This is a genomic window from Schleiferilactobacillus harbinensis, assembly GCF_008694105.1.
GTDB lineage: Bacteria > Bacillota > Bacilli > Lactobacillales > Lactobacillaceae > Schleiferilactobacillus > Schleiferilactobacillus harbinensis.
The window spans coordinates 3210066-3266940 of sequence record NZ_CP041364.1 but is presented as its reverse complement, the minus strand read 5'-3'; the positions used below and the strand labels follow the sequence as shown (position 1 = coordinate 3266940).

General features: G+C 54.4%; 57 protein-coding genes and 1 tRNA gene (2 of these 58 only partly in view). 22 read left to right on the top strand and 36 right to left on the bottom strand.

What is annotated here, in order from left to right:
- Positions 1-584 carry the 3' portion of a helix-turn-helix domain-containing protein gene (locus FMM01_RS16005; RefSeq protein ID WP_150393194.1) on the top strand. It extends 256 nt beyond the left edge of the window, so the window shows 584 of its 840 coding nt (coding positions 257-840); its start codon lies off the left edge, out of view; the stop codon is at positions 582-584.
- Between the two features lie 184 nt (positions 585-768).
- Here FMM01_RS16005 and FMM01_RS16000 read toward each other — a convergent pair whose 3' ends face one another.
- Both FMM01_RS16000 and FMM01_RS15995 read right to left on the bottom strand, forming a co-directional pair.
- Positions 769-1065 (bottom strand): type II toxin-antitoxin system YafQ family toxin, encoded by a 297-nt coding sequence (locus FMM01_RS16000; RefSeq protein ID WP_150393193.1) that lies wholly within the window; start codon positions 1063-1065, stop codon positions 769-771.
- Positions 1058-1327 carry a type II toxin-antitoxin system RelB/DinJ family antitoxin gene (locus FMM01_RS15995; protein ID WP_150393192.1) on the bottom strand — a complete coding sequence of 90 codons (270 nt, stop codon included), beginning with the start codon at positions 1325-1327 and terminating at the stop codon, positions 1058-1060. Before FMM01_RS15995 ends, FMM01_RS16000 begins: the two co-directional genes overlap by 8 nt.
- A gap of 214 nt (positions 1328-1541) precedes the next feature.
- Between FMM01_RS15995 and FMM01_RS15990 the strand changes: the two genes are divergently transcribed.
- On the top strand, positions 1542-2255 hold the full coding sequence (locus FMM01_RS15990; protein WP_150393191.1) for a hypothetical protein: 714 nt from the start codon (positions 1542-1544) through the stop codon (positions 2253-2255).
- Positions 2252-3091, top strand: a complete 840-nt coding sequence (locus tag FMM01_RS15985) for a hypothetical protein (protein ID WP_150393190.1) — start codon at positions 2252-2254, stop codon at positions 3089-3091. The genes FMM01_RS15990 and FMM01_RS15985 overlap by 4 nt, the downstream gene beginning before the upstream one ends.
- Before the next feature lie 139 nt (positions 3092-3230).
- Here FMM01_RS15985 and FMM01_RS15980 read toward each other — a convergent pair whose 3' ends face one another.
- The 8 genes from FMM01_RS15980 to FMM01_RS15945 form a co-directional block, all read right to left on the bottom strand.
- Positions 3231-5771, bottom strand: coding sequence for an AAA family ATPase (locus FMM01_RS15980; RefSeq protein WP_150393189.1), 2541 nt, complete (start codon positions 5769-5771; stop codon positions 3231-3233).
- Between the two features lie 35 nt (positions 5772-5806).
- A complete protein-coding gene (locus FMM01_RS15975) occupies positions 5807-6526 on the bottom strand; it encodes a hypothetical protein (protein WP_150393188.1) in 720 nt (239 codons plus the stop codon).
- An 83-nt stretch (positions 6527-6609) separates the two neighbouring features.
- The gene (locus FMM01_RS15970) at positions 6610-7512 is read right to left on the bottom strand and encodes a helix-turn-helix domain-containing protein (RefSeq protein WP_150393187.1); all 903 of its coding nucleotides are present in this window, start codon (positions 7510-7512) and stop codon (positions 6610-6612) included.
- The gene (locus FMM01_RS15965) at positions 7509-8387 is read right to left on the bottom strand and encodes a hypothetical protein (RefSeq protein ID WP_150393186.1); all 879 of its coding nucleotides are present in this window, start codon (positions 8385-8387) and stop codon (positions 7509-7511) included. The genes FMM01_RS15970 and FMM01_RS15965 overlap by 4 nt, the downstream gene beginning before the upstream one ends.
- A gap of 229 nt (positions 8388-8616) precedes the next feature.
- A complete protein-coding gene (locus FMM01_RS15960) occupies positions 8617-10800 on the bottom strand; it encodes an immunoglobulin-like domain-containing protein (RefSeq protein WP_150393185.1) in 2184 nt (727 codons plus the stop codon).
- A 170-nt stretch (positions 10801-10970) separates the two neighbouring features.
- The gene (locus FMM01_RS15955; protein WP_150393184.1) at positions 10971-11873 is read right to left on the bottom strand and encodes a helix-turn-helix domain-containing protein; all 903 of its coding nucleotides are present in this window, start codon (positions 11871-11873) and stop codon (positions 10971-10973) included.
- A complete protein-coding gene (locus tag FMM01_RS15950; protein WP_150393183.1) occupies positions 11873-12784 on the bottom strand; it encodes a helix-turn-helix domain-containing protein in 912 nt (303 codons plus the stop codon). Before FMM01_RS15950 ends, FMM01_RS15955 begins: the two co-directional genes overlap by 1 nt.
- A gap of 122 nt (positions 12785-12906) precedes the next feature.
- Positions 12907-15072, bottom strand: coding sequence for an immunoglobulin-like domain-containing protein (locus FMM01_RS15945; protein ID WP_150393182.1), 2166 nt, complete (start codon positions 15070-15072; stop codon positions 12907-12909).
- 314 nt (positions 15073-15386) lie between these two features.
- Here FMM01_RS15945 and FMM01_RS15940 point away from each other — a divergent pair, with 314 nt between their 5' ends.
- Both FMM01_RS15940 and FMM01_RS15935 read left to right on the top strand, forming a co-directional pair.
- Positions 15387-16283 carry a helix-turn-helix domain-containing protein gene (locus FMM01_RS15940; RefSeq protein WP_150393181.1) on the top strand — a complete coding sequence of 299 codons (897 nt, stop codon included), beginning with the start codon at positions 15387-15389 and terminating at the stop codon, positions 16281-16283.
- Positions 16283-17131: a helix-turn-helix domain-containing protein gene (locus FMM01_RS15935; protein WP_223850086.1), complete on the top strand. Its 849-nt coding sequence runs from the start codon at positions 16283-16285 to the stop codon at positions 17129-17131. Before FMM01_RS15940 ends, FMM01_RS15935 begins: the two co-directional genes overlap by 1 nt.
- Positions 17132-17151: 20 nt before the next feature.
- Here the strand turns inward: FMM01_RS15935 and FMM01_RS15930 are convergent, their stop codons facing one another.
- Together FMM01_RS15930 and FMM01_RS15925 are read right to left on the bottom strand one after the other, a co-directional pair.
- A complete protein-coding gene (locus FMM01_RS15930; RefSeq protein WP_150393179.1) occupies positions 17152-17463 on the bottom strand; it encodes a chorismate mutase in 312 nt (103 codons plus the stop codon).
- A 15-nt stretch (positions 17464-17478) separates the two neighbouring features.
- Entirely contained in the window at positions 17479-18171 is a 693-nt protein-coding gene (locus FMM01_RS15925) for an NAD-dependent protein deacylase (RefSeq protein ID WP_150393178.1), read from the bottom strand.
- Positions 18172-18276: 105 nt separating this feature from the next.
- Between FMM01_RS15925 and FMM01_RS16385 the strand changes: the two genes are divergently transcribed.
- Complete coding sequence (locus tag FMM01_RS16385; protein WP_155827901.1) at positions 18277-18420, top strand: hypothetical protein; 144 nt, start codon at positions 18277-18279, stop codon at positions 18418-18420.
- Here the strand turns inward: FMM01_RS16385 and FMM01_RS15920 are convergent.
- Positions 18417-19385 carry a hypothetical protein gene (locus FMM01_RS15920; RefSeq protein ID WP_035440225.1) on the bottom strand — a complete coding sequence of 323 codons (969 nt, stop codon included), beginning with the start codon at positions 19383-19385 and terminating at the stop codon, positions 18417-18419. The genes FMM01_RS16385 and FMM01_RS15920 overlap by 4 nt on opposite strands.
- A gap of 110 nt (positions 19386-19495) precedes the next feature.
- Here FMM01_RS15920 and FMM01_RS15915 point away from each other — a divergent pair, with 110 nt between their 5' ends.
- Positions 19496-20005, top strand: a complete 510-nt coding sequence (locus FMM01_RS15915) for a YbhB/YbcL family Raf kinase inhibitor-like protein (protein ID WP_150393177.1) — start codon at positions 19496-19498, stop codon at positions 20003-20005.
- Positions 20006-20062: 57 nt separating this feature from the next.
- Positions 20063-20623, top strand: coding sequence for a dihydrofolate reductase family protein (locus FMM01_RS15910; RefSeq protein ID WP_150393176.1), 561 nt, complete (start codon positions 20063-20065; stop codon positions 20621-20623).
- A 53-nt stretch (positions 20624-20676) separates the two neighbouring features.
- Here FMM01_RS15910 and FMM01_RS15905 read toward each other — a convergent pair whose 3' ends face one another.
- Entirely contained in the window at positions 20677-21111 is a 435-nt protein-coding gene (locus tag FMM01_RS15905; RefSeq protein WP_190973411.1) for a MarR family winged helix-turn-helix transcriptional regulator, read from the bottom strand.
- Between the two features lie 41 nt (positions 21112-21152).
- Complete coding sequence (locus FMM01_RS15900) at positions 21153-21749, bottom strand: hypothetical protein (RefSeq protein WP_150393174.1); 597 nt, start codon at positions 21747-21749, stop codon at positions 21153-21155.
- Positions 21750-21926: 177 nt separating this feature from the next.
- Between FMM01_RS15900 and FMM01_RS15895 the strand changes: the two genes are divergently transcribed.
- Positions 21927-22535 (top strand): NADPH-dependent FMN reductase, encoded by a 609-nt coding sequence (locus tag FMM01_RS15895; RefSeq protein WP_223849982.1) that lies wholly within the window; start codon positions 21927-21929, stop codon positions 22533-22535.
- Here the strand turns inward: FMM01_RS15895 and FMM01_RS15890 are convergent.
- The 7 genes from FMM01_RS15890 to FMM01_RS15860 form a co-directional block, all read right to left on the bottom strand.
- Positions 22483-23562, bottom strand: coding sequence for a hypothetical protein (locus tag FMM01_RS15890; RefSeq protein WP_150393172.1), 1080 nt, complete (start codon positions 23560-23562; stop codon positions 22483-22485). The genes FMM01_RS15895 and FMM01_RS15890 overlap by 53 nt on opposite strands.
- 11 nt (positions 23563-23573) lie before the next feature.
- The gene (locus tag FMM01_RS15885) at positions 23574-24251 is read right to left on the bottom strand and encodes an ABC transporter ATP-binding protein (RefSeq protein WP_150393171.1); all 678 of its coding nucleotides are present in this window, start codon (positions 24249-24251) and stop codon (positions 23574-23576) included.
- Positions 24235-25440 (bottom strand): hypothetical protein, encoded by a 1206-nt coding sequence (locus tag FMM01_RS15880; protein WP_150393170.1) that lies wholly within the window; start codon positions 25438-25440, stop codon positions 24235-24237. The genes FMM01_RS15885 and FMM01_RS15880 overlap by 17 nt, the downstream gene beginning before the upstream one ends.
- A gap of 145 nt (positions 25441-25585) precedes the next feature.
- Positions 25586-26512 (bottom strand): exopolyphosphatase, encoded by a 927-nt coding sequence (gene ppx / locus FMM01_RS15875; RefSeq protein WP_146994836.1) that lies wholly within the window; start codon positions 26510-26512, stop codon positions 25586-25588.
- Positions 26513-28678 (bottom strand): RNA degradosome polyphosphate kinase, encoded by a 2166-nt coding sequence (locus FMM01_RS15870; RefSeq protein ID WP_150393169.1) that lies wholly within the window; start codon positions 28676-28678, stop codon positions 26513-26515.
- Entirely contained in the window at positions 28659-30206 is a 1548-nt protein-coding gene (locus FMM01_RS15865; RefSeq protein ID WP_186810219.1) for a Ppx/GppA phosphatase family protein, read from the bottom strand. Before FMM01_RS15865 ends, FMM01_RS15870 begins: the two co-directional genes overlap by 20 nt.
- A 91-nt stretch (positions 30207-30297) precedes the next feature.
- Positions 30298-32682, bottom strand: a complete 2385-nt coding sequence (locus FMM01_RS15860; RefSeq protein WP_150393168.1) for a glycoside hydrolase family 3 C-terminal domain-containing protein — start codon at positions 32680-32682, stop codon at positions 30298-30300.
- Between the two features lie 98 nt (positions 32683-32780).
- On the opposite strand from FMM01_RS15860, the gene FMM01_RS15855 reads away from it, so the two are divergent.
- The 3 genes from FMM01_RS15855 (at position 32781) to FMM01_RS15845 (ending at position 35176) form a co-directional block, all read left to right on the top strand.
- Complete coding sequence (locus FMM01_RS15855) at positions 32781-33854, top strand: hypothetical protein (protein ID WP_150393167.1); 1074 nt, start codon at positions 32781-32783, stop codon at positions 33852-33854.
- An 88-nt stretch (positions 33855-33942) separates the two neighbouring features.
- A complete protein-coding gene (locus FMM01_RS15850) occupies positions 33943-34860 on the top strand; it encodes an aldo/keto reductase (protein ID WP_027828436.1) in 918 nt (305 codons plus the stop codon).
- Between the two features lie 121 nt (positions 34861-34981).
- Complete coding sequence (locus tag FMM01_RS15845) at positions 34982-35176, top strand: hypothetical protein (protein ID WP_150393166.1); 195 nt, start codon at positions 34982-34984, stop codon at positions 35174-35176.
- 124 nt (positions 35177-35300) lie between these two features.
- Here FMM01_RS15845 and FMM01_RS15840 read toward each other — a convergent pair whose 3' ends face one another.
- From FMM01_RS15840 to FMM01_RS15825, 4 genes are read right to left on the bottom strand one after another with little or no spacing between them, the layout of a single operon-like run.
- On the bottom strand, positions 35301-36098 hold the full coding sequence (locus FMM01_RS15840) for a Fic family protein (protein WP_150393165.1): 798 nt from the start codon (positions 36096-36098) through the stop codon (positions 35301-35303).
- A gap of 8 nt (positions 36099-36106) precedes the next feature.
- Positions 36107-36766: a Fic family protein gene (locus FMM01_RS15835; protein ID WP_223849981.1), complete on the bottom strand. Its 660-nt coding sequence runs from the start codon at positions 36764-36766 to the stop codon at positions 36107-36109.
- Positions 36744-37547 (bottom strand): TPM domain-containing protein, encoded by an 804-nt coding sequence (locus tag FMM01_RS15830; RefSeq protein WP_150393163.1) that lies wholly within the window; start codon positions 37545-37547, stop codon positions 36744-36746. The genes FMM01_RS15835 and FMM01_RS15830 overlap by 23 nt, the downstream gene beginning before the upstream one ends.
- On the bottom strand, positions 37522-38139 hold the full coding sequence (locus FMM01_RS15825; RefSeq protein WP_051225266.1) for a LemA family protein: 618 nt from the start codon (positions 38137-38139) through the stop codon (positions 37522-37524). Before FMM01_RS15825 ends, FMM01_RS15830 begins: the two co-directional genes overlap by 26 nt.
- A gap of 260 nt (positions 38140-38399) precedes the next feature.
- Between FMM01_RS15825 and trpS the strand changes: the two genes are divergently transcribed.
- From trpS to FMM01_RS15790, 7 genes are all read left to right on the top strand, one after another.
- Positions 38400-39422, top strand: coding sequence for a tryptophan--tRNA ligase (gene trpS, locus FMM01_RS15820; protein ID WP_063515906.1), 1023 nt, complete (start codon positions 38400-38402; stop codon positions 39420-39422).
- 18 nt (positions 39423-39440) lie between these two features.
- A complete protein-coding gene (locus FMM01_RS15815; RefSeq protein WP_027828430.1) occupies positions 39441-40304 on the top strand; it encodes an SAM hydrolase/SAM-dependent halogenase family protein in 864 nt (287 codons plus the stop codon).
- A gap of 175 nt (positions 40305-40479) precedes the next feature.
- Positions 40480-42777: an RNA polymerase recycling motor HelD gene (gene helD / locus FMM01_RS15810; protein ID WP_150393162.1), complete on the top strand. Its 2298-nt coding sequence runs from the start codon at positions 40480-40482 to the stop codon at positions 42775-42777.
- A gap of 280 nt (positions 42778-43057) precedes the next feature.
- Complete coding sequence (locus FMM01_RS15805; RefSeq protein ID WP_150393161.1) at positions 43058-43834, top strand: WxL domain-containing protein; 777 nt, start codon at positions 43058-43060, stop codon at positions 43832-43834.
- A 69-nt stretch (positions 43835-43903) separates the two neighbouring features.
- On the top strand, positions 43904-44941 hold the full coding sequence (locus tag FMM01_RS15800; protein ID WP_190973410.1) for a WxLIP family cell surface protein: 1038 nt from the start codon (positions 43904-43906) through the stop codon (positions 44939-44941).
- Positions 44922-45266 (top strand): LPXTG cell wall anchor domain-containing protein, encoded by a 345-nt coding sequence (locus FMM01_RS15795; RefSeq protein WP_150393159.1) that lies wholly within the window; start codon positions 44922-44924, stop codon positions 45264-45266. The genes FMM01_RS15800 and FMM01_RS15795 overlap by 20 nt, the downstream gene beginning before the upstream one ends.
- Complete coding sequence (locus tag FMM01_RS15790; RefSeq protein ID WP_150393158.1) at positions 45259-46839, top strand: hypothetical protein; 1581 nt, start codon at positions 45259-45261, stop codon at positions 46837-46839. Before FMM01_RS15795 ends, FMM01_RS15790 begins: the two co-directional genes overlap by 8 nt.
- Before the next feature lie 49 nt (positions 46840-46888).
- On the opposite strand, the gene FMM01_RS15785 is transcribed toward FMM01_RS15790, so the two are convergent.
- The 5 genes from FMM01_RS15785 to FMM01_RS15765 all read right to left on the bottom strand — a co-directional run bounded on the left by FMM01_RS15785 (position 46889) and on the right by FMM01_RS15765 (position 51973).
- A complete protein-coding gene (locus FMM01_RS15785) occupies positions 46889-47545 on the bottom strand; it encodes a CPBP family glutamic-type intramembrane protease (RefSeq protein ID WP_150393157.1) in 657 nt (218 codons plus the stop codon).
- 107 nt (positions 47546-47652) lie between these two features.
- Positions 47653-49290 carry a peptide ABC transporter substrate-binding protein gene (locus FMM01_RS15780; protein ID WP_150393156.1) on the bottom strand — a complete coding sequence of 546 codons (1638 nt, stop codon included), beginning with the start codon at positions 49288-49290 and terminating at the stop codon, positions 47653-47655.
- A gap of 284 nt (positions 49291-49574) precedes the next feature.
- Positions 49575-50432, bottom strand: coding sequence for a hypothetical protein (locus tag FMM01_RS15775; RefSeq protein WP_150393155.1), 858 nt, complete (start codon positions 50430-50432; stop codon positions 49575-49577).
- Positions 50429-51643 (bottom strand): MFS transporter, encoded by a 1215-nt coding sequence (locus FMM01_RS15770; RefSeq protein ID WP_150393154.1) that lies wholly within the window; start codon positions 51641-51643, stop codon positions 50429-50431. Before FMM01_RS15770 ends, FMM01_RS15775 begins: the two co-directional genes overlap by 4 nt.
- 117 nt (positions 51644-51760) lie before the next feature.
- Positions 51761-51973, bottom strand: coding sequence for a CsbD family protein (locus FMM01_RS15765; RefSeq protein WP_027828421.1), 213 nt, complete (start codon positions 51971-51973; stop codon positions 51761-51763).
- Positions 51974-52229: 256 nt separating this feature from the next.
- Here FMM01_RS15765 and FMM01_RS15760 point away from each other — a divergent pair, with 256 nt between their 5' ends.
- Together FMM01_RS15760 and FMM01_RS15755 are read left to right on the top strand one after the other, a co-directional pair.
- Positions 52230-52700 (top strand): pyridoxamine 5'-phosphate oxidase family protein, encoded by a 471-nt coding sequence (locus FMM01_RS15760; RefSeq protein WP_051225262.1) that lies wholly within the window; start codon positions 52230-52232, stop codon positions 52698-52700.
- A 35-nt stretch (positions 52701-52735) separates the two neighbouring features.
- The gene (locus FMM01_RS15755; RefSeq protein WP_150393153.1) at positions 52736-53179 is read left to right on the top strand and encodes a peptidoglycan amidohydrolase family protein; all 444 of its coding nucleotides are present in this window, start codon (positions 52736-52738) and stop codon (positions 53177-53179) included.
- Positions 53180-53562: 383 nt separating this feature from the next.
- Here FMM01_RS15755 and FMM01_RS15750 read toward each other — a convergent pair.
- From FMM01_RS15750 to FMM01_RS15730, 5 genes are all read right to left on the bottom strand, one after another.
- Positions 53563-53635 (bottom strand) — tRNA-Thr (locus FMM01_RS15750).
- 60 nt (positions 53636-53695) lie between these two features.
- The gene (locus FMM01_RS15745) at positions 53696-54316 is read right to left on the bottom strand and encodes a histidine phosphatase family protein (RefSeq protein WP_150393152.1); all 621 of its coding nucleotides are present in this window, start codon (positions 54314-54316) and stop codon (positions 53696-53698) included.
- A 24-nt stretch (positions 54317-54340) separates the two neighbouring features.
- Positions 54341-54928 carry a histidine phosphatase family protein gene (locus FMM01_RS15740; RefSeq protein WP_150393151.1) on the bottom strand — a complete coding sequence of 196 codons (588 nt, stop codon included), beginning with the start codon at positions 54926-54928 and terminating at the stop codon, positions 54341-54343.
- Positions 54929-54932: 4 nt separating this feature from the next.
- Positions 54933-56042 (bottom strand): DUF2971 domain-containing protein, encoded by a 1110-nt coding sequence (locus FMM01_RS15735; protein WP_027828512.1) that lies wholly within the window; start codon positions 56040-56042, stop codon positions 54933-54935.
- Positions 56043-56157: 115 nt separating this feature from the next.
- Positions 56158-56346 (bottom strand): hypothetical protein, encoded by a 189-nt coding sequence (locus FMM01_RS15730; RefSeq protein WP_150393150.1) that lies wholly within the window; start codon positions 56344-56346, stop codon positions 56158-56160.
- 347 nt (positions 56347-56693) lie between these two features.
- Between FMM01_RS15730 and FMM01_RS15725 the strand changes: the two genes are divergently transcribed.
- Positions 56694-56875, top strand: partial view of a metal-dependent transcriptional regulator gene (locus tag FMM01_RS15725; protein WP_150393149.1) — the 5' portion only. 502 nt of this gene lie beyond the right edge of the window; only the first 182 of its 684 coding nucleotides appear in the window; the start codon lies at positions 56694-56696; its stop codon lies beyond the right edge, outside the window.

Sequence of the window (56875 nt, the reverse complement as noted above, 5' to 3'; positions counted from 1 at the left end):
AACTGCTCACCCTGCGCGAGGCCTTGCAAGATAATCAGCACCGGCCGCTGTTGTACCGCACCGAATACTATATCGTTGAGCTCACGCTGGCCCGGGACTTCCCCGAAACCCTCACCGCCAGCCCGCAATTGATTCAAACTGCCTTGGATTATCTGGTGAAAATCGACTACTGGAACGATGCCGCCTTCACCCTGGCGTCCCTGCTCACTCCGCACGTTCCGATAACAGTCCTCGATAACTTGGCCCGCCACGCCATTTATCAAAGCCGCGATGGCCAACCCAGCGCGGAAGAAGTCGATCGTACAACTATTTTGCTGACAGACATTGCCCTGAAAAAAGCCAGGCGCGGAGATTTCCACGGGGCAGAGACTACCCTGACCAGTTGTCAGTTGCCAGCCATTCCGCCGTTATTCACTGCCATGCGCCACAAGTTTGTCGCTGCCTTCATTCGTTGGCGGCAAGGCGACGAGGCTGGTCGGGAACAAGTGCAGGCATTGTTGAAATTGCTGGAGACCCTTGATGCCGGTGATGTGGCCGCGCGGTGGCGGCAGGAAATTAAGTCGCCAACTGGTGATCGTCATTGAGTCTAATACTCACACAAAAGCCGCTACCGGAAACGCTTTTCAAACACTGTTCAAATAATACACAACCTCCAACAAACAAGCGGAAACAAAGAGGATCCGCACCCTCATGGGTAACAGATCCTCTATGCCAGTTATCCAAATCAATGCACAGTTGAACCGCTGGTTTGATGTGTCCAGAACAGCTTTATTTGCCTAAAAGCGCCTTATGTGATCCTGTTCTAACTAAAACGAGGTCTTGCTTCTCAAGTTTATAAATTAACAGCCAGTTCCCGCTGGGACCGTCAACGTGTAACTCCCGGTACCCCTTCCAGGTACTACTTGAGGATAATAGATGATCTGCATACTTTGTAACGAGCAATTCTACATTCGTCCCAGCCGCGAGCAGGCTTATTACAGTCTTTAACTCACCCATCGGCCAGTGCTTTTTGGCAAGTTGCTTCAGATCACGTTTAAAGGTCGGTGTCGGCACTAAACTATACATTCAGGTCCTCCCACATGGCCTCAGGCGTGCTATATTTTTTAAGCTTGTCTGGATGCTCTGCTTCCTTCAGCGCTTCTAGAGTTTCCGCTGGTAGGCTGGTGGGTGTGAACGGGAGGGCATGATCTTTGACCATCTTCGTAATAAACATCGTAACGGCCACAGACAAATCCATGCCCATGTCGTTTGCGACAATTTGGGCAGCGTCTTTCAATTCTGGATCAATACGAATATTGAGTCTGGTTTCTTTCTTTGTACTCGCCACTGCTATCATCTCCCTCCATTTGGTAAGATAATTATAGCATGGTATTATCCCAGCGTAAACACATTGGGATAATACCATGCTGATTTAGCCCACGAAAAATCGAATTTTATTCCCCCAGAAGAGTGCATCTGTTCCATTATCGTAAGCCGTACGCCGTCCCCGGTACGAGTGTGATACTGTAACGTCATTCTAGTACTGGGGAGGCTATACAGATATGAGTGACAAACCAACATTTGGTCCAGGTGCATTGCACACGGACCAGCCAGATTCGGTTTCACCGGCGGACCAAACGCCGCATTTTGGTGTCCATTCGACGCATGTGCAAAACACGGCGCCGCAAGCCACAGTTAACCAGTCCAATGCAATTCATTCCGCGGACACCGCACAAGCAAAGAACGCCAGTGCCGCCAGTCAAGACGGTCAACCGACCGCCCAAGAAACGGCCCAGGCAGCCTTGAATGCCAGTAAAACGGCAGTCCAGACCGGTGCCCATTGGCTGAAGCAAGTCTTCAGTACCCAATCGGCGGGGACTTGGGTCAAGTATTTCTTCATTTCCGCGTTAGGGTTCATCATTATTTTGGATGCACCGGGGGAACTCAATGTGGATCCCACACCGATGAGTCTCAACGTGCTCAACTTCTTGCTCTACCCCCTGACCGCTACCATCTTCCGGGCGATGGGTGACTTCTTCCACCATCGCCCCGGCCAAGTCGGCGACAACATTGCCGATAATGCCTACTTCAGCATGGTCTTCTTCGGCGACGGCGTTCACCTCGACCGGGGTAATACCATCGTGGGGCTCTTCTATCTGGGTATTCGGTTTGGTGTGTTTATGCTGAAATATTACTTCAGCTTCATCATTGGGCCCTTGGCCTTTCTGTTCCTATTGCATAAGGTGCGGAAAGCAGAAGGGAGTGGCCAACGATGAACGGTGAAACGAGATACATCGGTCAAGGTGCCGGCAAGATGACCCTTGACGAGGCGTATACTAAATTACCCGTAAACAGCACCCTTGTTTTTGATCCTGGTGTCTATACCATACCGGGGCTATCAGATGCCTCCGGCTTATCATTTGAGGGCGCCGGTGAGAACGCTGATGATGTGCAAATAAATGCCAACTTTATGCTTGATCATGATTCTCTCAGCCTGAAGAACCTGCATTTGAATGGCAATCTCGAGAAGCTGAACTGTGTGAATGTACTCAAGCATTCTTCTCTGACCGCGAGTAACGTTTCGTTTACGAATTCATTTGACACCTGTCCAGTCGCTGTCAGTCATAGCCGCGCAACGCTTATCGACTGCTCCCTCACCCGTAGCCCCACCATTCACAACTGGCTGAACGACACCGCCCTGGTGGCAGTCGATGATAGTCAGGTTGAAGCCACTGGCTGTGACTTTGGCAGTATTGGCTTGATGAATGCCCGCATGAGTCTGGGTACTTCACTGGTGCGGACAGTCGTCAGAGTAGAGGGTAGTGAGCTCAAGTCGGACGCATTGTATATTGCTGATATACCAAATACCCATGACTACTTTTACATTACAGATCACTCAGTCGTTGTCATCGGTCAATTACATTTGCCCGATCCAGCAGAAGAGGACACTCCGGTCATGGGCGACATCATTGACAGCGAGATTCACGTGCAAACAAGCAATATCGACGCCGACCGGATTCTTTTCTTTCAAAACCTGAATAGAACTTCTGTTGTCGACATTGACGGGGCACTGATACGCACCAACCCGGATAAAGCCGAGCTTGATCAATGACCCTCTTCATCCTTCGAACGTGACTGTCTTTGGCGCACGTCGTCCGTCGCGACAGTAAATATAAATAGCCGCCTGCCACATGATTCCCCGCTATTGGAGGACATGTGGCAGACGGCTATTGTCTTCTTGCCATGAGCTGCTAAATTTGCCAGCTCAAGCTTTCCATCACAACCTCATCTTGAATCTGCTGGATATCATCTGTATCCGCATGATTCACCAGCCAAAGCTTGTGATGCTGAACCAATTTCTCATAGAAAGTCCGAGCCCAACGGCCATTGGCTTTCTCTTTGGCGGGCAGCTGCGCGTAATGGGTCGCCACCACTTTCTTCAGAAGCACTGAATTCACGTTGAGATGGCGGGTAACGAGCCGATCCACGATCTCGGCGACCTCTTCGGGTGAGTATGATTGAAACTCAATCGTATACGGCACCCGGGAGCGCAGACCGGGGTTGGCGTCAAGAAACTGTTGCATCGGTTCCGTGTAACCGGCAAAGATGGCAACAAACTCCTGGCGGTGATTCTCTAATTCCGTGATGAAATTCTCCACGGCTTTGGCGCCAAAATCTTGGGCATTACCGGCAGCAGTCAGCTGGTAGGCCTCATCCACAAAGAGTACCCCGCCTATGGCATCGCGAATGACTTTGCTGGTCTTTGCTTCTGTTTCACCAATATAGCGGCCAATCAGCTGGGGTCGAGACACTTCACTGACTGTGTCCTTTGGCAGGACGCCCAGATTATAGAACAGTTTGGCCAGAATCCGGGCGACCGTCGTCTTTCCAGTGCCTGGATCACCGGCAAATACCATATGATAGGTGGCCTGGTCAACTTTCCCCAGCTTATCCCCCATCTTTTCGGTCACTTGGACTTGATCGACCAAATCATGGATGGCATTCTTGACCGATTGCTGGCCGACTAGGCCGTCCAGCTCTGCCAGCAATCCTTTGACCTTATCCTTCTTAGCCGCCGCATCACCACCGACCAGTTCGTCAATATCTGTATTCAGGATAGACGAGTCGTCCCGCTCTTCGTGGGACATCACGTTGTTGGCGACGATCCGGAGCAGACGGTCGTTGAAATTGCGAATCCACCGGCCGTTACTGTGGTCAACGTCACTCTTGTAGGCTTGCTCAACGGTCTTCCGATAATAGGCCTCGTCAATCGTAAACTTCTTGTCTTTGATTTGTGTCACGCCAATATCCGCAATCTCAGCGGGGGCGTAATCGGCGAAATGAAACAGGTTAGGCGTCCGCGAACGCAGACCCGGATTCATGTTAATGAAGTCCTGCATGGGCTTGGTGTAGCCAGCAAAAATAATCATGAGGTCATTACGGTGGTCTTCCATGTACTTCATGATGGTGTCGACGGCCTCTTGCCCCCAATTCGTCCCCCCTTCTTGATAGAGGGTATACGCTTCATCAATGAAAAGATCACCGCCAAGTGCCGCATCCAATACCTTTTGCGTTTTGAGAGCAGTACCGCCAACATTTTCCGACACTAAATCAGCCCGGCTGACTTCAACGTAGTTATCCTTAGGCAGGACTTTCTCCTGGAACATGACCTTGGCCACCAATCGGGCGACCGTTGTTTTCCCGGTACCAGGGTTGCCTAGAAAGAGGGAATGCAGCGACTGGGAAATGCCCGGCAAGCCCTTGTCTGTTCGTTTTTTGTTGAATACGGCGAGTTTGACAAACTGATCCACTTCGTCTTTGACCTGTTTTAAGCCGACCATTGCCCGCAGCTGATCGATGGCGGGTTCTTCTGGTTCAGGGTCTGGTTTGGCCTCTGCCTGGTTCGCATCATCATCATCAGGATGCGGATCCGCAGATTCAGCTGCTGCCTTGGGTGTTGGCTTAGGCGGTGTGCTGGATTCGGCAGTGCTGGTTGCTTTCTTTAACAGGTTGACGCTAGCGTTAGGGACGCGCACGTCGCTATCTTCATCCTGCTGAATCGTTAATAAATGGCTCCCATCGATATTGTCCTCATCAACGGTGACCTGACTGCTGCCGACAGCTTTTGCATCGGCTTGGCCCGCGGGCAGCACCAACTTGGTAATCCGCAATACTGAACTGTCAGTGACTAACAACGTATAGTATGGCTCGCGAATCGTTGCGATGAACAGCGTATCTGCGTCAACTTCACTATTCTTGGCGACAGCAAGGGAAGAACGAATTTGGGAGGATTGCAGAGTCGCTTTTGATTGCTCGACCCTGATGCTCTCGACATCGCATTGGCTCAGAATAAAATTGCTGTCATTTTGCCCGTAGAGCGCATAACGCTTTACATTGTCTTGCATCACCGTACAGGCGGTGAGCCCGACTGTCCCTTTGTTCGCAAAGATTGCTGGGTAATTTTCCGGTGGCATGAAGACGACGCCGCGTGCAATGAGCGTTGCTCCCGGATAGAGATAACACGTATTGGAATCCTCGATAGTATGGGAGTCTAAGACCACATTCTCCAGGTTGAGCGAGCCGCCTTCTTTGACGTAAATATCCGTGTTAATGACGACGTCGTTGGGTTTTTTCCCCAACCCACGCAGTTTAAGATGCTTCGTCGTATAGCCATCAGTATGGGCGTAATGACCAGGTTCAAGTAGAATTGTATCCCCTTCCTTGCCCATCAACACCGCATCATTAAAGCTGTATTTGCCAAAACCCCGACCGACAGTAATCATCCGTCCCATTATTTACCCTGCTTTCTAACCCAACTTGGTCTTGATCATGAACCTAGTCCGTAACCGATCGCGCAGATCACTACAATCACGACAGCGACCCCGCTTAAGATAAATTTGATCATAAATAATAGGCTTCTGAGCGCCCAATATCGTGGATCCAATTCGCCCCGGACTGACGGTAGACCAAATAATATCTCAACCGACATGCGGGTAGAATCCGGCGCCATTTCTCGAATGCCCCAGACAAAAATTGGATAGCAAACCAGGCACATAATGACATACCAAGACGGTAAACCCCAAATGAACCGCGTAATCGACATGCTGCCGATCCATTGCAGTATGGGTCCTGGCAGGAGAAAACGGAACGCAAAAAGACGGAATGCGAGGTAGGCCAACGCATAATATTTCAACCAAAAAACGAAACCGCCGCGATTAAGAAATTGATTAGTTTGGTGGATTACTTGCGCCACCCCGTGACGGAAAGAACTCGCCTGGCTGGCTTTAACTGTCTCAGCATCCAGCGCAGCCGCTGGGTGGGCGCTGGCCCCAAACTGTGGCGCATTTGCTGAGTGGGCGTCTTGTTCGGCGGTGGTAGTCGCCCCAGCGATGGGTTGCCCAGATGTATTGAATGCTTGCGCACCAAAAGTTGGCTGATCCGGAACTGATTGAAGCTTGGCCGCGGCCGGTGCACTCTGCTTTTCCGCTGGTGCCGGCTGCTCTGTATGTTTTAACGTCTTTGGCCCAAACATTGGCTCTTCTGCCATAACGATCCAATCTCCCTGATTTTCTGTTATTGCCCATCGTACTACCGTTAACCGTTGATTCTGATGGTGATTACAGATATGCATCAATTGTCAAAAAGTGCCGTTGCTTGTTCCACTTCATCCAGTGCCTCAACCTGAACCAAATCATCTCGGTTGACCCAGTTTTGAACGGCTGATTCCTGCAGCAGGCGATCGGCTAGGCCGTTCGCTTGAATAGCGACGATCAGCTGCAGATTGGTTTGTACTATCGCGGCCGCGGTGGAATCCCCTTGCTGGCCACGGGCGATGGCCAGTAAAATGTGCCGGGTGATGCCGCTGCCGGCGTCACCAAGAAGCGGCGCGGGCATTACGGCCAATACTTGTTCTGCGTGTTCTGGTTTCTCTTGTTCCAGATACACCAACGCTAATGCCGTCAGCAGGTCAGTCTGCGGCCAGTGCGGCGCGGAGGTCGTGGGATGTTTCAACACCGTGTGGGCGACGGTGTCCACCTGCGCCGGCGTGGCCAAGCGGACTAATGCGGCCGCGAGAATATCGTCAATTTGGCCATGCAATTGGGTATCCAGCAGATAGTTGAAACACGCATCAATTAAACGCGCATCTTTAGCCAGCCACGCTGGGAATTGATGCATGATCGTCAGCTGCACGATCCATTGAGCCGCCTGCTGGCTGCGCGGCTGCCAGTCTGGATTACGAGCCACTTGTTGGCCTAATTGAGCGAAGGCCGTCGCACTTTTCACTTGCTGGGCATGACGGAATGCAGAAATAAACGCATTCGGCGCTATGCCCGGCCCCGTTGCTGGCGGTAAAAAGTCCTGCCAATCCAGTTGCAAACGGTGCAATAACGCCACCCAATCCACTGCCGCCATGCTGGAGTGCCCATTCTCAAACCGGGATAACGTGGACGGCGAACAAATCCCCGCACAGGCTTCTCGAATGGTAATATGGCGTTCTTGTCGCCGCTGTTTGAACAACTCACCGACCATCATTGTTCGTCACGCCCCTTCTCTTCCCCGCGGCCATAGTGCCAGGCCAGCGCCAGCAAGCAGCCCAACCCGCGTGCGTCGGCCCGGACCAATAGCCGCTGTAGCGCATGATAACCGGTTTGCGCCGCGGCTCTGTGTCCTTGGTGATACTGCATCAGCAGACCGCTAGTCTGAACACAGCAACACGCATCAAGCGGTGCCGTCCCACTCAGCAACCGCTCCGCCAGCCGCTGCCAATGGGCGGCCTGCTCCCCGCACTCGTCATGCAGGGCGGTCACCACGCCAGCACAAGTAATCAAAGCAGCCAAGTTCGCCAGCGCATCATCCGCCAAGTCGCCGTTGACCAGAATCCGTTCGAGCACTAAATCCCGCTCTGGCGCTGCCAGTAGCGGCATCAGCAGCGCGGTGGCCTGCAAGTCAGCGGTACTGTAATGACGCACGGTATGCAGATACTGCAGCGCCAGCGCCCCCGCCGTTTGGTCAGTCAGCGGGTGCTGATAGATGACAGCCAAGGCCGTGGCCTGCAGGCGGTACAGCATCACTTGTGTCGCCCGATACTGCGCCCAATATTCATCAATTTGGGCCGTTTGCGCCGCCGTGGACTCCCCCTGAGCGAACACGGTAATCACCTGTTGAAACAAATCTGCCGGCCCCATCACGGCCGCATAATCCGCCGCCAGAGTGATTGGCGCGACCGGCAGCCGCACCAAGAGCCGCCCCAAAACATCCGATGAAATCATACTCTGCCCCGACTCGAACCGGCTGAGCGTCGCGGCACTCGTCACGCCTCGGGCGGCATCCGACAGCGGTAAATGATTCATGTGCCGCCAACGATTGAATTGCTGCGCCAGAAGCGGCTTTCCCCCATTAATTCCCATTCTCTTATCTCCCCATACCGATACCGAATCCCCAATTACCATGTGAGCCCATTGTATGAAACGGGTAAAAAGAGTGGACTATCTTACGGATGCTAAAAAAATCGGGCAAAAAACGGCCAAAAATTGTGTGCAGCTTGCTTGGCGAAAAGAAAACGCAAGGCGGACCCGCCATAATTGCGGATCAGCCTCGCGTCTAGTCGTTAGAACATTGAAGTGTGCCGACTACCAGTTACTGCGCGTGCCAGTAGCCGTAGTCAGTCCGGACCCATTGGTTGCCGCCCAGGTTGAAGTAAGTCCGGCCGTCACTCAGGGTCTTGGTGCCAAAGGTCTGCCAAGCGGACCTCGCTTTGATCAGCTTCTGCACTTGAAGACTGCTATTATATACGGCAATCGCCCATTGGGTATGGGCCGGATAGCGCACCGTGAAGACGCCCTTTTGCGTGGCCACTGGCGTCGTGGTCACATCGGCGGCCTTGACATACTGCTTGCCACCTAAGTTGTAGGCCACGATAGTGCCGGTCGCGTCCTTCACCACGCCAAAAGACTTCCAAGCCGTCCCATTGGCTAATGTGCGGCCCAGGGCGTTGCTGGTGGCATTATCGGAGTACATCGCTGCCCCAGACGCATTCGTCACGTAAACGACGCCAGCTGTGCCGGCCTCGGTCAGCGCGCCCGCCGCCTGAACGGTCACGGTCCGGGTCAATGTCGCGGTCTGGCCTTGGGCATTGGTAATCGTATAGGTCAAGGTGTAGGTGCCAGCCTTGCCGGTGTCCACACTGCCGGCGACCCGCCAGTCACTGGCAGGAATGGCCTTCCCGTGGGAACTGTCCGTCCACGCACTGATACCGGCTGTCGGATCAAAGGCGGTCCCAACCGTAATGGTGGGATTCTTAGTAAATTGGCTGGTAAAGCCGAACTCTGGCGCGGGCGTCGTCGTTGCTGATCCATTCTTGAGCGTCAGCTGATTGAGCCGGTTGCTGATACTCGTGACAAACCGATTAATGGACCCGGCATGCGCACCTTGGAAAAAGTTAATGGCGTCGGTGATGTCCGTCTTCACGGATTCAAGAGTCGTGTCATCCTGGTACTTGTCGGAATTAATGGCCGTATTGGCATCTGCCACGACCTGACGCAAAGCGGCTTGCGCGGCATCAGTGGTTTGCTGATATCCGGCATGATAGCCAAGAATAAAATCTGGCCCCTTGAACGTATTGGCGGGGATGATGGCCTGATTTGTCGTTCTCTCGGCCACATCACCATTGGTGTCCGCCGCGCCCAGCGTGAAGCCGGCCTTGTAATCGTCATAGGCGGCACTATATGCAAAATTGTAGACCGTCTGGGGATTCTGGCCGCCAATCGTCATTGCTTTCGGCTGATTGTTCTGGGCTGCCTTCAACCCGGCCGCAGTTCCGGCCGTTGTGCTCGCTTGATCCGAACTGACTCCGTAATAGGCCGCCATAAACCCGGCGGTATACGACGTGTCGTCGCCTTGGTGGGAATCAGCCGGTTGCTGCATCAAATAGGCGACAGTGCCGTCATGCACGCCTTGTGCCGCATCCCGATAAGCATTGGTAAACGATGTGATGTATGTAGCGGTCTTGTTTGGAAACGATCCCGGCAGCGGCTGGAAGGCAATCGCGGCCTGTTCACCGGCCGTTTTGCCCGTTGTCCCATAGAATGCGGCATCATAGGCGGCTTGATAGTCGGCGGTTTCTTTCCCGTTGTCCGCATGGTCTCGCCAACCACTGTCGGCCCGCCCCGCCTGGGTGCCGGCCGCAATCTCGGCCTGCTTGTCCTGGGCATTATTTGGGTTATAGGCGGCCGCCCGGGGCGTCAATACTGCCGCGGCGACCTTTTGATACGCCGCATTGAAGTCGACCAGCCCACTGGTGGCGGCATCACCGTTGAAGCCGCCGCGGATCGTATTCAGACTGGACTCGGCATCCCGAATCGCATCTCTGACGGCATCGTCGGACTGGCGCGTCCAGCCGGTCGGTGTCCCTTGTGCCAACTGATTTTTAAAGCCGGTAATCCTCGCGTTCATTTGCGGCACATATTTTTCGGCCTGTTCGTACCCCTTTAAAAAGTACGGATCAGTCGATACCTGGGGCCGATGTCCGGGCGTTTGGTCATTAATCAGCTCCGCAAAGCCATTAAAAAACTGCTCGTAGGCTTGCTCATACCCGTTATAGAAATCCTGCGCGGTACTGGGCGATGCCGGCTTCTCCCACGCCGCCGCATCGGCGGCCCCAGCTGCTTGACCCCGTTGATAATCTGGGCTGGTGACCGCGTCGGCCTGGACCACTGCCGGTCCAGTGATTGCCGTTACCGCCGTTGCCGCAAGCGGTGCTGCCGCCAACAAAGCTGCCGCAACCGCCCCAACATACTGAATATGCATTCGATTCTTCCTCATGGATGATTCCTCCCGATTGGTACACGCGCCATTGTTCGCTGGCGATGCCAAATATGGGTCCCTAGGCACTTATCCCAGACCCTTCTTTATTTATAGCATGTTGATAGTGAAAGTGACCCGATTTGCACAAGTGCAAGCATTGGGCCAAAATGGCGACTCATTATACACCGTCAGTCACTGGGTGCTGGCGGCCAATTGGGGAGCAGATCCTGGACGCCATACCAATACGCCAGCTTATCCACCACGGCCCCCGCTTGTATGGTCAGCAAAAAGTTGACGATACCGGTCACTTTTTCCTTGGCCGACGCATCGCCAGCAGAGGCCTCAACCGAAAATTTCAACGCATTCATGACCGCATCCAGATACAGACTGGGGACAGTGACGTTTTTGACCATCGTCAATACACGGCGGGCATCGTCGTAGCGCCCCACTCTGCGGTAAACAACCGCCGCCTCCGCCAAAACCAACTGCAGTTGTTCCACCAATTGCTGTGAATTGTTCGGGTTGTCGGCTTCGACAAAGATATGGTCTACGATGGAGCGGATCACTGATAACCGCTCTGCCCCCGGCCGGCCGCAAACCCGCACGGTCAGCTGCGCCAACAGGTACTCAATGACGTTCCAGTGCGCCATGCGAAACAGATAATCAATACTTGCCTGCAGCACTGTTTGATTCAAAACGGTCCGATCCGGATACAGACAGTACAGCTGCAAGTGCGCAACGAACGCTTCCGCCCGATTCTTCGCCGGCCGATCTTGGATATTCTGCTCAGTCGCCCGGACAAACGCTGTCAGCATCAGATAACTCTGCCGATCGATCACAGCCCCCAAGTGATAAACAAACTCGTCATTATTGCCGGCACCGTCCGGTACTGTGAAGAAGCGCCAATCGAAATGCAGCCGTTCGACGAGGGCAATGAAAATATCCGCCGGCAATTGGGAGTGGCCGTTCTCGAACCGGGACAGCGTCGCCTCGGAACAAATCGCCCCGGCCGCCTCTTTCAAAGTAATCCGCCGTTCCCGCCGCAATTGTTTGAACTGCCGGCCTAACTCAGCCATGTCTGTTTCTGCCATTACCGCTCACCCCTTGCCGCGGTTGACTCGGCACTAACAAACCGCTGCCAACCGTCTTTGATAAAGTGATAAAAGAAGTCGTTTCCCATGATTTGCAACCCGGTCAGGATTGACTGTACCGCCTGCTCGGCCGCCACTTGTTGCCCCTCATGGTAGGCCATCTTCACTTGATGAAAGCGCAGATAAAGATGATCATCGATGTCCTCCGGGATCATCTTCCGGTGTTCCGCCAAGGCTAACAGCCGCTTGGCGTGATCAAAATTTTGATGGCGCATCGCCATGGCAATCGCGTTGTTCAGGATCAGCCAAACTCTCTGAGTGGTCCGCGGTGTGCCCACATCGCCCATATTGCCATCCGCCAGAATGGCAAACAGCAGTTGCATGATCGTGTCGTCATCCATGATGCGCATCACGGAAGCCAGCGTGTCCAAGTCATACAGCGTGAAATGTTGCAGACGCCCAAAATAGGCGATCAATTCCTTGATCATGGTGGTTTGCGTCGGGTACGCCTCCCCCGTCAAGCCAAACACAGTCACCAAATTGTACTGGTTTAATTGATGAAAGATCAGATGACTGTCGGCATAGGCTTTACCCTCATCGGCGTACAACTGCAGCAAAGCCGCCGTCCCCTGCTGCGGATCCGTCGTCAGTAACGTGGCGGCCCGGGTGACCCGTTGGTAAAATGCATGCGGGTTTTGCCCCGCAAAGTACACCTGGAACATCTCCGGATCGTCCCGCAACCGAGCTAATAACTCAAAAAACACGGACAAGCCGATCTGGGTCTCCCCGCGTTCAAACCGGCTCACCGTCGACGGCGTTGTGATCCCCTCCGCCACCGCGTCTAACGTCATGTTATGTGAAATTCGCCACCGGTGAAAAGCTTCGCCAATGGTGATATCTGAAGTATCCATCTAATCACTCCCCACTTTACATAAATCCCCACAGAATATTTCGGTATAAACAAAGAGGATTCGCGTCGGTAACGAATCCTCTTTGCAGTTTATATCAGATGAAAAGCCTTAGAACAGACTGATTACTTAGCGCTCCAAGTACCGTAATCAGTACGTACCCATTGGTTGCCGCCAAGGTTGAAGTAGGACTTGCCATCACTCAACGTCTTGGTGCCGAATGTCTGCCAACGAGAGCCAGCAGAGATCAGCTTTTGGACCTTGAGGCCAGAGTTATAAACGGCGATAGCCCACTTGGGGTTAGCTGCATAACGAACAGTAAATGTACCCTTCTCAGTCGTGGCTGCAGAAACGGCAACGTCGGAAGCCTTAACGTATTGCTTGCCGCCTAAGTTGTAGGCAACAATATTGCCCTTAGCATCCTTAACCACACCGAAGATCTTCCAAGCAGAACCCTTGGCCAACGTACGGCCAGCAGCATTGCTGGTGGCATTGTCGGTGTACAGGGCAGCGCCGGAACCGTTAGTGACTTCAACTACACCAGAAGTCTGGGATTCTGTCAAAGCACTGACCGTGATCGTCCGAGTTAACGTAGCAGTCTTGCCGTAATTATTAGTAATGGTGTAAGTCACCGTGTAAGTACCCGGCTTGTTGGTATCAACAGAGCTGGATACTTGCCAGTTGCCGACAGGAATCGCAGTGCTCTTGCTGCTGTCAGTCCACGCACTGATCCCGGCGTTCTGGTCGAAGGATTGACCAGTAGCGATCGTCGGGTCCTTAACGAAGTTGTCGCTGAAGGAGAAGACGGGGTCGGGATAAGTAGTCGGAGTCGTGGGTGTGCCCGGATTAGTGGGTCGAGGTTCCAGTCCTTTTTCAGCAGCAACAAGATCATCCTTCGCCGCATTGATTTGCGCGACCGTTGCCTTGTCATCCTTCAAGACTTTGTTTGCTGCATCAATAGCCGCCTGTACTTTAGCAACACTATCGTTGGTGTAGTTGCCAGTATTGATCAGTCCCGTGGCCTTCTTGATTTCAGCGGTCAAAGCATCCGCAGCCTGGTTGACAAGGTCCCCTACCTTTTCTACGTAACCGGCGTGATAACCTTGACGGTACTGATTGCTCTTAGAACCAAAATCGGCGTCGCCGCTCTTCTCCGCATTGCCAGCGACAGCGTCTGCGGCACCAGCCGCATAACCTTCATCATACGTACCATTAGTCTTCTGATAAGCATAGTAGGCAGCCTTGTAGGCAGTCGTATATGCATCACTCTTAAGGCTTAAATCCGCCATCGGTTCATTGTCCTGGGCATCTTTTAAGCCGTCTGCTGAGCCTTGATTAGTATCAAATGCATCCAGATCTGCTTTGGCTTTGTCCAGTTGCTTCTGTGCAGATGCAAGCCAATTAGTGTAATTGGTGATGTCGCCTGATGCTTGTTGATACGCTTTTTGCGCATCTTTTACAGCTTGTTCCAATTTTTCAAGTTGAGCAGGCGCAGTCTCCAGAAATTGATTGGCACTATCAAGCTTTGATCCTAGAGTGTCAATTGTTTCCTGCGCCGTGGCAATATCCGCCGTTGCTTGATCAATCGTCGGCTTTTGATTGGCCGTTTCCTGCGCTAACGTCGCCGCAGCACGATCGGCAACGCCTTGTTGCGCTTCTTGATCACTCTGTGCTTCCTGCAGCTTTGACTGAAGAGGAGTCAAATCTTGCTTAGCGTAGCTGAGTTGAGTCTTCAATGAAGTGATTTGGCCTGGATCAGTTGCCGGATCCGCAATTTGATTTTCAAGTTCAGCAATCTTCGCGTTCTGTGCATCAACCTTCTGTTGTGCCTGAGCGGTAGCCGATTTTGCGTCACGCAGTGCATTATCGGCACTGTCTTTGATGCCCTGTTTTTGATCCACAATAGCTTGGGCATTATTCTTGTCTTCTGTGGCAGTTGCCAGTGTTTTTTGAGCTGCTTTAATTTCTGCAGGAGCAGATTGAACGAGTGCTTTTGCGTCTTCAATTGCTTGATTGATTTCAGCCGTCTGACTGCGAGCTGTTTCTGCATCTTGATGTGCTTTTGTCTGAGCATCCTGCGCAGCCTTTAACCCAGCGGCGTTTTTATCAACTTTATCCTGAGCAGTTTTAACCGCGTCAGCAAGTTCGTCACGACTCGGTGTTGCATCTGCAGTCGCCGCAAACGCCGGTCCAGACACCGCCGTTACAGCTGTCGCAGCAATCGGTGCCGCAGCTAATAACGCCGCAGCAACCGCCCCAACATACTTAATACGAATACGATTCTTCTTCATGTATTATTCCCTCCGATTCATGTCTTTCATCGCGGTAGAACAGTCTCCCTAGGCGATGTGCAAATACAAGCATCCAGGGAAACCGTCTCCAGACGCCTGACTCATTTATATCATGAGCACGTTGAAAAAACTGTAACTTGCATAAGTTCAAAATACGGCCGATATTAATGATATTAATTAATGTTATGCAATGAATAATTATCGAGATTTTTTCTAGATTCTTTATGTCTAGTCTGCAAAACCTAATATGTTTTGTTTTAACTTCTTCCGATATATAATATCCATAGTGACTAGTCTTGCCTGGGGAGGAAAGTATGAGTCGGATGATGTGGGAGAAGCGGCAACCATTAAATGTGTTTTACCAGAGTCAGCGGCGGGCCGCTCATTTATCATTGGCCGATGCGTCGGAACGTATTGCTTCGACATCGGCCCTATCACGCTTTGAAACCGGCCGGGCGCGCTTGTCGGCGAACAGTTTTTTTCAATTGCTGAATCTTTTACCGAGTACGTTCAATTCATTGCAGCACGCTTATTTGCCGCCGGCTGATATTAGTTATTATCAACGAATCATTTACGCGGCCACACTAACCGCGACGCGCCCCGACGCGGCAACCATCAGGCGGTTATTAAATGAAGAAAAGAAAGCATACGCCGCGACCGGCCTGATCCATCATCGGCTGAACATTGCCGATTTGGTGGTCACGTTCAACCTGTGCTATCCCCTAACGCCCCAGGAAATTATTGCCGATGTGCAACCTTATCTCCAAGGCATCGCCCGATTTGGCCTGTATGAACTCAATTTACTGGCCACCATGGTCCGTGTTCTGCCCTTATCAGTGACGATCGGGTTCATTCAGCGAATCCTGCTGAATCCGGAGTATTCGTACGTGGACACCTGGGCGGAACAGTATATTTGGCTCATCATCAGCAACAGCGTGGCCACTGCGGTGGCCCGGGGCGACTTTGCCAGTGCCAAGCAGATCATGGGCTTGGCCAATTGGCTGCGCATTCCAGCCACCGATCCGCAAACACATCTTTACCAAACTTTCTATGAATTATGCCTGCAATATCATGCGGGACAACGGCATCAGGCCCAAGCGGGTATTGATCATCTGCTCAGCGGCCTGCGCTTGATTGGCGACCCTTTTTTCACTCAGCTTATTCATGAGGGGTGGCGGTTGTTTCTGACAGTTGAGGAGGCGGTGGCGTGATGCAATTAGGCCAGCGTTTTAAGAAGTTGCGGCGTGAACGCCATATCACGTTAGTTCAGGCCGCTGGGACGGATTGTTCACCTTCGGCATTATCGAAGTTTGAAAATGGCAAATCACAATTGTCGGCCGAAGTCTTCATCAGCATCATCACTCGGCTGCACATTGACTGGGCAGAATTTCGGCCGACTCACGGACCGCAGCAGACACTATTTATCCAGCATTATCACGAAGCGGTAGAAAATCACAATATCTGTCAATTAATGACCCTGCGCGCCGCTCTGCGCGAACTGGATCCCCAGCTGCAACGGTGCCGAACCGAATATTACATCGTTGAATTAACCCTGGGCCAAGAAGCCCCCGATCTGATCGTTGTAGCCCAGTCACTGGTCACCGCTGCACTGGATTATCTGGTCCAGATCGATTATTGGAACAACGCGGCATTCATTCTGGCTGCCCTGCTGGTGACGCGAGTGCCGGTGGCGGTTTTGGACGCCATGACGACCCAGGTGATGTACCAGCGCAAGCTGGCTAATCTGCCGGCAGAAAAAATTGCCAGGGCCGATGATCTGCTGGTAGATATTGCGCTGCAGCGGGCGCGGCTGGGGGACCTCACTGGGGCCCGTTTGACTTTGGCGGAATACCAGCCGCCGGTCATTCCTGATCTGGTGGCTGCTGCCCATTATCGTTTTGTTGACTGCTATATTCGGCAACAGACCGGGGACCAGCAAGCCGGGGGCGAAGTGCAGCAATTGCTGGGTTTCCTCACCATGATCAATGCCGGTGCCACGGCCAAGCGCTGGCGGCAGCAGATCGCGCCCATTAAAAAAACGCCGTCTCAACTGGAATGAGACGGCGCCAATCGCCCTGATTATTGGTCTTGATCCTGCAAACTCTTGATTACTTGGGCTTGGTACTGCTTCGAAATCAGAAAAATATCCTGATACAGTTCCCGCAAATACCGGGCGTGAGCCGGTTCCGTGACGGATTTGCTCAGCTTGTCTAAAATAATCTGTTCCCGGCCTCGATTTGTCAGCGATAGCTGCGCGGCGTGTTTGACCTGCGCGATCTGCTCGGCCACTGCCAGCCGTTTTTCCAGCAGCGGTACGATCTGTGCGTCCAACGCGTTGATCTGCTCACGCAATGCGCTAAGCTGCTTTTGCATTTCCTCTTCTTTAGTCATCCAGCGGACCCTTTCTTAGGCATGTAATTTTTCAAAAACAGACAGGGCATCGGCTTGAATCATATGAATATCATCGCCGGCCGCAATATTTTCCTTGTTCACGGCCACCAAAACAGCATCCGGGCGAGCATATTGAATCAAACCGGCGAAGGGATAAACTCGGAAGCTCGTGCCGACAACAACGATCAAATCGGCGGATTGCACGGCTTGGACGGCGTTGATCAAGGTTTGCTGGTTGATGCCCTCCCCGTACAGCACAATATCCGGCCGGAGAATACCATCATCGGTTTGATGATGCATATCCTTTAAGTAATCCTGCCAGGGCACCTGCTTGCCGCATTTTTGACAATGGACCTTGTACAGCGTCCCGTGGAATTGCACCACGTGCTTGGCCCCAGCCTTGATATCCAGATTGTCCACGTTCTGGGTCACGATCGTACCCTTTTTATTAGAAATCTCGGCCATTTTCTCATGGATGACATTGGGCTTGGCATCCGGATAATACATCCGATTCTTGACGAAGTCATAGAAACTCTCGGGGTGATCCCGCAGATTTTCAGCACTGAGCAGGTACTCTGGATCGGCGCTGTTGGCATACAGACCGCCCTTGGACCGATAGTCGGGGATCCCTGAATGGGTGGACACCCCGGCCCCGGTCATGAATGTAATATTATGAGCGGCATCAATGGCTTTTTGTAGGTCAAACATTGTCATTTTCCTTTCTCTAAGCGTTATAATTGAAATAAGAACAGCGCACGTTGGTCTGGCTCCGCAAGGGAACTATACAGCCGCGCCGGAAAGGAGCGTCAGCCCATGTCACAGAAAGTAACCTACACGCTTTCTTACCTCTTTATGATCCTTGTGCTCTTATTTTTCATTGTTGTGGCGTACCACATGGGAGTGTTATTGTACCGGACACTGCCCAATGTCTTTATCGGCAACTTCGGCGGCCGTTAATTACGCAGCGCATAGCCGATTTGGAATTGTTTCAGGATGTCGGCGGCTTTTTGATCATAGATCTTCAACGCAGCATCCTGGCTCAGTTCTTTCAAAGGCAGGGCAAAGGCCATCTGGCGATCACTTTTACCGATCGCGAGGAAGGCCTTTTCTTTTGTCTCCCGATTCAGATAATCGGTGTGCAGAATGTCGAAGACTTGACGGAATTCCAGCTTGGTCTGGCGTTCGCTCAGGACCGGCGATAGAGCCACGAATTGGTCGTGGGGCATCGGCATGTAGCCCAGTTCATCCAGCATCGCGTCGAAGTCCCGGAAGGTCTTGACGATCGCCCGGCGCAGGGCAAATGGCGAATCGATCACCTTGGCGGTCATCGTCGCGTACAGCCGCTGAGCATATTTGAACGCTTCGGGGTACATCTGCAGCCATTCGGCCGGGAGACTGTCTTCGTGGTCAGCAAAGAAGGCCAGGCCGTCGAGCAGGGTCAGGACCCGATAGAAGAAACGCGGATCATCCCCTTGATCGGCGTTCGGCTCTTCAGCCGGCACCACGTCACTGATACCGCGGATGAAGGCTTGTTCGGTCTCTTTGGTGATGATCCCGTTACGGCGCTGTTCCGCGCCGATGATCAGGTGGCTGGCACTGTTATAAATCGCCACGCCGGTGGCCGCGATTTGGTCGTCCAAATGGGGATCGCTGGTGGTGACCGGCAGGCCCATGGCCGGGAAGCCCTTCAGGTACATTTCCAGGTGCAGCAATTCATGGGATATGGTGTAATTCAAATCAGTTTGATCGTATACGTGGAGGATCATCGAACCGTCCTTTTGCATTTCCTGCTGGGCGGCATCATGGCTGATCCGGCCGCTGGCCTGGTCGTCCACTTGGATGGTGATTTGGGCCGGGAAGTGCTCGCGAATGTTCTTCAGGAGTTCTTGGACCGGTTGGCTTAATTCAGGGTCTGTATTCATGCTGACAATACCTCATTTCTAGGATAAAAGCGTTCTACATATATCTTACCACGGACCGGCCGGGGAATAGTGGGAATGGTATACTGGAGGGGAAAGGAGTTGTTGCTTCAATGGAAATTACATTGCCTTGGTCTGGTGCGGAAATGCCGGACAAGTACGCAAAATACGCCCCGCAAGAGAATACTCGGGACGGTTTTCCAATTGTTTCATTCCCCTTTGACATTAAAAATGCCCCGGTGGATACGCAATACTTTGCGTGGTCCCTGCTGGACTACGACGCAGTCCCGGTGGGCGGGTTCATCTGGATCCACTGGGTCGCGGCGAATCTGCCAGCGGATGTGATGCAGATTCCGGAAAACGCTAGCCAAAGCGGCGCCCTGGATTTCATTCAAGGCCGCAACGCCAATGCCGGCGCGATGGTGCATAATCAGGATCCGCTGATCAATCAGCACTACGTCGGTCCGCAGCCGCCGGATAAGACCCACGACTACACCTTGACGTTGTATGCGCTGGATTCCGCCCTGCCGCTGAAACAAGGTTTCTGGTATAACGATTTCCGCCGGGCGCTGCGCAATCGTGTTTTGGCCACGGCCCAGGTCGAAATTCCTGCCCGGTCGTAACACAGTGAAGCGCTTTCGTGCTACAATTGAATTGTAGTTTAGAAGGGATGGATGACAATGACAAAGGAACAAGATAAGGTACCAAAACGACGCGTCATTCTACAGATCGCCCAGAGTTTGGACGGCTTCATTGCGGAACGCAACGGCAGCACGGAATGGCTCACGAAACTAGATTCCACGGAAGCCGAAAGCGCCTATCAGCGCTTCTACGGTTCAATCGATACCGTGATCATGGGCCGCAAGACCTACCAGCGGGCATTGAAGCTGGCCGGCAGCTATCCTTACTCAGATAAAAAAGGCTACGTCTTCTCCACGTCGCTGCACGATACCGATGATCCCACCACCGTCGTGGCCGGGAACGTGGTGCAGTTCGTTGAGTCGTTGAAAGCCGAAAAGGGCGACGACATCTGGCTGGTTGGCGGGGCTGACATTTTCACCACCCTGCTCCAAGCCGGGTTGATTGACGAAATTATTGTAACCATTGCTCCGGTCTTGTTGGGCGATGGCATCTCCCTGGTCAGCCACGATTTGCCGGATGTGGCGCTGAAATTGCAAAACGGCCGGCAGCTTGGTCAGTTCATCCAGCTGACTTATAGTGTGGGTAACGCGAAAGGCTAAACATGAACCGTAAAAATAAAGCACGGCGCCGGGAAAAATCCGGTGCCGTGCTTTTAATTTACCCGCGCCAGCAACTCCGCGATCTGCTGCAGGCTCCGCAGCATGACCGTTTGCTGATCGCTGGGTACGTTGGCCAGAACCGCATGGATCTTGGCGGCCCGGACGGCAGTGATGCGGTCGTAGAGGGATTGCCCGGTAGCAGTGAGGATGACCGTGCGGGCGCGGCGGTCATCTGCAGCTGCCTCGGTTTGAATCAGGCCTTGCTTTTCGAACTTGGTCAGCTGACGGCTGGTGGAGGAGTGGGTCTTACCAAGCTGGCTGGCGAGCTCCCCCACCCGGACGTGGGGCTGCAGGCCGACGCGGACGATAATTGGTAATAAATTCGGGTCCCGGGGGGCATTGGCGGCCGCCAGGATATGTTCATCATTGGCGGGTTGATTGAAGAACGTGACGATCTGCAATAGTGCAGTAAAAATTTCATTTTCCATAAATCCTATTATACCCATATCCGTGCAAACCGCACGGATAATCAGAACTCAATCGTCACACCGTCCTGCGTCCCGTCGCTATGGATCGTCAGGGGTCCAGGGAACGTCTCTTCAAAGGCCTGCCCACCGTGGCCATCAACCGCGGCCGTGGCGACATACCAAAGCATCCGTGGTAAGCCGTCCATTACCTGGGCAATTTTAGTCAGCTCGGGCAGCTTGAACGGCATGGGCGACTTAATACGGTCAGGATTCGTCAGTTTTTCCTTAGCCTCGTCAATCTGATCGATGGCCGCGATGAGCGTCGCCAATTGGCTGTACTGGGCCGACGGCAGGACCAGCCGGTAGTGATCATCTAGACGAATATGCGCAGTCAACAGGACACTGGCTAATTCTGGATAATTATCCATGGTGATCATCATCGGCGTTTCCGGCGCCCACGGCCAAGGCAGATGGATGGCCTGGGCTAAGAGAACGGGAAAGAAGCCCACGTCGGAAACCGTCTTAGCTTGGGCTTTTGTTTTCGTGGTAAACCAGTCACTGATCTTGGGGTAGTCGCTTTGCGGAAAGAGCCAAACCTCCTGCCCGTTGATTCTGACGATCTTATCTGGTTTGAAATGTCTCAACTCATCATCTGACATATCCTCGACTTCTAAACCAAATTGGTTCGTCTGGTTTAAAACGTGGAGATGAAAACTGCGCAAATGCGCCGACATCGGAAAAGACATGAGTCAACGCCCCTTTCGCTTGCATTATTGGCCAATCAGCGTTACCTTAATAGGTGCAAATTGCACCTATTAAGAAAGAAGGAATTTCTTGTGCCAGAAATTACCATACCCAAAATTGGTTTAATTCTTGGTACCAACCGGCCCCGCCGAATCGGCGGCACCATCGCTGAATGGACACAAAACCATCTTACCAGCCCAGCGTTCGAAACGGAACTCATCGATCTGGAAAAAGTGGGATTGCCCTTTCTGGACGAACCCGATATTCCGGCCCATGGTCACTATACCCAGGCGCACACCCAAGCTTGGAGTGCCACCATTCAACAGTACGCCGGGTTCGTTTTGCTCTTCCCTCAATACAATTGGGGCTACCCCGCTGTACTCAAAAACGCACTGGATTATCTGTACGCCGAATGGGCCCACAAACCGGTGGCGACCATTGTTTACGGCAGCCACGGCGGCATGCAAGCCCAATTGGCGATGCGCTTCGTGACCAGCGGGCTGCACATGATCCCGCTGGCGGTGAATCCGGAATTGATCACGAATGACAGCATGTTGAATGACACTGGCGACTTCATTGATGTGGATCAGGCACTGGCGCCATCTGCCGATGATATGCGCTTGCTGACGACAGATCTCGAAAATTTCTTCACTGCGCATAAGCCCGCATCGTCAACAGTACCGCAATCAAACCAGCAATAACCAGGCCGCCCAGCCAGGCAATGTAGCGCCAATCGCTGAGCAGCAGCATCCCCTGCGTGGCAGTCAGCCATTGACTGAGCCCCACGGCCAGCACCAATACGCCGGCGATAACATACCCGGCTGGTTGACGGATATACCGTTCCGCCCAGCTGAGCAGCGTGGTCCACACCAGAAAGAGCAGAAAGCCGCTCAGGATAATGCGCCAGCAGGCCGTGATCAGCGGCATGAACGTCGTCCCCGTGACAATCAGCGGGTACTGCCAACTGCCTTGGGTGTCCAAGAATAACGACTGCCCAGCAAACACCAATAAGCCGCCCGCCGTAAGCAGGGCCAAACCCAGCAGGCCAAGCCAAACACTGGCATCAACACCCAATCGTGCCAGCGGCCAGCGCCCGGCCCGGCTCAGATTCTGGCGCAGCAAGTCGTTGCTGCCGCGCCAATGATCCTGTAACCGAGTGAGGTGCAAGGCCAGAGCCAGCACCAGCAGCACGATGGGCGCACAGAACCATTGCAGCAAATTGAAGAAGAAATTGGGATAGCGCAGGGAATGGGCGGTTTCAAAACCTAACCCTGCTTTTTGAATCCGGCGATACAGAGCCAATTGCTGGGTATACACGGCCGGTGAGAAGAACACTTCTTCACCCATCGGGTCTACGGTGCGACGATAGGTCTGGGATAAAGCGATCAGTTTCTGGCCAGCAGTAAGGAACTTATCGTTATCGTCATCGTTCAGGCCGACCAGCTGGTCTCCCGCCGCATCCACTAACGGCTGCAACTTCTGCATCTGGCCGTCGATCAATTGCTTTTTCTTCTGGTCCTTCGTGTCGGTATACTTTTCCGAGTACCCTTGCAGCGTCCGGCCCAATGCATCATTGGTATTGCCCACCCGGGACAGTAAAATCTTACGCTCTGTGGCCTGATCAGCTTGGGTTTTTAAGAAGATTAAACCAACCAAGACCGGAATTAAAACAACTAACGCCCAAACCAGCCCGCTGCGCCACAGACTGCGCCATTCCCAACGCGTCATGGACTCCCTCCTCACTCAAACAACGCGGTATACAACTGCTCTGCCGATTCAGCGTCAGTTAATTTAGTCAAATGCAGCTGCTGGTTCTGGATCACGATGATATCCTTAGTGATGCGGTCCACTTCGTCCAAATTATGGGACGACACGATGACTGTCTTGCCCTGCTCACCGGCAGCAATAATCGCTTGGCGCACCGTTTTGAGACTCACCGGATCCAAGCCATTCAACGGCTCATCCAGCAAAATCAACGGTGCGTCAACCAGAAAAGTCATCGCCACGAGCAATCGTTGGCGCATCCCTAGGGAGTATTTACGCACCTTTTTATCCAGGAACTCCGTGACTTGCAAGGCATCCGCCACGGCCGTGACCCGTTCCGCCGGCACCTTTTGCAATTGGGCAATCAGTTGCAGGTGTTCCCGCGCGGTCAAATAAGGATACAGCACGGAGATATCTTGCATATACGCTACGTGGGTATAAACACTGGACTGATTGAGCGGCTGACCCAGCAGCGTGATTTGGCCCGCATCGGCTCGCAAGCTGCCGGTCAGAATATTGAACAATGTCGTCTTTCCGCTGCCATTAGGAGCCACGAATGCGTAGATACCAGGTTGTGTAATGGCCAAATTAGCCGCGGTAAAGATCGGCTGCTTTCGAAACTGAAAGGACAAGTCTTTAATTTCTAAAATCATAGCCATACCTCCGATTGCGCTGCAATAGACCAAATGTGATGACCAGCAGTGCGATACTCCACCCGGTCAAAACCAAGATTGCTTGGGCAAATGACCCATGGCCCATCCGGTAAAAGGAAAACCCATTACTGACCGCCCCCACGTTCAGATACGGAAATGGCAGCCAGCTGATCTGCTGAATAAAGAAACAGATACCCGCCGTTAATAATGTCAAGACAGCCGTGATGAGCGCATTTCGCGTCAGCACACTCCAAAACATCGTCACTGCGTAACCAAAAATAATCACCAGCGGTACTAACACCGCCGCCTGACCTAGAAATCTGCCTAGAGTGATGAACGTCTGGGTGCCATCCAGGTGCCAAGTCAGAATAGGATATTGCAGACTGCCGGTGGGCGCGAAGGGCAGCGACCCCAGCATAAATAGTCCAACTGGTACCGCCACAGCCAGTACCGTGGCGAGTGCGACGACCGCAAATCGGACCGCCCACAAGGCCAACGGATTAACGCCGTTGGTTGTTAATAATTGCAGATGGCGATGGGCGCGGTTTAATTCGGTGGAAAACAAGGTTCCGAAACTCAGGATACAGAGTAGAACACCGATTAATAGCCAATTTTCTCGGATTACATGACCAACAAAGTACCAGCCTGCCGTGTAAAAGCGGGCCCCACTCATTTCTAGTTGTCGGGGAAAACGTTCTGGGTCGCCTAAATACCGTTCTTTGGTCATTTCATCAGTCAGTTGACGGGCAGGATAGAACGGCAGAAGGTGTTTCTGGGTAACAAGCGTTAATTCTTTAACCGTATTGGCCACCGTCGCATCACCAAAGAGACTTCTGGGCAGGTCTGAGCTGACGCCTGTCGCCTGACCCGTCATCACGTGAATTAGTGGTTTCCCGTTGATATCCTCGTAAACTGTCCGTTTTTGGGCGGCCAAATACGCTTTGGCATACACCAGCGGCCCCGCTCTCAGTTGATCCAGTTCATATTGGTACCGCGGACCAAATACAGGGTCTGACATTTTTTTGTAATCTGTAACAGCCTTCTCCAATCGCCCTGCATACGCCTGAACATACTGCTGCTGCGCATAATGTTCCCAACCAAACAGGCCGCCCAACGCAATCACCAGCACCGCAGCAATCAACCAAACCACTTTACGATGGCGCAACTCGCTGCCGATAATTCTAAGCACTTTCCCCGCCTCCTCATCAAGCAAACGTTTGCATTACAATTAATACTAAGATACCATTGCCCTCGCCAAGACACAATAATTGGTGACAAAAATTAAAAACGGTGCCCCAGCCGCGCGGGCTGGAACACCGAATAAAGATAACTACCTACAGCTGCAATTCCTGCAACCGCTCGTACAGCACACCTTCCCGCAGACCGCTCTGGGAAAAGGTGATGCGGTCGGAATCTAAGAACCGCATGAGATTGACGATGGGCACCATGCCGCCGACGATGATATCGGCCCGGTCTTTGCTCAATCCGGGGATTTCTTTCCGCTCTTCCAAATCAGCTCCGATGACGTTGCTGAACACGCGGTTCACTTGGTCGGTACTCATCCGGAAACCGTGGATCTTTTCAAAATGCGGCGTCTTGTCTGCCCGCCGTTCGATCTTGGCCAATGTTCGGTTGGAACCGCCCAGGGCAATAATCGGCAGGTTCTTTGCCTTGTCCAGCCACCAGATCTCATTGTACAGCCGGTCCATGGCGGTGGTCATCTTGAACAGTGCCGGGGCGGTGATGTGCTCCGGGTCCAGATAACTTTCTGTCAGACTCACCGAACCCATGGGAATACTGATCAGATTCTGGACATGGCGTTGAATCATGAAGATCAATTCGATACTCGCCCCGCCAGTGTCCATGATGACGGCATTGACCACCGGCAAAGTATTAGTGACGCCCAAGTAGTCATAGTAGGCCTCCTGCTCGCCGCTGATCACTTTCACGGTGACGCCGGTTTCCTTCGTCAGCCGAGTCAAAAAGTCGGACTGGTTCTTGGCTTGGCGGGTCGCCGCCGTCGCCATCGCCTTGAGGTGCACATTGGGCAGCTTGCGGAAAGTGGCCGCAAACTTTTTCACTGCTTCAATCGTGCGGGCCATGGCTTCTTCTTGGAGAATCTTTTCTGGGCCCATCCCTTCGGACAGGCGGACCATTTCTTTCTCCTCGGCCACCACTTTGGTCGTCCGATCATCTTGAATCTCAGTGATCGTCATGCGCACCGAGTTGGAGCCCAGGTCAATCACAGCTAGATTTTCCATCTAATCCTTCTTTCCTGAATCGTCATCCTTGCTTGGATCACTCATCAATGGAATGAACTGGCGAGGCGACTCATCGTCCACCCGTTTCTTCTCGGTTTCGAGTTCTGGCCAAAGCGTATCGGCAATGGATTGCGCGTGGGCCAGCAGGTATTCCTGAGCGTTGAGCCGGGGCAGGCCGCGGCCATCCACGTGGGTCCACGTGCCGTCGTTGTGCAGAACCCGGGTCTTCACCGTGTCGTCCCATAGAATGTTATAAATGTTGATGGCTTGCTGACGCACCGCGTCCACCAGCAGCGGGAAGAGCAGTTCGACCCGGCGGGACAGATTGCGGTTCATCAAGTCGGCGCTGGACAGGAAGACATGCTCTTCTCCATCGGCGTAGAAATAGTAGATCCGGCTGTGCTCCAGGAAGCGGCCAACGATGGAATGCACCGTGATATTATCGCTGATTCCCGGGATGCCGGGCCGCAGGTTGCAAATGCCGCGGACCAGCAGATGAATCTCGACCCCCGCAGCGCTGGCTTCGTACAACTTCTCGATCATATCTGTATCAGACAAAGAATTCATCTTCATTTGAATGAAGGCTTTCTTCCCTGCCCGGGCATTGGCGATTTCGTCATCGATCTGTTCGTGGAGGAACTTGCGGATACCAATGGGGGCAATCACCAGCTTGTGGAAATATGGCGGCTCAGAGAAGCCGGAGAGCATGTTGAAGATGTTCGACGCGTCCAGACCCATGTCCACGTCAGCCGTGAACAGGCCCATGTCAGTGTACAGCCGGGCGGTCACGTCGTTGTAGTTCCCGGTGCCCATGTGCATGTACCGGCGAATGCCGTTTTCTTCCTGCCGAATGATCAAGGTCAGCTTACAGTGGGTCTTCAAGCCAACCAGACCATAGATTACGTGACACCCGGCCCGTTCCAGCTCGTTAGCCCAGTGCACGTTATTCTCTTCATCGAAGCGGGCCTTGAGTTCCACCAGCACGGTGACCTGCTTGCCGTTTTGCGCCGCCTGCTTCAGATAGGTAATGATTGGCGAATGGGACGATACCCGGTAGAGGGTCATCTTAATGGCCAGCGTCTGGGGATCTTCGGCCGCCTGCTTAATGAAGTTGACCACCGGCGCGAAGGAATCGTAGGGGTGGTGAACAAAAATATCATGCTGGGCGATCAGAGAGAACATACTGTGTTCAGTCAACGGTGCCGGCTCGTAGGGGGTGAAGCTCGGGAAAAGCAGATCCCGGTGCCCGCTGATGGCCTTGATCAATTGGCCGAGGAACTTCAGGTTGATCGGCCCATTGACCGGATAAATACTATCCGGAGTCAGGTTCAATTCCTTGGTCAGCCGCTTCACCAGCCGGTCGTCCATGTCGGCATCGATTTCGATGCGCATCACGCCGCCCCGCTCGCGTTTCTTCAACTGCTTCTCGATTTCTTTCATTAAATCGGAAGCATCCTCTTCTTCCACGTCCAGATCCATGTCCCGGGTCAGGCGGAACAGGCCCATGGCCTTGATGCTGAAGCCGACGAAAAGTTCTTCCATATAATGCTTGATGACTTCTTCCAGCAGAATGAAGACATTGTCGCCGCCGGGGAGTTTGACCACCCGGGGAAAGACATCCGGTACCTGCATCAGCGCAAAGGATTTGTCCTTCTTGCTGTTCTTCTTGGCCAGGCGCAGCGCGATGTTCAGCGTGTTATTGGCGATGAAGGGGAACGGCCGGGACACGTCCACGGCTAACGGGGTCAGGACCGGCATCACGGTTTGGTGGAAATAGTTGTCCACGAAGTCAACTTGGGCCGGACGCAGGTCTGCAAAGTGCAGCAGGTGAATATCGGCTTCGGCCAATTTCGGCAGCAGCGACCGGTTCAAAGTGGTGTACTGTTTCTCCACCATCGCATGGGTCTTTTCGCTGATCCCTGCCAATTGCGCTTGGGGCGTTAAGCCCGCGGCATCCGTCCCAGTGTACCCCACCCGCACCATCTTGTGCAGGGAGGCCACCCGGATATTGAAGAACTCATCCAGATTGCTTTGGGTGATGGCTAAGAAGCGCACCCGCTCCAGTAAAGGGTTATCCTTATCCCGCGACTCTTCCAAGACTCGGGAATTGAAGTCGAGCCACGATAATTCACGATTAAAGAAATACTCAGGCTTTGCCAAGTCCATATTGACCTTTTCCTTTCAATTCTGCTGTAATCCCGTACACTTCGGCGAAGAAATCCGCCCGGTTGGCAAAGGACCATTTTTCCAATTCAATATCATCCGTGCTGGTGGCGGTGATCTGGACCGTTGTTGGTTTCACCGACACGGCGATCTTACTGATTTTCTGCTGCCGCGACACATCCATGGCATCGGCCAGACGCAGCAGCGCCGCGAGTTTGGCGACCACCATGCGCTTGGTATTGGGCAGCGGCGACTCTTGCAGCTCCTCAATACTCGGCGAATCGGTGCTGTGGAAGCGGGTGATCGTGCCGACCATTTGCTGTTCCTCGGTGGACAAGCCCAGGATCTCAGAGGCTTGAATGAGATAATCCGAGTGGCGGTAATGCTCGTGGACGTCCACAAAGCTGCCGATATCATTCAGCGTCGCGGCAATTTCCAACAATAACCGCTCCCGCTTGTCCAGTCCGTGGAGCTTGCGCAGCCGGTCAAACAATTGCAGGGCAAAGGTTGTGACCTGCTTGCGGTGGGCGGTGTCGACCTGGTACCGATCAGATAAGGCCAGGGCGGAGCGGATGATCTGCTCTTCCGGCTTGATCAGTAGTTTGGCATTGCTTTGGCGCAGCGCATAAATCACCGCCAGCCCGTCGACTAATTTCAGATTGGTAATGTCCAACTGAGTGGTATGGAAAAACTCCTGCATTTGATGCACTAATAACAATACCGGTTGGACCTGCGCCATGTCCGAATCGGCCAGTTGATAATGAGCCCGCAGATACTGATCGCTGCTGTGCACCACTTTACCATAGAAGTCGTTGAAATCGGCCACTTGCATCAGCGTGTTTCGCTTCCCCGCCGGCACCAGCTGTTCCATGATCGATAGCGCCGAGCCCATGACGATCATGGTCGGATAATCCCCGTCCACCGGCAGCATCCGGGTGAAGTCCCGGATCTGGCTGTTGATGTAATCCTGCAAGACCTCATCGTAATTCGGCACATGCCGCTTGACGTCCCGCATCACTTCAAAGACCCGAAGCGGCCCGAGTTTCAGCGTGCGGGAGAAAATAAACTGGCGGTCGCGGTAGAAGGTCAATTCCACACTGCCGGAAGAAATATCGACCAAAATCGCCGCCGTTTTAATAATTTCCTTGAAATTCGGCAAAAACGCGTCCGTCGCGAGATTTCGATACAATGATTCCTGACTCTGATTCACAAAAATAATATCGTGACCGGTCCGATCTTGGAGCTGTTCACGGACAAATTCGGCGTTGGCGGCTTCAGCGACGGAATGGGTGGCGACGACGTGCACCGCCTCGGCCCCGACCCCGGCGAACAGCAGCTTGGCCTGGTTCAGCACCTCGGTGACCCGATTGACCGTAGCTGGCTGGATCCGCTGGTTGGTGAAAATATCCTCCCCGATATCCACATCGGTCTGCGCGCTTTCCACCACGTGCATCTTTCGATCGACTGCGCGGATGAAGACCGCCTGGGCACCAATCACCACGAAGCCGATGATGCCTGTTCCTTTTGCCATGACGTTTGCTCCCTTCATGATTCCATAATCACCCCTATTATAGCGGAGATAGGCGGGCCAAAAAAAGGCGCCGAAGCGTCTTTTTGGCAAATCACCAGCGATGCCCAGTCACCAGGCCGGTGTAGTGGCGGTTGGCCAAGGCGACCAGCCGATTGACCAGAGGTAACGGGAAGGACCCGCTGGATTGCTGGGCCAGGCGAATGATGGGCGTGTCGAGGAGAATTGTCTGCATAAAGCGGTCCTCGACACTTGTGGGCTGCGTCGTGCCGACCAGTTTCTTTTCGATGGCGTCGGTGACTTGACGCACCGCCCAGGATGTCCGGCTCATCTCCCCGGGGGTATTGTACGGCGTATACTCGCCGGGCTGCGGCGTACGTACCGGGGTGACCGTCAGGCCGCTCATCGCTGTGAAATCGGTCAGGCTGGGCAAACCCTGGGGCTGGCGGTACCATGCCGGCACTTGGGTCGGCCGGGTACTGGCAGCGGCACCTTGGAGCGTGACGGGCAGCGTCGTAATGATATCGGCGGCCGCCGCACTGGTGGCGACGATGACGGTTTTCGTGCCAGTCGGTAAAACGTAGGCTTGCTGGGCATCGTCCCATTCACTGAAGGCTTGGGCAGGTAATGCCAGTGTGATCGTCTTTTCCTCGCCTGGAGCCAATGCGACTTTGGCGAAGCTTTGCAGTGTCTTAAGCGGCGTCAATGCGACGTCCGGGTCATTGCCCACATAGGCCTGGACCACTTCAGCACCGGCCCGGTCACCGGTGTTCTTAACAGTGGCGGTCACGCGGATGGTCCCCTGAGGGCTAATGCTGGCTTGGTCCAGGTGGACATTGGTGACGGCAAAGGTGGTATAGCTCAGCCCGTAGCCGAACGGGAAACGGACGGGTACTTGGGCTTTATCATAATACCGGTAGCCGACATAGACGCTCTCCGCGTAACCCACCGACCCGTTGTTCTGGTTATACAGCGCACTGGACGGAACATCCCGGTAATGCAGCGGGTAGGTTTCGGCCAATTTGCCGCTGGGCGTCGCGGTGCCGTAGAGCAGGTGCTGGGCGGCCGTGCCGACGCGTTCGCCGCCGAGATATAAGTTCAGCAGGCCTTGGACCTGGTCTGCCCAGGGCAGTTCAACCGGCGCCCCGGCGACCAGCAGCACGACGACCCGGGGATTGACCGCGGCAATCGCGGAGATCAAGTTGTTCTGGTCCTGGGGCAGCGCCATGGTTTGGCGATCGAAGCCCTCAGACTCGGCGGTTTCCGGCAAGCCGGCAACGAAGACGACTTTGTCGGCGGTGCGGGCAGCGGCCAGAGTTGCCGCTTGATCCGCACCGTTTTGATAAGTATAGGCAACGTGGGCGGCATCCAGGCCTTGAAGAATCGACACGGTTTCCGCGGCGTTGATATGGGATGATCCAGCCCCTTGATAGCGGGTCGCGTCAGCCATCTCGCCCACCACCAGAATTCGATCGCTGGGCTGCAACGGTAAAATAGTGTGGTCGTTTTTCAACAAGACGGCGGCCTGTTCTTCAATGTGTTCGGCCAGCCGGGCATTCTCTTGGAGCAGCTGCGCCCGATCGCCCGTGAACGCCGGCCGTTGCTTCTGAGCCAGTTGGGCAATCTTCGCCACCGCTCGGGTCAAGGCTTCCGGCTTCAACCGGCCAGCCGCTAATCCGGCCAAGGCCTGCTGATCGAACATATGCTTATCGCCGGGCATTTCTAAATCGGTCCCCGCATTCAGCGCCTTAACTTTGTCGTTCAGGGCGCCCCAATCCGTGATGACGGCACCCTTGAAGCCCCACTGCTGGCGCAGGACCGTACTCAATAGGTACGCATTATCGCTGGCATACGTCCCGTTGATCCGGTTGTAGGAACACATCACGCCCTCCGGCTGGGCCTCGGTCACGGCAATGCGGAAGGCCTCCAGGTAAAGTTCATGTAAAGCAATCGGATCCACCAGGGAATCGGAGCGCAGACGATCATCCTCCTGGTTATTGGCGGCAAAATGCTTGAGACACGCGCCAACGCCCTCGCGTTGAATACCGTTGATCCACCCAGCCGCCAGTTTCCCCGCCAGGTACGGATCTTCGCTGAAATATTCGAAGTTTCGGCCGCACAGCGGGTTGCGCTTGATGTTCACCCCCGGTCCGAGGACCATGTCGACGTGGAGCGAGCGGGCTTCTTGGCCGATGGCCTGGCCCATTTTGGCCACCAAGGCGGGATCCCAAGTACAGGCCAGTGCACTGCCGGTGGGAAAAGCGGTGCTCGGCTCGCTCTCGTTGATCCCGAGATGGTCCCCGGCCCCCGGTTGAAAGCGCAGGCCATGGGGCCCATCGCTCATGCGGAAGCGCGAAATATTGGCGGCCGGAAATTCTTCGGTGCCCCAAAAATCAGCACCGGACGTGAGTTTCACTTGCTCGGCCGGTGTTAAACCATACGCGTTTGGTACTGGATATTCTTTTTTCTTACCTAACATACCACATTCCCCCAGTTCGTTAGTTCCATTATACCGTGGGAATCCGCTTTCGTGATAAACTAGGCTTGATGTGGGAAGTAAATGCGGAGGTGAACGCGATGATCACGAAAATTGAACTGCGCCTGGCCGGCTTATTCGGTCCGCCGACTGTCTATCAGGCACGTATGACCGCCGGGGCGGTCACGGTCACGCTGGCCAACGAGACTGTTGAGGCCGAGCCGGCCGTGGGCCAGACGCTGACTGGCAGCGACGCCCGCCAGTGGCTGGCCCGGCTGGCGGCCCTGCATTTGCCGGATTGGGCCGACCGCTATACGCCGGAGCCGGGCCAGGTGGTCCCCGCTGGGACACAATGGACGTTGGCTTTGAATCAGGATGACGGCGCCCAGCACGTCATGACCGGCGACAGCGTCTATCCGCAAAATTGGTCCGCCCTGGTGAACTTGTTGCGCCAGGCCGCACTGGCGCCCAACGGCCATTTACAACCGCCGGTGCGCTGGCAGTTTGATTTCGTCCGCTTCGCCGACTTGCATCTGCCCCAATTCCAAGGCGCAGGCGACACCCTCAGCCGCAGCACGATCTATCAAGAGACCATCCTGATCGACGCGGCCCAGCAAACCCTGTACGTGGCAACCCGCTACCCCGACCCCCAGCCCAGCCATACGGAAACTTACCAAAATGCCAGTCTGGTCACAGCGCTGATCCCGGCAGTGGCGGATGTCCTGGCGCCTTTGGGCAATCTATCGACGATGCGGTTGGATACCACCGTGGACCCGGACACGGCGTTCGGTATTATCCTCACCTATCCGGAGAACGAGCAGATCGTGGTTCAGACCGACGCGGATGATCCAGCGATGCTCACTTTCTGGCATCAGCTCAAGCAATTGGTCACCACCGCCATCACAGCCGCCCAGCGGGAAAGTGCCGATGCCTGGCGTCAGCTGGGGCCGGCAGTAGCCGAGTATTATGTCGCGGTGACCTTCAACCACGGCGGCAAGCTGTACACCTACAAGACCGACATTCCCGATCTGGATATTGATGATCAGGTAGTCGTACCGGTGGGCGCCAATGGCCACACGCTGACCGGCACCGTGGTGGATGTCTGGGACGATGTGCCGCCGGATCTCGCAATTCCTGAATCCGCAATCAAAACCGTGGTCCGTCGGGCGGATTAGTTCTTTCTCCCACCGCTAAAATGTGCTAGGGTTAGGAAGTAACCGAATACAATGCGGCCACCGCCGCTTACCCTAGGAGTGGATATTTTTGCAATATGTCAATATTGGTCACAGCGGCCTGCGGGCCTCGGCCATTGGCCTAGGCCTGATGCGGGTCTCCAAGAAGAGTGACGCGGACGCGGCCCAACTGGTCGCTACCGCCATTGATCACGGCATTAATTTCTTTGATAACGCCGATGTTTACAGCCAGGGCAAGGCCGAAGAAAAATTCGGCGCGGCCTTGAAGATCGCGGCTGTTCCCCGGGAAAAACTGGTCATTCAAACCAAGGTTGGGATTACGGATAAACGCTACGATTTTTCGAAAGACCACATCATCGAAGCCGTCAACGGCTCGCTGGAGCGGATGGGCTTGGATTATGTCGATTCCTTGCTGCTGCACCGCCCAGATCCATTGATGGAGCCGGATGAAATCGCTGAAGCTTTCTTACAATTACTGAATCAGGGCAAGGTCCGGCAGTTCGGTGTATCGAACTTTAATCCAATGCAGGTGGCGCTGGTGCAGCAGGCTGTGCCGATGAAGCTCATTGCCAACCAGTTGCAGCTGAGCATCATGCACACCGGCATGATCGATTACGGGATGCATACCAATATGACCGATCCCCGCAGCGTGGACCACGATGGCGGCATTCTGGAATACAGCCGACTGCACGACATGACGATTCAAGCCTGGTCGCCTTACCAGTACGGCTTCTTCGAGGGTGTCTTCATTGATAACCCGAAGTTCCCGAAGCTGAACGACAAGCTGCACGAATTGGCGGCGAAGTACGGCAGCAACGTTAATGCCTTGGCCGCCGCTTGGATTCTGCGGATTCCGGCGAATATGCAGGTCATTGCCGGGACGATGAATCCGGAACGGTTGGCGGAGATTGCTGATATTGATCGGATTAAGCTGACGAAACAGGAATGGTACGATATTTACTTTGCGGCGGGTAATGATTTGCCCTAAGCGTTGAGAAATTTGAGGATGCCAGGAGATGGCATCCTTTTTGATTCCAACAAGTTGCGGGACGATGTATAATCAGGGGGTAGAAAGCGGTTTCCGGCAGCTGAACGAAGGAGGCTGAATCATGTCTCAGAAGGTTCACAACGGTAAGAAATTTGGCAATTTATCCTTGCCCTTGGGTTTCATCGCGTTGGATTTGTACTTGCTCTTTCTGAAGGGCGTCAGCAATCCTCTCCAAGTGACATTGATTTGGGTTAGTCTCATTATATTTGTCCTTATCGCTGTTACACCAATCCGCAAGCCCGGTCGGCAATCATAGATTTCTAGTAGTCAAGGTAATGTATGCTGTTGATTTCACTATGACCAGTTAGAATTTGAGGAACCAAGAAAAACACCCCTACGTTTCGGGAGATTTCCGAAATGTAGGGGTGTTTTGGGGTGCGTCACTGGTCAGCGCCCTTATTGTTTCCATTTGCGACCACTGCGTTATTCGCGTACACCAGTGCTCTCTTGACGTAAGCCGCAATCAATCGCTCAAACGGTTCTGGATCACCGCTGCGGGCAGTTTCCAGGGCGGCAATGTACGCATTTCTGCTGGCAGTATCGGGTAAAATGTTGATCACGGGATACCCGGCGTTGACCAAAACTAAATTCATCAACAACCGCGAAGTGCGGCCGTTGCCGTCAATGAAGGGATGAATGGCGACGAAACGCTGATGCAGGTCGGCCGCAAAGATGATTGGTGAGGCGGTCTGCTGCGCCGAATCGGCCCACTGGAGCAAGGCATCCAGCTGCGGCCGAATCTCAAATGGCGCGGTATAAGGGCGGTCTTCAGAACCATTGGGCCACACATCGATTGACCGGTACACCCCGGCCGCAGATTGTGGAATCGTCGTGTGGCGGGTCAGCAGGCGATTCAAGTCGCGCATGAGAGCATGCGTGATAACAACTGGCCGGTCGCCCTGTGCCAAGGCCATCATGTATACGTAGGCTTCATTCAAGTCAATTGCCTCAACCGTAGCAGTGTTTGCTGCATCGGCGGCCGTTATCCCAGAATTAAGAATGGTGGCCGTTTCGGCGCGGCTCAGCGGGCTGCCCTCAATGGCATTCGAAGACCAGACATGATCAATGCGCACGTTCTGGGCGAGACGCTGGCGCTGATCTGGCGAAAGCGGCTGGTGTTTGCTCAGTTTGTTTCTCAATTCTTTGATTTGGTTGAGTTCTGTATCTAAATTGGGCATTTACTCACCTAGTTTAAAGCCACGCCTTGAATCGCGTGGGCATATGTCCATTCTTTGATTGCCGTCATATCGGCACTTTGATAATACGCACTGATCAGTTCGTTCCACCGCGGCCAAAGATTCAAGGGCACGTTGATCAGCCCGGCACCATGGTCGATCATGAGCTTATTGGCCGCCAAGGTTGCAGTGCGCTTGTTGCCGTCCCAGAAAAGCTGCTGACGCATATTGTGATAGAGCAGCGTCAACGCTTTGTCGGTGGTACTGCGCCGGTCATCTTGCATCAGGTCAGTTAAAAAGTGCAATTCCTGATCTGGATCAACGGTGGGCGGCGTGAAGTAATCGGCAGTACCGACATCGACCCCGCTCTGGCCGGTGCGTAGTTCGCCCGGCGCCAGGGAATCATGGCGGGCGACAATCGCGTTGATTTTCTTTTCGAACGCAAGCGTCAACGATGCGCCATCTTCAGTGATCAGCTGCCAGCCTTTTTTCAGCTGCACGATCACGTTGCAATCATCGCGGGACACTCCGGCAGCCGTGTGCTCGGCGATGATTTCTGCGGTTTGCGCCAGAGTTGTCTGCACGCCCTCAAAACGGGCGTTGTTGTGCACCAGCGCTACTAAATTCTGCTGGGCAAAGCGGCGGGCGTTATTTCTCGTGCTGGTTGTCATCCGCGTCCTTATCCGCTTCATCATCATCTTGATCCTCCGGGTGCTCATCCACCAAATGACTGCCCTGCCACCATGGCCGCAAGCGACCGCTGGCATCGCGCCGCCGGCCGGGGAAGAGGAACAGCACGCCCATCACGGCCAGCACCATCAGCATCCCCTTGGGGGTAAACAAATTATCCCGATTGCCGTACACATAGTTCTGGATCTGCTTATCGCTCAGGGCGCCGGCGGCTTGCGGATAATGGTACAGTTCATTCATGACGGACTGCAGGGCCGTAATCATTTGGGCAAATCCCGCATTCAGGGTCGCGCTCTTGCGACTGCGCAGTTTGGGCGCGGCTTCCGTCAAGATACGGTCGGTAATGGCCTTCGTTAAGGTCGTACCGAGGGTATGGCTGGTCACAATCTGCGCCGCCGGCCGGCCGTTATTAGGCGCGTACAACACCGCTGCGCGGTAAGTCCCGTCGGTTAAGTAATGCGCCCGGACAAATTTCTCAGTCTTGACCAAGGATTTGTCCCGGGGCACGGTCACGATGAGGATTTGCAGCTGCTTGGGCTGTTTCGCCAAAGCGGCATTCGTCTGCGTCAGCTGCTTCGCTGTCTGCGCGGTGACCACTTCCGCGGCATCCGCCACGCCGTTGGCCGGCCGCACGGTTGGCAAACTGGCGGCCTGTACGGGTCGCGCCAGCATGAATAAACCCCACAGCACCGCAAAGGCGGCGAGGACACTCCCCCACCGCCCTTGTCGTCGACGCTTATTTACTACTGCTGCTGGAATCATCCAAATCCACCTTGGGCGCCTTATCCGCTCCAGTCTCAGCCTTGAAATAAGGCTTTTGGCCTTGGCCGGTCATGTTGGCAAACACATTCCGCGGGAAGGTCACCACACTGGTGTTATACGACTGGACCGCCGTGTTATAGCGCCGGCGTTCCACCGCGATCCGATTTTCAGTGCCCTCCAGCTCCGTCATCAAAGTCTTGACGTTGTTGTTGGATTCCAGTTGCGGATAGCTCTCGTGAATGGCCGAAATCAACGTGCCCACGGACTGGTCGATCTGGGCATTGGCCTTCATCTTATCCGAGGCCGAATTAGCCTTGGAATAATTGCTGCGTGCAGCCGCAATATCCCCGAAGACCTTCTGTTCCTGCTTCATGGATCCTTTCACCGCGCTGACCAAATTAGGAATCAAATCGGCCCGGCGCTGCATGACGGTCTCCACGTTGGCCCACTGGCTATCCACGGACTGACTTTGTTTGGCCAGCCCGTTGTACGTGGAAATCCCAAAGATACCCAATACAACGATCACGGCCAAGACGATCAGCCACGGCAGATAACTGCGGCGCGGTTTGTTATCAGTACTCCCATTTTGCATCGCGTGTACTCCTCTTCTATATGTTCGTTAGGACCATTGTATCATGTTGGCCCAAACGGGCGTCCGTCGGAAGACGGAGGTTTTGCCCGCTGCCCAGGAAAAGGATTGGCCGGGCAGTATTTTTTAGGACTGAGCAGCTTTTTTGGGTATTAATTAGCTTTTTACCAGTACTGAGCTTGACATCCCACTGCCCGTTCCCCAAACTGAATCATGAGACTATTCTCGTCTATATATCGCGGGAAATTTAAGGAGCAATATGCATGGCAAAACACATTTTACTGACCGGTGACCGGCCCACCGGCAAATTACATTTAGGCCACTACCTCGGATCGCTGAAGAACCGGGTGGCGATGCAGAATTCCGGCGATTACGAATCCTTCGTGATGATCGCCGATATGCAGGCGCTGACGGATAACGCCAATGACCCGCAAAAAATCCATGATTCCCTCTTGCAGGTCGCGTTGGACTATTTAGCCGTTGGCTTGGACCCGGAGAAGACCACGATTTTTGTGCAATCCCAAGTCCCCGCCTTGTCTGAACTGACGATGTATTACTTGGATCTGGTCAACCTGGGCCGATTGGAACGCAATCCCACCGTCAAGACCGAAATCAAGCAGAAGAACTTTGGCGACAGTGTACCCGCCGGCTTTCTCATTTATCCTGTCAGCCAAGCGGCCGACATCACGGCCTTCAAGGCGGACACGGTGCCCGTCGGCGACGATCAGGAACCGATGCTGGAGCAGGCCCGGGAGATTGTTCGGACGTTCAACCGGACTTACAATCACGATGTCCTGGTTGAACCCAAGGGCGTCTTCGCGCCCAAGGGCCAAGGCCGCCTGCCTGGCCTGGACGGTAATGCCAAGATGAGTAAATCGCTGGGCAACGCCATCTACCTGTCCGATGACGCGGACACGATGAAGCAAAAAGTCATGCAGATGTACACCGACCCGAACCACATCCACGTGGAAGATCCAGGCCAAGTTGAAGGCAACACGGTCTTTACCTATTTAGATGCGTTCGATCCGGATACAGCCAAAGTCGCGGAACTCAAGGCCCAATATCAGCAGGGCGGTCTGGGCGATGTGAAGCTCAAGCGGTACTTGAACGATGTCTTGGAGAGTGTCTTCGGTCCGATTCGCGACCGCCGTGCCCAGTACGCCAAGGATCCCGCCGCTGTTTTAGCAATGTTGAAAAAAGGCTCCGACCACGCCCGGGCAGTGGCCGACCAAACCCTGCAAGAAGTTCGGGACGCCATCGGTCTGAACTACTTCACCCATTATTAAAGATCGGAAGCGGCGCAATTGGCTCATTTAGTTTTACAAACAGATTTCGGCCTGATGGACGGTTCCGTCAGCGCCATGTATGGCATCGCGTATTCCGTCGGTCCGCAGCTGGCGGTACACGATTTGACCCACAACATCCCGCCCTATGATATTTTCTCAGCGTCCTACCGGCTCTACCAAACGGTCCGATTCTGGCCGGAGAGCACGGTCTTTGTGTCGGTCGTCGATCCCGGCGTTAGCAATGATCAGCAGCCCATCGCGGTAGAAACCATGGACAACAAGTTCATCGTCACGCCGGATAACGGCACGATCACCCACTTGGCCCATTACCAGGGGTTGCGGGCGGCGCGTTTGATTCAGACTCCGACCAGCCAAGCACTGGCCGCCTTCAACGAGGAGCATACCTTCCGGGGCCGGGATCTCTATACGTATATCGGGGCGGCGCTGGCCAGCGGCCAGCTGCGCTTCGAGGACGTCGGTCCGCTGACCACGCCGGATCAGCTGGTCCGGCTGGCCCTGGCGCCGGTGACCACCGGCCCGGACCAGGTCACGGGTGCAGTAGACATCACCGACCCGCGTTTTGGCTCGGTTTGGACAAATATTCCGGTGACAGCGTTCAATAAGCTGGGCGTCAAGACCGGCGATACCGTCAAGGTGTCGATTAACTACCACGATCAGCTGCGCTACCAGAACACGATGCGCTACACCCGCTCCTTTGCGTCCGTGGTGGTCGGCGAACCGCTGGTGTACGTCAATTCGCTGCTGAATCTGGGGATTGCGATCAATCAGGCATCGTTTGCGGATCTTTACCACATTCAAGCGGGTATTGATTGGGTCGTGACGATGAATCCGACCCAGCCCCAGACGTTTCCGGGGGCGTAAGTGCCATCAATGACAAAAAGCTCTCAGTACTTGGCCTTTTAGGGTCAGGGTACCGAGAGTTTTTCATTTCCGCCAATAAGCCGTCCGCCTTGCACATCGCGCCCGAACCGGCTAGAATATTCTGCAAGCTATTTTGTACGTCACCCACAGGCAGCCAAGAAAAGGTGGGATTTTATTGTTAGATACAGAACGCCAACAGGAACAAGCCCGGGTCGACCGGGTGTCCCAGATTATCGCGCAGCAGCTGGCCGCCGCCCAGGCGGAACTGGCCAGTGCCAAGGCCGAGACCCGGCGCTTGGATGAGAACTACGGTGAAAACACCAAGGTCAACACCTTCGAAGTCGATGACCGGATGGAAACCAACGCGGCCGTGCAGCAGCAGAAAAACATGATCGCCGGGCAGATGGAAAGCGAACGCATCCTGCAAGATACCGAGAAGCGGCTGACGCTTTTGTCAGCATCGCCCTATTTTGGCCGCATCGACATCGCCGAAGACGGCGACCAGGATACTCTGTATATCGGCACCGCCACCTTAATGGATGGCGACGATCATTTCCTCGTCTACGATTGGCGGGCCCCGATCAGCGCCCTCTACTATAATGGCACGCTGGGACCGGCTACCTACGATGCCCCCATGGGCCGCCAGCGGGTGGATCTGACCCGCAAGCGCCAATTTCAAATTGAAGACGGCCATATCGAGAACATGTTCGACACCAACGAAACCGTCGGCGATTCCGTTCTCCAGCACGTCCTCGGCCAGCAAACGGACGAGTACATGCGCAACATCGTTTCCACGATTCAAAAAGCGCAGAACGACATTATCCGCAACACTGACGCCGACCTCCTGCTGGTGCAGGGCGTGGCCGGTTCCGGCAAGACCAGCGCGATCCTCCAGCGGGTCGCGTATCTGCTCTACCACGCCCGCAACCAGCTGGATTCGGATCAAATGATCCTGTTCTCGCCCAACCGGCTGTTTTCCAACTACATTTCTAAAGTCCTGCCCAGCCTGGGCGAAAAGAACATGCGTCAGGTCACGCTGGCGGAGTTCCTCGGCCAGCGCTTCGAAGGATTGCATGTCGAATCCCTCTTTGAGCGTTTCGAAGCAGATATGACCAGTTTGCCGGAGGCCGCCCAGAGCATGCGCCGATACAAAGAAAGTCCGGCCTTCATGACCGCGGTGCGCCAGTATCTCCAGACCACCCCGCCGGAGACACTGCAATTCACGCCGATCAACTTTAACGGGGAGATCTTCTTCAGTCAGGCAGAAATCCAGCGGATCTTCATGAAACTGCCCGCCCAGATGCGCTTGGCCGATAAGTTCCTGCGAACCAAGAATATTCTGATCACCCGCTTGAAGAAACGGTTGCGCCGGTTAGCCCGGGAGGAAGAAATTGAAGACGAGGTATCGCTCCTGGATGATGCGACCCTGGCCGCGTGGACTCGGGATAAGGAATTCGCGTCGCCGGATGACGAGCTGCATTTTCTCGCCCGCAAGTTGGTCTTCCGCCGGTACGAGCCGGTGTATGATGCCATTTACAACAATTACTTCCTCGATATTTACCAACAGTACGCGGCCTTTCTCGCCACCGCCCGGCCGGCGGCAATTGCCCCCAAGGTGTGGACGGAAATGATCACCGAATTCGGCCACAGTATTGAACGGCATGTCCTGCCCCTGAGCGATGCCGCCCCGCTGCTTTACCTGCGGGACCTGCTCACCGGCGGCGGGCAAAACCACAGCATCCGCTATCTCTTCATTGATGAGATGCAGGACTATTCCCTGGCCCAGATCAGCTACCTGCGCCACGCCTTCCCCAAGGCCCACTTCACGCTGCTGGGTGATCGGGATCAGGACGTGTTCAGCGCTCACTATGAGGCCGCCGACCGGCTGGCGGCAGTCCGGCAGATGTTCCGCGGCGGCCGAATCAGTGCCCACACGCTGAACAAGAGCTACCGCTCCACGGAAGAAATTACTAATCTGGCGAAGGCCCTGCTGCCCGACGGCAGCGACATCACCGCCTTCGCCCGCTCCGGGGAGAAACCGACTTACATTGTTTGTCCCCACACTGAAGCCATTGCGGCCGTGTCCCGGGAAGCCACCGCGCTGCTCCGGCACAACAAGACCGTGGCTATTTTAACGAAAACGGCGCAGGAGGCCGAGTCCTTGTACGCCCGCTTCTCCAGCGAAGTGCCGGTTAAGCTCATGAGCGAACATGACCGGTCTCTGGCCGCCGGCATTCTGATCCTGCCGATTTACTTGGCGAAGGGCTTGGAATTCGATGCGGTCATTGCCTATGATATTTCGGCCTACAACTTCGGCGATCGCGGCGCAGCTGATGTCTTGTACACGATTTGTTCCCGGGCGATGCATAATTTAGTGCTGATTGGCATCGACCGGCCATCGCCGCTATTGCAAAACGTACCGGCGGCGCTGTTCCATTATCAAGATTTGCGGCCGACTCCAGCGGCGATCTAATCAAATATCTCCTCAAAACACGCGTCAAAACGACGGGTGTTTTCTTTTGGCTTGAAATCCAGCGTTTCACAGCCCTTTACCGCTCGACGGGCGTTTGCCAAGACGATGCATCAATCTTCGTACAAAAGAAAACAATCTTCGGAGAACTCTGTTGGTGATAACTGGTATATAGCCGTTTCAGCCGACCTATATTCGATTTTCCGAGTAAATCATCTCATGCGGTATTAGCCGCATTTCTGGATATACTGACCGTATTAAAAGTGAAAAGAGATGTTCGACCATGATGATCCATCATGCGAAACTGCTCACGGCAACAGTATTAGGCAGTGCCGCATTATTGTTGATCCTGCCGCCGGTCACCGTTGGCGCCGCCGATACGACTGGGGCCGCGGCTGGCGGCGTCGGGCCAGGCGATAGCGGCTATAACTTGAGCGCCGATACCACCGTCACCGCGACGGCGAATTACTTTGCCGCGACGACAACTGCTGGCGCGGTGGCCAAGTCCACCGCGGAATTCTCCGTCTTGGGCGGCGCCTTAGAGCTGACCGCAGTGCCGGATTTGAACTTCGGTCAAGTCAATGCCGGGACGATCCTCAACGGCGGCGATCAGAAATTAACGAATAACACCGTCACGACTCCCAGTGACACCGCGAAGGTCACGTCGAAGAACTTCAGCGCCAACGACGGCAATAGCGGCGGCGCACTGGTCGTTGACGACCTGCGGGGCACCGGCGCGGGCTGGAACCTGACGACGCAGCTGGGCGCATCGTTCACCGCCCCGGATGCCGCCCCGCTTACCGGCATCACACTTTCCTTGAACGCGCCAGCCACAGCACAAATCGGCAACGCAGATACCCTCAAGCTGGCCGCCACCGGGATTGGCACTGAGGCCGCCAAAGTAGTCACGGCGCCCAGCGGCTTCGGCATCGGCCGGACCAGCTGGAGTTTGACAGAACCGGACGCCGCGGGACTGCACTTTGCTCCCCAAAGCGTGAACGTCCCGGCCAACGCCATTTACCAAACCGACATCACGTGGACGCTGAGTACAGGCGCCTAAAGAATGACGCAGTGTCCCCGGAGTCGCCTGGCGATTTCAGGGACACTTTTGTTTAGGGGGATGAAAAAAATGAGACGACCCAACTGGTTATTGCTTCTACTACTTTTTATTTTACTCGGCACTGGCGGCCCAACCGTCCAAGCAGCCGCGCCGCCAGCGGGGGCGGAATTTTACATTGCGCCGATTTACCCGCGCAACCAGACGAATCTGAAATTGGGTTATTTTGCCTTGAAAGTGACCCCAGGCCAGTCGGCTACCCTCAGCGTCCAGGTGCAAAACATCAGCAAAACCAGCACCCGCACGATTCGGGTCAGTCCTACGCCGGCAACCACCAGCAGCAGTGCGGAGATCAACTACACGCCCACGGGCAAGCCTAAAGACCCCACCGCCCAATACACGCTGAACCAGCTTTTCTCCCGCCCCGCAACCGTCACCCTCAAACCGGGGGAAGGCAAGGTCGTCACGTTCCAATATATCATTCCCAAAGACGGCCTCACTGGCCAAATCCTGGGCAGCATCTATGCCCTAGACGAAACAAGGACCGCCGACAGCGGCACCCAATTCGCCCTGCAAAACCATTTTGCCATGGCCATCGGCGTGCTCTTGGCCCAGGACCCCGCCGCCCAGCAGCCGGTGACCTTGACCCTGCGTACCGTGAAACCGGGGATCACCAACCACGTCCCGACCATTCTAGCCAATGTTGAGAACCAAACCGCCCAACTTTTTCGGGGGATGACCGCCACAGCGACGGTGACCAGATCCGGCAGTGACCGGGTATTATATACGAAAAAAATCATCAACGGGGCCATGGCTCCCAATAGCAATTTTGATTTGACCATTCCTGCCGACACGCACTTGACACCGGGGCAGTACACCCTCATCCTCACCGCCAGCGCCATGGGCCAGGTCTTCCATTTGCGTCGTAATTTCACCGTATCCGCAGCGGCTGCCCAACAGCTCACCGTGGCCCAACCCGCCCGGACCAACGCGTGGGCCGCCTGGCTGATCGCCATCGCTGCTATTTTGGGCGCGATGATCGTTTTTTGGATCGGCCTATTAGCGAGAAATAGAAAGGGGCGCGATCATTATGCGCCAAAACACGGTTAAAACAGTTGGCAGTCTGGTGGCCAGTGCCGCCCTGTGGTTTTTGCTGGCTGATCCGGCCCGCGCCGACCAAAGCACGGTCCAGTTCACCGTGGTCAATAGTCCAACCGGCCAAAAGATACCGCCCGCTGGCAATAACGCACCACCCGGCTGGCAGACCGTTACGCCGGCCGGCAGTCTGACACCGGGTGATACCCCGCCGGGCCGCTTTCCCCAGACCGGGGAGCAGATCGATCCGTGGCTGCTGATTATCGGCGGGGAATTAGTCATGCTCAGCGGATTGGGGCTGATCACGCTGGCGCGGAGGCGGGGTGGTCAGCATGCGTAGAAAAGGATGGCGATGGCTTGCTGTTTGTTTGAGCCTGCTGGTGTTTATCCTGACCGCTGTCCCGGTGCAGGCAGCCGACCCGCCAGCCCCAGCTCCGGAAAACCCCGTTAATGCCGATGGGTGGACATTCCAAATTCCATTGTTCAACGACTGGATCACGAATTATGGATTCCTTGCCCAGCCGAATGATGCCAACCTGGTACAAGGAGTTCCTTTACGGATCAGTATGCTTACCACGATGTCGTCAGGACTGTCATTACTGGGTCATACAGGCGCTAAAAGTGTGAGCCGGGTGATCGTCCGCCAAGCACTCAACAGTATGATGTGGGTGACCAATCCCGGCCCCAAAATTACGTTGAGCCAGAACGAACCCAAGGAAACGATTACCGCTGATTTTGGGGTGGCCCAAACAGCGGGAATCAATTTCTATCAGTTCACGATCATCTACACCGATGGCACCCAAATCTATAGTCGCGTAGTCAAAGTATCCATTTCCCCAAAAGCAATTAGTGCAACAGCACTCAATCCGCAAACGACTACCCCAACCATTTTCTGGGGTCAAACCGCGGATATTACTCCTGGTCTCACCCCCGCCAACAGCACCGCTCAAATTGCCTGGGCGATGCCCCCCGGCGGTGGTAATCTGGGAACGATCATGCCCCCAATGGGACTGGCCACCCAGTATAATTCTGCGATCCCTGCTCTGACTGATTCCCTGATCGCCAATAATCCTGCCGGTTTCCCAGTCAACATTCCAATCACCGCCAAAAATGCTGATGGTACGACGGTGCAAAACACTGCCACCATCACTGTCGGCGGTTTAACGCCGCAAGCCGTCGTGGCCCGAGAAAATTTCACTTACTCGCCGGCTGCTCTCAATCCTGCGACCTTTCCCGCCGGGATGACACCCAGCTATCAGTGGACCGTGATGGACAGTAATTATCAACCCGTTACGCCTGCTGGCGCAGTGACCAACCAGGCCACCTTCTCCTGGACCAAGGTGCCGAATAACGCTACCACTTACTATTTCTTACAGCTGACAATCACCTTCACCGATGGCGGCGGCCATACACTGAAATGGCAGTCGAATGACACCATCCTCCAAGTCGTCGACCCGCCGCCCTATCTGCGGGCCGTCCCCAATATGCGTTTCCAATTATTCCGCGACAACGCCTACACGCTGCCGACAGCGGAGGACTTGAACGCCGCTGGCGGTACCACCCTAGCTTATCAACCCGATACTGGTCAGCCAGCCAACACTTTTGATGGCAACAATCAGGGATTCATCCGCGTCGACGGGGATCACTGGACCCTGTCATTGGCTGCCAGTCCATTCACCAACCGTACCACCGGCGATGTCCTCACCGTTACGCCCACATTGCACTTGGTCTGGGCTAACGGCCAGGCAGCGGTGCCGGTGGACGGCACGAATACAGTTTTGGTGCACAACCAAATTGATAACTTTGCGGCCACCCTCAGCACCGATTCCACGCTGTATATTCCCCAAACTGCCCAGGTGCCCGGCGGCACGTATCAGTCCCAGCTCACCTGGACCGTGACCATCGCCCCATGAGACACAAAAAAGGCAGCCCCGGTGAGAAACCAGAGGCTGCCCCTTTTTCTTAATAAATAAACACCAGCAGGAAATTGCTCACCGCTTGGACAACGACTGCGGCCCAGAAATTCTGGGTGATGCCGCCAAGAAACGAAATGAACCAGCCGATCCCGATGGCTACAACAGTGCCGATGACGGCTTCCGGAGAAACCAGCACGCCTTGGATGAGGCCGCCCAAAAGGATGGCAATCGTCAGCAGCGCATAATGGCGTTTAGTCCACAGGGCGTTGAACCAAAGCCGGGTGAACAGCGTTTGTTCCACCAGGGGCACGACGAACACGAAGGCGGCGCTGAAGATGGCCCGGTTGTTGACGCTCATGTTCCGCAGTACCCGTTGGACCGGCAGGACTGGAAAATCCGATTGGAAATGAAGATACGCGGCGCCGAAGCGAACCGCTGTAATCACCAGCAGCACGCCGATCATCGGCCAATAGACGCGGCTGGCAAAGAATGGGGCGCCGCCCGCCGCTGGGACATGGTGGGTCCAGGCGAGGGCAATGATTGCCAAAATCACGGCGGCACCGACGAAAATGGCCAGCGCCGGCATGGTCGCTTTTTTCACCAAAACGTACTGGAACTGGTACCACAGCAAACCACCATATAAAATGCCAATAATCAAGAATTGGGTCCACGACTGACCCGCGCGTTGTGTCGTCTCGTCCATGCTGTATCCTCCGTCACTGTCTAATGGTCATATTATAGCGGATTTTCGCCCCAGTTAAAAACAATCAAAAACGGCCATCCCCTGTTGTGAGGATGACCGCCGAAACCCTATTTGGTCACGTAGGTATATTTATAGTCAAAATGGTAGCTGGTCGGGAAGTACACGATGCCCTTCACCTTGGGATTATTCAAGTGCAGGACATAGCGCTGGAACAGCGGGATGACCGGCTTTTCGGCCATCAGCCGCGTATGCGCCGCCTGCAGATCCTTGGTCCGCTTGACCGGGTCGCCGGCGTCGGCGCCTTCAGCAGCGGCCAGCGCGGTGTCGTACTGGCTGTCGTGCCAGTTGGTCCAGTTGAAACTGGAATTACCCTTGAACAGGTCCAGGAACGTGGTCGGGTCCGGATAATCGGCACCCCAGTTCTTCAAATACAGGTCGAAATTGCCCTGCTGTGCCGCAGCATCTGCTGCCTTTTGGGGCATCGTGGTGAGGGTAACGGAAATGCCGGACAGGTTGTTTTCAATTTGCCCCTGAATGAACTCCGCAATGGCCTTGGCGTCGTCATCGTCCTCTGTCAGCAGGCGGATGCTCAGCTTGCCGCCAACTTTCTCCTTCACGGAATTCCAGAGGGCCTTGCCCTTCTTCACATTCGTTGGTGCGAGGTTGCCGGCTTCCTGGGCAAAGTCCTTCTTGGTGACAGGGTCTTGGTACATGCCCTGGGGAATCATGCCCAGAGGCGGTACACTGCCATCGCCCAAGACCTTATTGGCGAGGTTCTTGCGGTCGATCACTTGGGAAATTGCATTGCGGACATCGGCATTATCCAAGCCCTTGGTCTTCGTGTTCACCTGCAGATAGCGGATGGACGAACCGCGCCGGGCAACGGCATCTTTGTTGTTTTGATTATTTTGGGCGTAATCTCCAGTCAGGGTGATGTCGTCCAGCTTGCCGGAAGTGAACAGGTTATACGCCGTGGCCGTTTCCTTGACCACTTGGAAGTTCAGCCGGGTCAGTTTGACCGTCTTGGCGTCCCAATAAGTCTTATTCTTCAGTAAATGCCAGCTCTGGCCCGTGCCGTTCCAATTCTTCAGGACAAACGGTCCGTTCGCCAGGATCGTCTCCGCCGAGGTGCCGAATTTGCCGTTTTGTTTCTCGACGAATTGTTGATTGACCGGGAAGAAAGTTGGAAAAGCGAACAGGACGCGCAGGTACGGCACGGCGACGACCATGTCGATCTGCAGGGTATACTTGTCCACCGCCTTGACCCCTAAGGTGCTGGGATCGGCCTTGCCGTTGCGGATCGCGGCGGCGTTTTGAATGCCGTCCAATAAGTAAGCATAGGATGCCTTTGTGCTGGGGGTCAAGACCCGCCGCCAGGCATAGACAAAGTCTTGGGCGGTGACCGGATCACCGTTAGCCCACTTAGCGTCATGGCGCAGCGGGATCACGTATTTTTTGCCATCATCCGTCGGCGTCACTACCTTACTGGCGATGCCCGGAATCGGATTGCTGTCCTTGTCCAAGCGGTACAAGCCTTCATTGTTGCTGGAAATTGCCGTCAAGCTGTCGCCGTCAGTGGCTTGGGCCGGGTCCAGAGTTTGAATTTCTGAACTGGTCTGAATCGTCGCGACTTGGCTCGCAGTGCCTGCACTGCCGTTTTTACCGGTGGCACTTTGGCCGCACGCCGCGAGCAAGACTGCCGCTGCGCTGATCGAAATAATACCGAGAATCTTTGAAAATTTCATGTTATCCTCCCATATCTGGTCGTTAATTGTTGTGCTCTAACCTTCTTTGCCAACAAGCCCAACAGCGCATTGCCATCTTCCTTTCTGCTCCGAGAATACAAAAAGGCCCATGACCACCGCACAATAGGCGGCAGTCATGGGCCCTTGGGAGACATTATCGCGTCAACGCGAAAATGCCCGCCGAGTCCGCTGACCGTCGCCGGGAAAGACACATCATACAGTTGTTTGCAGTGGTGACGATCATGGTACTCAGCTCCTCTCGTTCTTGATTGATAAGTCACATTCTACTGGGTAAAAGTAAGTCCGTCAAGCGTTATGTTTTTCCCCACCATCGTGTAGTCCGGCGCGGGGGCAAACGGCCAATGGCGATACGTGGCCAGCGCCAGCGGATTGGTGCTGTCGAACTCGCCGCTCAGGCCGGTCATCCCCTGCTGACGGGCCCAGCGGATCTGGGCGGCTTGCAGCGGCCAGAGATCGGCAGCGCGGACCGCTCCCAGCCAGCCGAAGGTCAATATGCCTGGATCGTCTTCGAAGGGAAAGGTATATGCGGCAACGCGATTTTGGCGGACCAGCGCCAGCGGCGCACTGGGCAGTACATCGGGGAAGACGGTCTGCGCCCACTGCTGGGGTGTCGTGTCCGCCATCGGGTTGATGGCATGGACGCGGCGGTAATCCGCCAAGCTCATGGCGAGTAATTGCGTACGCATTTCTGGATCAGCTTGAATGTCCGCCAAGGTCAATAAGTCAGCGGTCGGCGCAACCGATACCGTGATGTCGGCCAACTGCACCGTGGGCATTACTGTTTCCCGCCACACGGCGAATCCTTGTTGGGCCAGGAGCCAATCGGTGAAGGCACTGAACGGCCGGTACTCCCAAGTGACCAGCCGGTCTTTGTGCTGGCGGCGGGCTTCTTTTTGGGCATCGGCTAAAATCTGGGGAAACAAGTCGGCCGCGGGGGCGTAAACGGCCATCCCCAGGGCGTGGGGATGAAACGCATTAGTGGTGAACACCAGGAGGCCGACTGGCTCGCCGGCCGTGTCCCGATAAAGCTTGGCATGCTCTGGATGGGCGCGGTAGGTCCGCCAAATCGGCATGGCCTGGCTAACACAGGCCAATAATTGTTCAACTTCGACTTGGGTCATTCAAACACACTTTCTTGCCGGTCCACCAGCAGCCCGCAATACGTCTGAATGGCGGCGACCACGAGCAGCACGAGCATCACTGGCGCCCAACTGCCCCAGACACTGTGGAGAAAGCCCGCCAGCATCGGCCCGCCAGCGGCCACCAAATAACCAATGGCCTGGGCCATGCCGGAAACGGCAGCCGTTTCCTGGGGCGTCTTGGTCTTCAGTGAAAACAGCGACATGGCCATGGTGAAGGCGGCGTTAGTCGCAAAGCCCAGCAGGATGCAGACTACCAGGGCCGCGGCTAACGGCAGCGCTGGCAGCATGAGCCCGCCTAAACCGAGCAGGAACAGCAGGCCAATGGCCCAGATCAGCGGTGCCTGGCGAGTCCGCCGGCCGGCCAAGTTCGGGAATATGTAAGCCATCGGAACGGCGGCCAATTGCAGCAAACCGAGGAGCAAACTGGCGTTGCTTTGGGAAAAGCCGTGACTCATCAGAATCGTCGGCAGCCACGTCAGGATGGTGTAAAACAGCAAAGACTGCAAGCCCATGAACCCGGTCAAGGCCCAGGCCAGCGGTTGCCGCCACACGGGTTGTTGGGGCTTAGCCGGCGGCGTTTGAGCGGGTAGCGGCGCGGGTGCCGCCAGAGCTTGCTGACTGCCGGGCAGCAGACGCACCGCAATGGCCACGATCAGTGTCACTACCGGAAAGACGGTCAATACTTGCAGCGTCACCGGCCAGCCCAAGATGTTGGCTAAGGGCGCGCTGAACCCGGCCGAGGCGGCGGAAAAAATTGTGGACGATAGCAGATATGCACTGGACATCATCCCGATTTTATTGGGGTACAGGGCCGCCACCAATACTGGCGACAACACATTCAGCACAGCAATGGCACAGCCAATCAGTAAAGTCCCCAACAGCAGAAATGGAAATGAATACACCCGGAACAAAGAACTGACCGATAAAATAATCAGCGCCGTGATCACCACCGGCATGACGCCGAATTTCTTCGTCAACCCATTCACCAGCGGCGACACCAGGGCAAAACATAACAGCGGAATCGTCGTCAGACTGCCCAGAAACCAGCTGGGCATTTGGAAAGAACGTTGAATATTGGTCAAAATTGGCGGGACGGCGGTGAGTACCGTTCGCAAATTAGCCCCAATGAGAATGACCAGCAGAAAAAACAACGTACTGCCGGTTCGTTTTGAAACTGCGTGATTCGTCATAATTGCCTCCAATAATTGCGCATACTGTTATTAAGTATACGCATTGGGGCGCGGCGGCAAAAGGTGCGTTTTTTTGGGCATACTAAAAGCCGCCAGGGTTCGGCGGCTCGTTAAGTATTACTTATCCTTGTGGAGCTTATCCTTCGCATCATCAACTGCATCCCGTACCGAGTCCTTCGCATCGCCCAGCTTTTCTTTAGCCTTGCCGAGCAATCCTTCAGCCTTGCCTTGGGTTTCACGTGCTTTATCGCCAGTTACTTTACCTTCGACTTCTTTAGCCTTGCCAGTTACTTGATCCTTCTTGCCTTTGATCTTGTCTTCGAGACTCATTCGAATCCCTCCTTTCCTACTTTTAATTATCCATTGATAACACGTGTTGTGCAAGAACTAATTGTGGGAAATTAGTTGGTGATATAATAACGGGCGTCATGTTTTCATTTCCCATCCATAACGGCCTAGCCCATGCTACAATTAACTTCATTAAGAAAGGCTGAAACGGCAATGATGGATGGGCTTTCAATCATTACGCAAAGTATGCTGCTGCCTTTTCATCCATACCGAAAACAACCAACTGGAGGATATTTCAATGGCTAACCAAAAAACAAATCACCCCAAAGCAGACGACCGCACAGGGACGGTGGACACCATCGCACAAGCGGAACAACTGCTGCAAGAAGCCACAGTCATGGAATTTGCCACACTGGATAAGCGCGGCTTTCCTAATATCGTCGCCCTCACTCCGCTCAGACCGCAGCGCTCAGTGAAGCAGGTCCTGTTTTACACCGATCGGGACACGACCACCATACATAACATTGTGGAATCCGGCAAAGCTAGTATCTATTGCTTCAACGAACGGCACCATTGCTCCGTCGCGCTGCAAGGCTACGCCGGCTTGGTCAGCCGCAGTGAGGTGCAGAAGAGTTTTATGGCCGATCTGACCGCTTATCAGCAAAGTTTGCACTACGCGAACCCCGTGTTCCTGCGGTTTACCACGATTTTTGTCAAGGTCCGGTATCAGGATAATGTGACCTTCCAGAAGTTGTTGGACCATGAATAAGGGCGATTGATTACAGACAGGAGGGACTAGTCACGATGACCGTTAATATGGATCGCGCATTGGCCTTTATGGAAGAACTTCAGGCCAACCACGTAACTTACAGCATGACCGGCAGCCGCACGGGGGCAGACGGCACTGCCGACTGTTCTGGGGCTGTATACACCGCGTTGTGTGCCGGCGGTGCACCGGTTGCGGACACTGTCCTGGATACGGAAACGATGCACGGCTGGTTGTTGGCCAGCGGCTTTGTTCTGCTGGCTGAAAATATGCGTTGGCCCGCTCAACGCGGTGATGTCTTTATTTGGGGCGAACATGGAAAATCAGCCGGCGCTGGTGGACATACTGGTATTTTCATCACTGATCACGATATTATTCACTGCAATTATTCCCACAACGGGGTATCCGTTAACAATTATGGGCAATATTGGAATACCGCGAATCGGCCGTATTACTACGCGTACAGATACTCAGGCAGCTAATTAACAGTCCCAGACAAATAGAGAAGGCAATGCGCTGGGCACACCTTCTCTATTTTGTCTGGACTCATTGCTGACTGCCCTAAAACCAGCATTGTAGTACGTATTGGGAGAAAGCAGCAACCGGTAAACAAAGGCCCCGGTAGCAAGGTGTCTCCCACAAGTCGAACGAGATGACATTTGTTGTCTGCCAATGTATATGTCTGTTGATTGCCTAAATAGAATTTGACTACACACATTGGCGGGTACGTATGATCACTGACGGCATATAGATTTCTGCATTGGTGTTCTTCTTTTAAATGCTGAACGTGCTATCGATGTGTAGAAAAAATCCCAACGACTTTTAGTCGTTGGGATAACATCATATTCCCATAAAGTTCTAATTAAGCCGTTTACCGGATTTGAACCGGTGACCCCCACCTTACCATGGTGGTGCTCTACCTGCTGAGCTAAAACGGCGAAAAAACAACTGCGATAAATAGTATACTAGATTCCCGCAGTCTGCGCAACCCGGTCCCGTTAAATAATTTGATTACTGAAACCGCGATTGTAGAAAACCAGGCGGGTCAACAAATCATCGGGATGCACAACGACCCGGGCGACCCCGGTGTTCTGCATTTGCGCCAGCTGATAGAGATCAGCGAGATGCAGCAATTCAGCCACCAGAGCCCGAATCGCGAAGCCGTGACTGACAAACAGCAGATGGCCGTCAGGATATTTCTCAATATAGCTCTTGGCCCCATCCAGCAGCCGGTCCCGTACAGCCGGGAAAGTCTCGCCGTTGGCGACAGTGGCATAATCGGGAGTCAAAAAGCCGAGATCATCAAATGCCCCCGGAAATTCCTTCTTTAATGGCGCAACAGCCTTGCCGTCCCAATCGCCGGGATTCAGTTCCCGCAGGCGATCATCCTGCTCAATGGGCAAATTTGCTTCTTTGTTCAGGATTCGGGCAGTGGAAAAGGCGCGCAACAAGTCGCTGCTGATGATGCGGTCATACCGGCTCATATCCAGGTGCGACCGCAGCTGGGCTGCCTGTTCCTGGCCAGTCTCATTCAACGGAATGTCGGAGCTGGCCCCTTGAATCAGGCCCCGGGCATTGTAGTTTGTCTCGCCATGACGCACGAGCGTAATTTCTGTCATCTCAAAACCTCCAATGATAAGCAACTAACGGCCATAGTACCATACTGCAAAATTATCGCAATCACGCGTTACCCGGGTCAGGGACACGTTGGGCGGTTCCAGCAGTGTCTCCGTCTCCGGCACCTCGAGGATACCGGCCAGAGCGCTGCGGATCACGAAGCCGTGGGTGATCACCAGCACCGGTCCAGCCTGTTCCGGGATGCTGCGGAGAAAGGCCATGGTCCGCCGGGCCACAGCGGTGAAGGACTCGCCGCCGCTCACCGATTCATAGCCCGACAGGACGTTTCCCACCGCGGCATGCCACCATTCCGGATACATGGTCTTCACCCATTCCTGAGTGTGCCCTTGAAAACTACCGTAATGAATTTCCCGCAGCCGAGTATCGAAGGTCACGGGGACATCGCCCAGGGCCTGGGCGAGCGTCTCCCGAGTCCGGTCCAAGGGACTGCAAAAGATCTGGGTCGGATGCAGCGCTGCTAAGCGGTCGTGCATCCCTGCCGCTTGGGCTCGGCCGGCCGCTGTCAATTGGGCCCAAGGGGCATTGCTGTCGCCCTGGATGATCAAGTCGTGATTCGCCCGGGTCTCGCCGTGACGCATTAAGTAAATTTCCATCTGTCTACCACCTAATCTGTTGTTGAGAACTGGCCACCGTCACGTGCTGGAAGCCATATTGGCGCAATAAAGATTGGATCACGTCCAGATACACCGGCACATCCACCGGCAGGTTTTGGGTCTGGGGCGATAACGTCACCCGCGTCAAGTAATCGGCCAAATTAGGCACCGCCAGTTCCACGTAAGGGCGTAAATACTTTTGCCCCGACAGCGCTTGAATATCAAAATTCTCCTGTTTCTGGGGCGTCTCAGAAAGACTCGCGTCAAAGTAGAACACCCGATATTCTTTCTCATAACTGTAACTATCCGACTTCATTGCCGCCGTGAGCATTACGAACAGCAACAGCAAATCTTTCTTCCAAGCGTATTCGCCCCGCGCACTGGTGTCATTTTCAAACAACCGGGTATAAATCTCGGCGGGTGTCGTGGTGATGCCGATCACCCGCTGGGTCTTCGCCAGATAGCGCAGGGACCAAATATACGACTCGATGAAGTCATCAATGTATTGGCCCAGGTCGGTCCGTTCAAACACATCGGTGGGCTGATGGCGAGCCGCCAGTGCCTCCCGATCCGCCGTGAACAGATCCAAGTTGTTCGTGTCCGCCAATAGAAAATCCTGAAAGTCGCTGGCAATGTGGGCCTTGGTAATATTCGCATGGCTGTCCACATAAATCACCCGAGAGGCCCCAATGTATTCATGACTGCCGGGCCGCAGCTGGCCTTGCAGATCCTGCATGAACCCGTTCAGGTCCAACGACATTTCCATGCCGCCGTAACCGTAATAGTTCCACATTGGAATAGCGTCTTCATCAGTAGACAGGGCCATGACATAGAGCTTGATGCGCTGCTGCATGAACGTCATGAAACCCTCAATGGGCGCGTGCCAATAGAGCTGGAGCAATTGCGGGCCATCGTCACCGGCAATGGCATTGACCGTTTGCGCGATCCGCTGCTGATTAGCGTTCACAAATTTCTGCATGAAATGGCTCCACACCTGGGTGTCGTTGGGATCGTTCAGAAACTCCGTCCGGGTCAGCCGCAAAATGCGGGTCCGAATAATTGCCCGGAAGGCCTCCACCGTCGTGTAATGTTCCGCCGCCTGAATTCTTGCCACGGGTACCGGCCACCTTTCTGACTGTCTGTTGTGTTGCAGACTAATCGTAGCGCAAGAACGACGGCGAAGGAAGGGCGAAAACAGGCGCAGCCGCTGGCGGCCGCGCCTGTTTATGCTACAACGATCCGAACATGATAATCGCCAGCGCCACGAGGAGGAAGACGCCCCGGAGAAAGCTCCCCAGGAAATTCTCCCAATGGGTCTGGAACCGGCGACCACCGCGGCCCAAGAAAGCCCGGCCGAGGGCGACGGCCGCGACCACCGCGGCGTACCCCAATAACCAAAGCAACACTAAATGATCCATCACCATGTCAGTCCTTTCCCCAAACTGAGACGGGATTTTTGTGCGCCGAAAGGCTGTTTTTCCAAATCATTCTACGCACTTATTATAGCGCTTACATAAGTGCTTTGGTGCGTTTTTTGCTTGAGAAAATACAGAATGTCGCCGCCTAAACGGGCTCCGGCCGACAGCGGCTAGGGGATAAGGACGGCACCCAAAACCGGGGTTTGTGCCTTGCCGTCCTTATCCCTACGCCGCTAACCGTCGGCCTGCGCCCTCTCTCTTCCTTCCTCTTCCCCTTTCGCTTATAATGATTAACAAAGACGTTTTTTCGGACGGCCTAAAACAAGCAGCGAGAGAAAGGATGCACCATGTCACCGAATAAAGAAAACTATTTGAAGACAATCTTTGAATTGGAGCACGATCACCAGAAGATCTCCAACAAAAACATTGCCGACATTTTAAACGTGAGCGCCCCCTCGGTCACTGAAATGCTCACCGCGCTGACGAAAGAGGGGCTGGTTTTTCATACCCCTTATAATGAAATCTCGCT

Excerpts from the sequence above, each read along its gene's own strand:
- FMM01_RS16000 (WP_150393193.1), bottom strand. The coding sequence starts at position 1,065 with ATGTATAGTTTAGTGCCGACACCGACCTTTAAACGTGATCTGAAGCAA.
- FMM01_RS15990 (WP_150393191.1), top strand. The coding sequence starts at position 1,542 with ATGAGTGACAAACCAACATTTGGTCCAGGTGCATTGCACACGGACCAG.
- FMM01_RS15985 (WP_150393190.1), top strand. The coding sequence starts at position 2,252 with ATGAACGGTGAAACGAGATACATCGGTCAAGGTGCCGGCAAGATGACC.
- FMM01_RS15980 (WP_150393189.1), bottom strand. The coding sequence starts at position 5,771 with ATGGGACGGATGATTACTGTCGGTCGGGGTTTTGGCAAATACAGCTTT.
- FMM01_RS15975 (WP_150393188.1), bottom strand. The coding sequence starts at position 6,526 with ATGGCAGAAGAGCCAATGTTTGGGCCAAAGACGTTAAAACATACAGAG.
- FMM01_RS15970 (WP_150393187.1), bottom strand. The coding sequence starts at position 7,512 with ATGATGGTCGGTGAGTTGTTCAAACAGCGGCGACAAGAACGCCATATT.
- FMM01_RS15965 (WP_150393186.1), bottom strand. The coding sequence starts at position 8,387 with ATGGGAATTAATGGGGGAAAGCCGCTTCTGGCGCAGCAATTCAATCGT.
- FMM01_RS15960 (WP_150393185.1), bottom strand. The coding sequence starts at position 10,800 with ATGAGGAAGAATCGAATGCATATTCAGTATGTTGGGGCGGTTGCGGCA.
- FMM01_RS15955 (WP_150393184.1), bottom strand. The coding sequence starts at position 11,873 with ATGGCAGAAACAGACATGGCTGAGTTAGGCCGGCAGTTCAAACAATTG.
- FMM01_RS15950 (WP_150393183.1), bottom strand. The coding sequence starts at position 12,784 with ATGGATACTTCAGATATCACCATTGGCGAAGCTTTTCACCGGTGGCGA.
- FMM01_RS15945 (WP_150393182.1), bottom strand. The coding sequence starts at position 15,072 with ATGAAGAAGAATCGTATTCGTATTAAGTATGTTGGGGCGGTTGCTGCG.
- FMM01_RS15940 (WP_150393181.1), top strand. The coding sequence starts at position 15,387 with ATGAGTCGGATGATGTGGGAGAAGCGGCAACCATTAAATGTGTTTTAC.
- FMM01_RS15935 (WP_223850086.1), top strand. The coding sequence starts at position 16,283 with ATGCAATTAGGCCAGCGTTTTAAGAAGTTGCGGCGTGAACGCCATATC.
- FMM01_RS15930 (WP_150393179.1), bottom strand. The coding sequence starts at position 17,463 with ATGACTAAAGAAGAGGAAATGCAAAAGCAGCTTAGCGCATTGCGTGAG.
- FMM01_RS15925 (WP_150393178.1), bottom strand. The coding sequence starts at position 18,171 with ATGTTTGACCTACAAAAAGCCATTGATGCCGCTCATAATATTACATTC.
- FMM01_RS16385 (WP_155827901.1), top strand. The coding sequence starts at position 18,277 with ATGTCACAGAAAGTAACCTACACGCTTTCTTACCTCTTTATGATCCTT.
- FMM01_RS15920 (WP_035440225.1), bottom strand. The coding sequence starts at position 19,385 with ATGAATACAGACCCTGAATTAAGCCAACCGGTCCAAGAACTCCTGAAG.
- FMM01_RS15915 (WP_150393177.1), top strand. The coding sequence starts at position 19,496 with ATGGAAATTACATTGCCTTGGTCTGGTGCGGAAATGCCGGACAAGTAC.
- FMM01_RS15910 (WP_150393176.1), top strand. The coding sequence starts at position 20,063 with ATGACAAAGGAACAAGATAAGGTACCAAAACGACGCGTCATTCTACAG.
- FMM01_RS15905 (WP_190973411.1), bottom strand. The coding sequence starts at position 21,111 with ATGGAAAATGAAATTTTTACTGCACTATTGCAGATCGTCACGTTCTTC.
- FMM01_RS15900 (WP_150393174.1), bottom strand. The coding sequence starts at position 21,749 with ATGTCAGATGATGAGTTGAGACATTTCAAACCAGATAAGATCGTCAGA.
- FMM01_RS15890 (WP_150393172.1), bottom strand. The coding sequence starts at position 23,562 with ATGACGCGTTGGGAATGGCGCAGTCTGTGGCGCAGCGGGCTGGTTTGG.
- FMM01_RS15885 (WP_150393171.1), bottom strand. The coding sequence starts at position 24,251 with ATGATTTTAGAAATTAAAGACTTGTCCTTTCAGTTTCGAAAGCAGCCG.
- ppx (WP_146994836.1), bottom strand. The coding sequence starts at position 26,512 with ATGGAAAATCTAGCTGTGATTGACCTGGGCTCCAACTCGGTGCGCATG.
- FMM01_RS15870 (WP_150393169.1), bottom strand. The coding sequence starts at position 28,678 with ATGGACTTGGCAAAGCCTGAGTATTTCTTTAATCGTGAATTATCGTGG.
- FMM01_RS15865 (WP_186810219.1), bottom strand. The coding sequence starts at position 30,206 with ATGGCAAAAGGAACAGGCATCATCGGCTTCGTGGTGATTGGTGCCCAG.
- FMM01_RS15860 (WP_150393168.1), bottom strand. The coding sequence starts at position 32,682 with ATGTTAGGTAAGAAAAAAGAATATCCAGTACCAAACGCGTATGGTTTA.
- FMM01_RS15855 (WP_150393167.1), top strand. The coding sequence starts at position 32,781 with ATGATCACGAAAATTGAACTGCGCCTGGCCGGCTTATTCGGTCCGCCG.
- FMM01_RS15845 (WP_150393166.1), top strand. The coding sequence starts at position 34,982 with ATGTCTCAGAAGGTTCACAACGGTAAGAAATTTGGCAATTTATCCTTG.
- FMM01_RS15840 (WP_150393165.1), bottom strand. The coding sequence starts at position 36,098 with ATGCCCAATTTAGATACAGAACTCAACCAAATCAAAGAATTGAGAAAC.
- FMM01_RS15835 (WP_223849981.1), bottom strand. The coding sequence starts at position 36,766 with ATGACAACCAGCACGAGAAATAACGCCCGCCGCTTTGCCCAGCAGAAT.
- FMM01_RS15830 (WP_150393163.1), bottom strand. The coding sequence starts at position 37,547 with ATGATTCCAGCAGCAGTAGTAAATAAGCGTCGACGACAAGGGCGGTGG.
- FMM01_RS15825 (WP_051225266.1), bottom strand. The coding sequence starts at position 38,139 with ATGCAAAATGGGAGTACTGATAACAAACCGCGCCGCAGTTATCTGCCG.
- trpS (WP_063515906.1), top strand. The coding sequence starts at position 38,400 with ATGGCAAAACACATTTTACTGACCGGTGACCGGCCCACCGGCAAATTA.
- FMM01_RS15805 (WP_150393161.1), top strand. The coding sequence starts at position 43,058 with ATGATGATCCATCATGCGAAACTGCTCACGGCAACAGTATTAGGCAGT.
- FMM01_RS15800 (WP_190973410.1), top strand. The coding sequence starts at position 43,904 with ATGAGACGACCCAACTGGTTATTGCTTCTACTACTTTTTATTTTACTC.
- FMM01_RS15795 (WP_150393159.1), top strand. The coding sequence starts at position 44,922 with ATGCGCCAAAACACGGTTAAAACAGTTGGCAGTCTGGTGGCCAGTGCC.
- FMM01_RS15790 (WP_150393158.1), top strand. The coding sequence starts at position 45,259 with ATGCGTAGAAAAGGATGGCGATGGCTTGCTGTTTGTTTGAGCCTGCTG.
- FMM01_RS15785 (WP_150393157.1), bottom strand. The coding sequence starts at position 47,545 with ATGGACGAGACGACACAACGCGCGGGTCAGTCGTGGACCCAATTCTTG.
- FMM01_RS15780 (WP_150393156.1), bottom strand. The coding sequence starts at position 49,290 with ATGAAATTTTCAAAGATTCTCGGTATTATTTCGATCAGCGCAGCGGCA.
- FMM01_RS15775 (WP_150393155.1), bottom strand. The coding sequence starts at position 50,432 with ATGACCCAAGTCGAAGTTGAACAATTATTGGCCTGTGTTAGCCAGGCC.
- FMM01_RS15770 (WP_150393154.1), bottom strand. The coding sequence starts at position 51,643 with ATGACGAATCACGCAGTTTCAAAACGAACCGGCAGTACGTTGTTTTTT.
- FMM01_RS15765 (WP_027828421.1), bottom strand. The coding sequence starts at position 51,973 with ATGAGTCTCGAAGACAAGATCAAAGGCAAGAAGGATCAAGTAACTGGC.
- FMM01_RS15760 (WP_051225262.1), top strand. The coding sequence starts at position 52,230 with ATGGCTAACCAAAAAACAAATCACCCCAAAGCAGACGACCGCACAGGG.
- FMM01_RS15755 (WP_150393153.1), top strand. The coding sequence starts at position 52,736 with ATGACCGTTAATATGGATCGCGCATTGGCCTTTATGGAAGAACTTCAG.
- FMM01_RS15745 (WP_150393152.1), bottom strand. The coding sequence starts at position 54,316 with ATGACAGAAATTACGCTCGTGCGTCATGGCGAGACAAACTACAATGCC.
- FMM01_RS15740 (WP_150393151.1), bottom strand. The coding sequence starts at position 54,928 with ATGGAAATTTACTTAATGCGTCACGGCGAGACCCGGGCGAATCACGAC.
- FMM01_RS15730 (WP_150393150.1), bottom strand. The coding sequence starts at position 56,346 with ATGGATCATTTAGTGTTGCTTTGGTTATTGGGGTACGCCGCGGTGGTC.